General features: G+C 72.3%; 52 protein-coding genes and 5 tRNA genes (1 of these 57 only partly in view). 32 read left to right on the top strand and 25 right to left on the bottom strand.

What is annotated here, in order from left to right:
- Nucleotides 1–5: 5 nt before the first annotated feature.
- Nucleotides 6–989, bottom strand: a complete 984-nt coding sequence (locus tag FFG40_RS11960) for a glycosyltransferase family 9 protein (RefSeq protein ID WP_138803325.1) — start codon at nucleotides 987–989, stop codon at nucleotides 6–8.
- 100 nt (nucleotides 990–1089) lie between these two features.
- Between FFG40_RS11960 and FFG40_RS11955 the strand changes: the two genes are divergently transcribed.
- From FFG40_RS11955 to FFG40_RS11925, 7 genes are all read left to right on the top strand, one after another.
- Complete coding sequence (locus tag FFG40_RS11955; RefSeq protein ID WP_138803324.1) at nucleotides 1090–1647, top strand: HAD-IIIA family hydrolase; 558 nt, start codon at nucleotides 1090–1092, stop codon at nucleotides 1645–1647.
- Nucleotides 1644–2723 carry a glycosyltransferase family 9 protein gene (locus FFG40_RS11950; RefSeq protein WP_138803323.1) on the top strand — a complete coding sequence of 360 codons (1080 nt, stop codon included), beginning with the start codon at nucleotides 1644–1646 and terminating at the stop codon, nucleotides 2721–2723. Before FFG40_RS11955 ends, FFG40_RS11950 begins: the two co-directional genes overlap by 4 nt.
- An 88-nt stretch (nucleotides 2724–2811) precedes the next feature.
- Complete coding sequence (locus tag FFG40_RS11945) at nucleotides 2812–3813, top strand: glycosyltransferase (protein WP_138803322.1); 1002 nt, start codon at nucleotides 2812–2814, stop codon at nucleotides 3811–3813.
- The gene (locus FFG40_RS11940) at nucleotides 3810–5138 is read left to right on the top strand and encodes a glycosyltransferase (RefSeq protein ID WP_138803321.1); all 1329 of its coding nucleotides are present in this window, start codon (nucleotides 3810–3812) and stop codon (nucleotides 5136–5138) included. Before FFG40_RS11945 ends, FFG40_RS11940 begins: the two co-directional genes overlap by 4 nt.
- Nucleotides 5135–5758 (top strand): SIS domain-containing protein, encoded by a 624-nt coding sequence (locus tag FFG40_RS11935; protein ID WP_138803320.1) that lies wholly within the window; start codon nucleotides 5135–5137, stop codon nucleotides 5756–5758. The genes FFG40_RS11940 and FFG40_RS11935 overlap by 4 nt, the downstream gene beginning before the upstream one ends.
- Nucleotides 5755–7188 (top strand): PfkB family carbohydrate kinase, encoded by a 1434-nt coding sequence (locus FFG40_RS11930; RefSeq protein ID WP_260678865.1) that lies wholly within the window; start codon nucleotides 5755–5757, stop codon nucleotides 7186–7188. Before FFG40_RS11935 ends, FFG40_RS11930 begins: the two co-directional genes overlap by 4 nt.
- Nucleotides 7189–7250: 62 nt before the next feature.
- Nucleotides 7251–7955 (top strand): SDR family oxidoreductase, encoded by a 705-nt coding sequence (locus FFG40_RS11925; RefSeq protein WP_027465581.1) that lies wholly within the window; start codon nucleotides 7251–7253, stop codon nucleotides 7953–7955.
- A 370-nt stretch (nucleotides 7956–8325) separates the two neighbouring features.
- Here FFG40_RS11925 and FFG40_RS11920 read toward each other — a convergent pair whose 3' ends face one another.
- The gene (locus tag FFG40_RS11920) at nucleotides 8326–9414 is read right to left on the bottom strand and encodes a glycosyltransferase family 9 protein (RefSeq protein WP_138803319.1); all 1089 of its coding nucleotides are present in this window, start codon (nucleotides 9412–9414) and stop codon (nucleotides 8326–8328) included.
- Nucleotides 9415–9548: 134 nt separating this feature from the next.
- Between FFG40_RS11920 and FFG40_RS11915 the strand changes: the two genes are divergently transcribed.
- From FFG40_RS11915 to FFG40_RS11890, 6 genes are all read left to right on the top strand, one after another.
- On the top strand, nucleotides 9549–11075 hold the full coding sequence (locus FFG40_RS11915; RefSeq protein WP_138803318.1) for an aldehyde dehydrogenase: 1527 nt from the start codon (nucleotides 9549–9551) through the stop codon (nucleotides 11073–11075).
- A complete protein-coding gene (gene rfaE2 / locus FFG40_RS11910; protein WP_138803317.1) occupies nucleotides 11072–12565 on the top strand; it encodes a D-glycero-beta-D-manno-heptose 1-phosphate adenylyltransferase in 1494 nt (497 codons plus the stop codon). The genes FFG40_RS11915 and rfaE2 overlap by 4 nt, the downstream gene beginning before the upstream one ends.
- Nucleotides 12562–13446 carry a glycosyltransferase family 2 protein gene (locus FFG40_RS11905; protein ID WP_138803316.1) on the top strand — a complete coding sequence of 295 codons (885 nt, stop codon included), beginning with the start codon at nucleotides 12562–12564 and terminating at the stop codon, nucleotides 13444–13446. Before rfaE2 ends, FFG40_RS11905 begins: the two co-directional genes overlap by 4 nt.
- Before the next feature lie 93 nt (nucleotides 13447–13539).
- Complete coding sequence (locus FFG40_RS11900; protein ID WP_138803315.1) at nucleotides 13540–14232, top strand: DedA family protein; 693 nt, start codon at nucleotides 13540–13542, stop codon at nucleotides 14230–14232.
- Entirely contained in the window at nucleotides 14229–15476 is a 1248-nt protein-coding gene (locus tag FFG40_RS11895) for a sensor histidine kinase (RefSeq protein WP_138803314.1), read from the top strand. The genes FFG40_RS11900 and FFG40_RS11895 overlap by 4 nt, the downstream gene beginning before the upstream one ends.
- Nucleotides 15473–16135, top strand: coding sequence for a response regulator transcription factor (locus tag FFG40_RS11890; protein ID WP_138803313.1), 663 nt, complete (start codon nucleotides 15473–15475; stop codon nucleotides 16133–16135). Before FFG40_RS11895 ends, FFG40_RS11890 begins: the two co-directional genes overlap by 4 nt.
- A gap of 86 nt (nucleotides 16136–16221) precedes the next feature.
- Here FFG40_RS11890 and FFG40_RS11885 read toward each other — a convergent pair whose 3' ends face one another.
- The 8 genes from FFG40_RS11885 to FFG40_RS11850 all read right to left on the bottom strand — a co-directional run bounded on the left by FFG40_RS11885 (nucleotide 16222) and on the right by FFG40_RS11850 (nucleotide 25329).
- The gene (locus FFG40_RS11885) at nucleotides 16222–16725 is read right to left on the bottom strand and encodes a Dps family protein (RefSeq protein WP_111057144.1); all 504 of its coding nucleotides are present in this window, start codon (nucleotides 16723–16725) and stop codon (nucleotides 16222–16224) included.
- A 123-nt stretch (nucleotides 16726–16848) separates the two neighbouring features.
- Complete coding sequence (locus tag FFG40_RS11880; protein WP_071244660.1) at nucleotides 16849–17271, bottom strand: SIP domain-containing protein; 423 nt, start codon at nucleotides 17269–17271, stop codon at nucleotides 16849–16851.
- A gap of 29 nt (nucleotides 17272–17300) precedes the next feature.
- The gene (locus FFG40_RS11875; protein WP_232749594.1) at nucleotides 17301–17945 is read right to left on the bottom strand and encodes a TetR/AcrR family transcriptional regulator; all 645 of its coding nucleotides are present in this window, start codon (nucleotides 17943–17945) and stop codon (nucleotides 17301–17303) included.
- Nucleotides 17942–20038, bottom strand: coding sequence for a CocE/NonD family hydrolase (locus tag FFG40_RS11870; protein ID WP_138803312.1), 2097 nt, complete (start codon nucleotides 20036–20038; stop codon nucleotides 17942–17944). The genes FFG40_RS11875 and FFG40_RS11870 overlap by 4 nt, the downstream gene beginning before the upstream one ends.
- Nucleotides 20035–21822 (bottom strand): ABC transporter ATP-binding protein, encoded by a 1788-nt coding sequence (locus FFG40_RS11865; protein ID WP_138803311.1) that lies wholly within the window; start codon nucleotides 21820–21822, stop codon nucleotides 20035–20037. The genes FFG40_RS11870 and FFG40_RS11865 overlap by 4 nt, the downstream gene beginning before the upstream one ends.
- A complete protein-coding gene (locus FFG40_RS11860) occupies nucleotides 21819–22706 on the bottom strand; it encodes an ABC transporter permease (RefSeq protein WP_138803310.1) in 888 nt (295 codons plus the stop codon). The genes FFG40_RS11865 and FFG40_RS11860 overlap by 4 nt, the downstream gene beginning before the upstream one ends.
- Complete coding sequence (locus FFG40_RS11855; RefSeq protein ID WP_111022881.1) at nucleotides 22703–23731, bottom strand: ABC transporter permease; 1029 nt, start codon at nucleotides 23729–23731, stop codon at nucleotides 22703–22705. The genes FFG40_RS11860 and FFG40_RS11855 overlap by 4 nt, the downstream gene beginning before the upstream one ends.
- Nucleotides 23728–25329: an ABC transporter substrate-binding protein gene (locus tag FFG40_RS11850; RefSeq protein WP_138803309.1), complete on the bottom strand. Its 1602-nt coding sequence runs from the start codon at nucleotides 25327–25329 to the stop codon at nucleotides 23728–23730. Before FFG40_RS11850 ends, FFG40_RS11855 begins: the two co-directional genes overlap by 4 nt.
- 236 nt (nucleotides 25330–25565) lie before the next feature.
- On the opposite strand from FFG40_RS11850, the gene FFG40_RS11845 reads away from it, so the two are divergent.
- From FFG40_RS11845 to FFG40_RS11835, 3 genes are read left to right on the top strand one after another with little or no spacing between them, the layout of a single operon-like run.
- The gene (locus FFG40_RS11845; protein WP_138803308.1) at nucleotides 25566–26159 is read left to right on the top strand and encodes a molybdopterin-dependent oxidoreductase; all 594 of its coding nucleotides are present in this window, start codon (nucleotides 25566–25568) and stop codon (nucleotides 26157–26159) included.
- Nucleotides 26156–26947 (top strand): ferredoxin reductase, encoded by a 792-nt coding sequence (locus tag FFG40_RS11840; protein ID WP_138803307.1) that lies wholly within the window; start codon nucleotides 26156–26158, stop codon nucleotides 26945–26947. Before FFG40_RS11845 ends, FFG40_RS11840 begins: the two co-directional genes overlap by 4 nt.
- Nucleotides 26947–27216, top strand: coding sequence for a DUF6510 family protein (locus tag FFG40_RS11835; protein ID WP_138803306.1), 270 nt, complete (start codon nucleotides 26947–26949; stop codon nucleotides 27214–27216). Before FFG40_RS11840 ends, FFG40_RS11835 begins: the two co-directional genes overlap by 1 nt.
- 284 nt (nucleotides 27217–27500) lie before the next feature.
- Here FFG40_RS11835 and FFG40_RS11830 read toward each other — a convergent pair.
- Nucleotides 27501–27572: transfer RNA gene (locus FFG40_RS11830), tRNA-Gly, on the bottom strand.
- Between the two features lie 133 nt (nucleotides 27573–27705).
- On the opposite strand from FFG40_RS11830, the gene FFG40_RS11825 reads away from it, so the two are divergent.
- Nucleotides 27706–27912 (top strand): hypothetical protein, encoded by a 207-nt coding sequence (locus FFG40_RS11825; protein WP_027465565.1) that lies wholly within the window; start codon nucleotides 27706–27708, stop codon nucleotides 27910–27912.
- Between the two features lie 82 nt (nucleotides 27913–27994).
- Here FFG40_RS11825 and FFG40_RS11820 read toward each other — a convergent pair whose 3' ends face one another.
- From FFG40_RS11820 to FFG40_RS11810, 3 genes are all read right to left on the bottom strand, one after another.
- Nucleotides 27995–29377, bottom strand: coding sequence for a hypothetical protein (locus FFG40_RS11820; protein ID WP_138803305.1), 1383 nt, complete (start codon nucleotides 29375–29377; stop codon nucleotides 27995–27997).
- A gap of 66 nt (nucleotides 29378–29443) precedes the next feature.
- On the bottom strand, nucleotides 29444–29659 hold the full coding sequence (locus FFG40_RS11815; protein WP_138803304.1) for a hypothetical protein: 216 nt from the start codon (nucleotides 29657–29659) through the stop codon (nucleotides 29444–29446).
- Between the two features lie 74 nt (nucleotides 29660–29733).
- Nucleotides 29734–30327, bottom strand: coding sequence for an HdeD family acid-resistance protein (locus tag FFG40_RS11810; protein ID WP_138803303.1), 594 nt, complete (start codon nucleotides 30325–30327; stop codon nucleotides 29734–29736).
- A gap of 264 nt (nucleotides 30328–30591) precedes the next feature.
- Here FFG40_RS11810 and FFG40_RS11805 point away from each other — a divergent pair, with 264 nt between their 5' ends.
- From FFG40_RS11805 to FFG40_RS11775, 7 genes are all read left to right on the top strand, one after another.
- Complete coding sequence (locus tag FFG40_RS11805; RefSeq protein ID WP_185974173.1) at nucleotides 30592–31356, top strand: HpcH/HpaI aldolase/citrate lyase family protein; 765 nt, start codon at nucleotides 30592–30594, stop codon at nucleotides 31354–31356.
- 134 nt (nucleotides 31357–31490) lie between these two features.
- Entirely contained in the window at nucleotides 31491–33146 is a 1656-nt protein-coding gene (locus FFG40_RS11800; RefSeq protein WP_138803301.1) for a catalase, read from the top strand.
- Nucleotides 33147–33449: 303 nt separating this feature from the next.
- Nucleotides 33450–33902 carry a hypothetical protein gene (locus FFG40_RS11795; protein ID WP_138803300.1) on the top strand — a complete coding sequence of 151 codons (453 nt, stop codon included), beginning with the start codon at nucleotides 33450–33452 and terminating at the stop codon, nucleotides 33900–33902.
- Complete coding sequence (locus FFG40_RS11790) at nucleotides 33899–35074, top strand: zinc-dependent alcohol dehydrogenase (RefSeq protein ID WP_138803299.1); 1176 nt, start codon at nucleotides 33899–33901, stop codon at nucleotides 35072–35074. The genes FFG40_RS11795 and FFG40_RS11790 overlap by 4 nt, the downstream gene beginning before the upstream one ends.
- A gap of 51 nt (nucleotides 35075–35125) precedes the next feature.
- Complete coding sequence (locus tag FFG40_RS11785) at nucleotides 35126–35764, top strand: DUF1345 domain-containing protein (RefSeq protein ID WP_027465558.1); 639 nt, start codon at nucleotides 35126–35128, stop codon at nucleotides 35762–35764.
- Nucleotides 35765–35799: 35 nt separating this feature from the next.
- On the top strand, nucleotides 35800–36033 hold the full coding sequence (locus FFG40_RS11780) for a DUF4190 domain-containing protein (protein WP_138803298.1): 234 nt from the start codon (nucleotides 35800–35802) through the stop codon (nucleotides 36031–36033).
- A gap of 30 nt (nucleotides 36034–36063) precedes the next feature.
- Nucleotides 36064–36564: a GNAT family N-acetyltransferase gene (locus FFG40_RS11775; RefSeq protein ID WP_138803297.1), complete on the top strand. Its 501-nt coding sequence runs from the start codon at nucleotides 36064–36066 to the stop codon at nucleotides 36562–36564.
- 3 nt (nucleotides 36565–36567) lie between these two features.
- Here the strand turns inward: FFG40_RS11775 and FFG40_RS11770 are convergent, their stop codons facing one another.
- From FFG40_RS11770 to FFG40_RS11760, 4 genes are all read right to left on the bottom strand, one after another.
- Nucleotides 36568–37620, bottom strand: a complete 1053-nt coding sequence (locus FFG40_RS11770) for a BLUF domain-containing protein (protein ID WP_138803296.1) — start codon at nucleotides 37618–37620, stop codon at nucleotides 36568–36570.
- Nucleotides 37621–37866: 246 nt separating this feature from the next.
- Nucleotides 37867–38361 carry a hypothetical protein gene (locus FFG40_RS11765; protein WP_138803295.1) on the bottom strand — a complete coding sequence of 165 codons (495 nt, stop codon included), beginning with the start codon at nucleotides 38359–38361 and terminating at the stop codon, nucleotides 37867–37869.
- 76 nt (nucleotides 38362–38437) lie between these two features.
- Complete coding sequence (locus FFG40_RS17150; protein ID WP_176708791.1) at nucleotides 38438–38584, bottom strand: hypothetical protein; 147 nt, start codon at nucleotides 38582–38584, stop codon at nucleotides 38438–38440.
- 645 nt (nucleotides 38585–39229) lie between these two features.
- Nucleotides 39230–40414 carry an MFS transporter gene (locus FFG40_RS11760; RefSeq protein WP_260678864.1) on the bottom strand — a complete coding sequence of 395 codons (1185 nt, stop codon included), beginning with the start codon at nucleotides 40412–40414 and terminating at the stop codon, nucleotides 39230–39232.
- Nucleotides 40415–40549: 135 nt separating this feature from the next.
- Between FFG40_RS11760 and FFG40_RS11755 the strand changes: the two genes are divergently transcribed.
- Nucleotides 40550–41011, top strand: a complete 462-nt coding sequence (locus FFG40_RS11755; RefSeq protein WP_138803294.1) for a hypothetical protein — start codon at nucleotides 40550–40552, stop codon at nucleotides 41009–41011.
- A 300-nt stretch (nucleotides 41012–41311) separates the two neighbouring features.
- Nucleotides 41312–42289 carry a hypothetical protein gene (locus FFG40_RS11750; protein ID WP_138803293.1) on the top strand — a complete coding sequence of 326 codons (978 nt, stop codon included), beginning with the start codon at nucleotides 41312–41314 and terminating at the stop codon, nucleotides 42287–42289.
- Here the strand turns inward: FFG40_RS11750 and FFG40_RS11745 are convergent.
- The 6 genes from FFG40_RS11745 to FFG40_RS11720 form a co-directional block, all read right to left on the bottom strand.
- Nucleotides 42286–43260: a DUF6891 domain-containing protein gene (locus FFG40_RS11745; RefSeq protein ID WP_138803292.1), complete on the bottom strand. Its 975-nt coding sequence runs from the start codon at nucleotides 43258–43260 to the stop codon at nucleotides 42286–42288. The genes FFG40_RS11750 and FFG40_RS11745 overlap by 4 nt on opposite strands.
- A gap of 98 nt (nucleotides 43261–43358) precedes the next feature.
- Nucleotides 43359–44492, bottom strand: coding sequence for a hypothetical protein (locus FFG40_RS11740; RefSeq protein ID WP_138803291.1), 1134 nt, complete (start codon nucleotides 44490–44492; stop codon nucleotides 43359–43361).
- 932 nt (nucleotides 44493–45424) lie between these two features.
- Nucleotides 45425–45805 carry a hypothetical protein gene (locus FFG40_RS11735; RefSeq protein WP_138803290.1) on the bottom strand — a complete coding sequence of 127 codons (381 nt, stop codon included), beginning with the start codon at nucleotides 45803–45805 and terminating at the stop codon, nucleotides 45425–45427.
- A gap of 123 nt (nucleotides 45806–45928) precedes the next feature.
- Nucleotides 45929–46003: transfer RNA gene (locus FFG40_RS11730), tRNA-Val, on the bottom strand.
- 47 nt (nucleotides 46004–46050) lie between these two features.
- Nucleotides 46051–46124, bottom strand: a tRNA-Cys gene (locus FFG40_RS11725).
- An 82-nt stretch (nucleotides 46125–46206) separates the two neighbouring features.
- Nucleotides 46207–46278: transfer RNA gene (locus FFG40_RS11720), tRNA-Gly, on the bottom strand.
- Between the two features lie 215 nt (nucleotides 46279–46493).
- On the opposite strand from FFG40_RS11720, the gene FFG40_RS11715 reads away from it, so the two are divergent.
- The 5 genes from FFG40_RS11715 (at nucleotide 46494) to FFG40_RS11695 (ending at nucleotide 53095) form a co-directional block, all read left to right on the top strand.
- A tRNA-Val gene (locus FFG40_RS11715) sits at nucleotides 46494–46566 on the top strand.
- 115 nt (nucleotides 46567–46681) lie between these two features.
- Nucleotides 46682–48247 (top strand): DUF3375 family protein, encoded by a 1566-nt coding sequence (locus tag FFG40_RS11710; RefSeq protein WP_138803289.1) that lies wholly within the window; start codon nucleotides 46682–46684, stop codon nucleotides 48245–48247.
- Complete coding sequence (locus tag FFG40_RS11705) at nucleotides 48244–49026, top strand: DUF4194 domain-containing protein (RefSeq protein WP_138803288.1); 783 nt, start codon at nucleotides 48244–48246, stop codon at nucleotides 49024–49026. Before FFG40_RS11710 ends, FFG40_RS11705 begins: the two co-directional genes overlap by 4 nt.
- Nucleotides 49023–52391, top strand: coding sequence for an ATP-binding protein (locus tag FFG40_RS11700; RefSeq protein ID WP_138803287.1), 3369 nt, complete (start codon nucleotides 49023–49025; stop codon nucleotides 52389–52391). The genes FFG40_RS11705 and FFG40_RS11700 overlap by 4 nt, the downstream gene beginning before the upstream one ends.
- Before the next feature lie 416 nt (nucleotides 52392–52807).
- Nucleotides 52808–53095, top strand: coding sequence for a hypothetical protein (locus tag FFG40_RS11695; protein ID WP_138803286.1), 288 nt, complete (start codon nucleotides 52808–52810; stop codon nucleotides 53093–53095).
- 166 nt (nucleotides 53096–53261) lie between these two features.
- On the opposite strand, the gene FFG40_RS11690 is transcribed toward FFG40_RS11695, so the two are convergent.
- Complete coding sequence (locus tag FFG40_RS11690; protein WP_185974172.1) at nucleotides 53262–54728, bottom strand: peptide MFS transporter; 1467 nt, start codon at nucleotides 54726–54728, stop codon at nucleotides 53262–53264.
- A 198-nt stretch (nucleotides 54729–54926) separates the two neighbouring features.
- On the opposite strand from FFG40_RS11690, the gene FFG40_RS11685 reads away from it, so the two are divergent.
- Nucleotides 54927–56846 carry the 5' portion of an acyl-CoA dehydrogenase gene (locus tag FFG40_RS11685; protein ID WP_138803285.1) on the top strand. Its footprint extends 219 nt past the window's final position, so the window shows 1920 of its 2139 coding nt (coding positions 1–1920); its start codon is at nucleotides 54927–54929; its stop codon lies off the right edge, out of view.

Genomic DNA, 56846 nt, shown 5'->3' with positions numbered 1-56846 from the left:
CGACGCTACCGCCCGGCCGCCTGAGCGGTCACCCGGAGCCGGTCCACCGCGGCCAGCACGTCGTCCGCGGTCACGGCCAGGATCGCCGGGTCCGGGTCCTCGGCGAAGACGTCGCCGCGACGGACCGAGGCGTCGGTGAGCACGATGTGCGGGCCGGTCGACGGCGGACCCCACGCCTCGGGCGGTGCCGGGCCGAACAGCACGACCGAGGGCACCCCGTAGGCGGTCGCCAGGTGCGCAGCACCGGTGTCGACCGTGACGACGAGCCGTGCCGCGGCGATCACCGCGGCGAAGGCCTGCAGGTCCAGGGTGCCAGCCAGGACCGCCTCCGGCGCCAGACCGGCCGCGTCGGCGACGGCACGGGCGCGCACCACGTCGTCCGAGCCTCCTGTCAGGACCACGTCGGCACCGCGCGCCCGGAGCCCGCGCACCACGTCGGCGAAGCGGTCCGTCGGCCAGTGCCGCGCACCGTGGAAGGCACCCACGTGCACGACGGCCGCGTCGGCGACCAGCGGCGGTTCGGCGGGGCGGTCGATGTGGACCTCGGTGGCGTCCGCGGGGATGCCGTGCCACGTGAGCAGGTCCGCCCAGCGGTCGCGCTCGTGCACGTCGTCCGGCCACTCCGGGCCCGGGTAGTCGTGGGTCGGGTCGGCGTGCCCGATGACCCGGCGCGGGGCGAGTGCGGCGACGAGGTCCGAGGACTCCGGGCCGGCGCCGTGCAGGTTGACGGCGATGTCGACGGCACCGTGCGGCACCGCGATCGGGTGGTCGAGACCGTGCTGGGCCAGGTGGACGTCCACGGCCGGCACGAGTTCGACGACCGGCGCCAGCCACGCCGTGGTGGCCAGGGTGATGCGGTGGTCGGGGAACGCGCGACGGAGCGCGTGCAGCGCGGGGACGGCGACGAGCAGGTCGCCGAGCTTGATGGCGCGGAGGACGAGCAGTTCCGGGCGTCCGTCGGGGTCGGGCAGGTTCTCGAGGGCGGTCACCGCCGCGACGGTAGACCCGACACGCTGACGGTCCTGCCGGGACCGCGCTCCGCGGCTCTTCCTGGGGCGGCCCCCGGCCGTCGAGCGGTAGTCACGGAGCATGGCCCTCGCACCGGACCGCGTCATCCGCGGCCTGCTCCTCGACCGCGACGACACCCTCGTGGTGGACGTCCCGTATAACGCCGACCCGCACCTGGTCGTCCCCGTCCCCGGTGCTCGCCGCGCCGTCGAACGGGCGCGCGCCGCCGGGTTGCAGCTCGGCGTCGTCACGAACCAGTCGGTGATCGCGAAGGGCATGGCCACGCGCGAACAGGTCGACGCCACCAACGCCCGGGTCGACGAGCTCGTCGGCCCGTTCGACGTGTGGTGCGTCTGCCCGCACGACGCCGGCGACGACTGCGCGTGCCGGAAGCCCCGGCCCGGGATGGTCCTCGAGGCCGCCGAGCGGCTCGGCATCCCGCCGGAGTCGATCGTCGTCGTCGGTGACATCGGCGCCGACGTGCAGGCAGCCCGGAACGCCGGCGCGCAGGGGATCCTCGTGCCCACCCCGCGCACCCGCCGTCAGGAGGTCGACGAGGCCGACACCGTCGCCGCGGACCTGGACGAGGCCGTCACCCTGGTGCTCGAGCACGTCGGCAGCGTGGCGGACCGGGCGTGAGCGCCGGTCGGCGTGTCCTCGTCGCCCGGCTCGACTCCTTCGGCGACGTCCTGGTCGCCGGGCCCGCGGTCCGCGCAGTGGCCGCCGGTGCCGCGCACGTGACGATGCTGTGCGGTCCGCAGGGGGCGCCGGCCACCGACCTGCTGCCCGGCATCGACCGGGTGCGGGTGTGGGCGGCACCGTGGGTCACCGAGACCGCACGCCCGATCGACGACGCCCTGCTCGCCGAGTTCCGCGCGCTGGTCGCCGAGGAACAGCCCGACGAGGCCGTCGTCCTGACGTCCTTCCACCAGTCGCCCCTGCCCCTCGCGCTGCTCCTGCGGTTGGCCGGGGTCCCCCGGGTCTCCGGGGCCTCGGTCGACCACCCCGGGTCCCTGCTCGACGTGCGGCTGCGCCCAGGCGAGGACCTGCCCGAGGACCTCCCCGAGCCCGAACGCGCGCTGCGGATCGCCGAGGCGGCCGGGTTCCGGCTGCCGCCGGACGACGACGGGAGGCTCGCGGTGCGCCACGACGCCGTCCTGCCCCCGCCCGTGGCCGGCCTCGACCGCTACGTGGTCGTCCACCCCGGAGCCAGCGTCCCGGCACGGTCGTGGCCGGAGTCCCACCACCGTGCGCTCGTCGCCGCCTACGCCGAGCGTGGCGTCCCCGTCGTCGTCACCGGCTCCCCCGGCGAACGCGCACTGACCGCCGCCGTGGCCGGCGACACCGGCATCGACCTCGGCGGCCGCACCAGCCCCGCCGAACTCGCGGCCGTCCTCGCCGGAGCCGAGGTCGTCGTCGTCGGGAACACCGGTCCGGCCCACCTCGCCGCGGCCGTCGGAGCGCCCATCGTGAGCCTGTTCTCGCCCGTCGTCCCCGCCGTGAAGTGGGCACCGTACGCCCCGCTCGTCGAGCTGCTCGGCGACCAGGCCGCACCGTGCCGTCTCAGCCGCGCTCGCGAGTGCCCGGTCCCCGGCCACCCGTGCCTGTCCGGAGTGCGCATCGCGGACGTCCTGGAGGCCCACGAACGGCTCCTCGACCGCGTTTCGCGGACTGATCGGAGAAGTCTGCGGGGCGGCCCAGAAGGCGCTGCGTAGCGTGCGCCACTGCTTCTCCTGCTCCTTACTCCTGCTGCTCCGGCAGCGTCGGGGAGCGAGCCCATCGACACCGACCGGAAGGCCCTGCATGCGGATCCTCGTGTGGCACGTGCACGGCGGCTGGATGGACGCCTTCGTCCGCGGCCCCCACGAGTACCTCATCCCGACCACCCCGGCGCGCGACGCCTGGGGACTCGGCCGCGGTGGGCGCGACTGGCCGGACTCCGCGATCGAGATCGACCCGGCCGACGTCGCCGAGGCCGAGGTCGACGTGGTCGTGCTGCAACGCACCGAGGAGCTCGAGGAAGCCCGTCGTCTGCTCGGTGGCCGCGACGTACCGATCGTCTTCGTGGAGCACAACGCGCCCCGGGTCGACGTGCCGAACAGCCTGCACCCGATGCGCGACCGCGACGACCTGACGATCGCGCACGTGACGCACTGGAACGCCCTGATGTGGGACTGCGGCACCACCCGGACCACCGTCGTCGAGCACGGCGTCGTCGACCCCGGCCCGCTGTACAGCGGTGCGCTCGAACGCCTCGGCGTCGTCATCAACGAACCCGTCCGGCGCAACCGTGTCGTCGGCACCGACCTGCTCCCCCGCTTCGCCGAGGTCGCCCCGGTCGACGTCTGGGGCATCGGCACCGAGCGGCTGCCGGAGCTCGGCTTCGGCGACCGCGTGGTCGCGCAGGGCGACGTGCAGGCCGACCCCATGCACGCGGCCCTGGCCGAACGGCGGGCCTACGTGCACCCGAACCGCTGGACCTCGCTCGGCCTGTCCCTCATCGAGTCGATGCACATGGCCATGCCGGTCCTGGTGCTCGCGACGACGGACGCGGCCCGCACGGTTCCGGGTGAGGCCGGGGCGATCGCGACCGACGTCGAGGAGCTGGTGCGGGCCTCCAGGCTGCTGCTGGAGGACCCGGACGAGGCGCGTCGACGGGGACTCGTGGCGCGGGAGGCCGTGCTCGCACGGCACGCGCTCGGTCGGTTCCTGGCCGACTGGGACGACCTGCTCGACGACGCCGTCGCGCGCGGTGTGCGACGGAACCGTGCGGCGGGAGCCGCGCTCGAAGGGAGCCTCGGATGAAGATCGCCATGGTGTCCGAGCACGCGAGTCCGCTCGCCGTGCTCGGCGGGGTCGACGCCGGTGGGCAGAACGTCCACGTCGCCGAACTGTCCGGTGCGCTGGCCGACCGCGGCCACCACGTGACCGTCTACACGCGGCGCGACGACGCGGCGCAACCCGTCCGTGTGCCCCTGCGCCCCGGTGTGGACGTCGTGCACGTCGACGCCGGTCCCGCGCGTGCCGTGCCGAAGGACGAGCTGTTCCCGTTCATGGGGACGTTCGCGTCGGTGCTCGCCGCCGAGTGGTTCCTCGACCGTCCCGACGTGGTGCACGCGCACTTCTGGATGTCGGGCCACGCCGCGCTCGACGCGGTGACGCAGGTGCAGGCCCGGACCGGTGGGGTGCGGATCCCGGTGGTGCAGACCTTCCACGCCCTGGGGGTCGTGAAGCGTCGGCACCAGGGAGCCGCGGACACCAGCCCGGCCGAGCGCGAGTGGGTCGAACCCGCCGTCGGCCGGAGCGTCGACCAGGTCGTCGCGACGTGCTCGGACGAGGCGTTCGAGCTCAAGGCCCTCGGCGTCCCGCTGCACCGCATCTCCGTCGTGCCGTGCGGCGTCGACGTCTCGCTCTTCCGTCCGGACGGCTCCGTCGAAGAGCGCGACCGTCCGCTCCGGGTGCTCACCGCCTCACGGCTCGTGCAGCGGAAGGGCGTCGGGACGACGATCGCCGCTCTCGCCGCGCTGGTCGAACAGGGCCGTGACGTCGAGCTCGTCGTCGTGGGCGGTGCCGGTGTCGCCGGTGCCGACCTGGTGGACGACCCCGAGTACCAGCGCCTCGACACCCTCGCCCGGTCGCTCGGCGTGCGCGACCACGTGACCTTCCGCGGGCAGCTCGGGCAGCACGACATGCCCGCCGTCTACCGCAGCGCCGACGTCGTCGTCTGCGCCCCCTGGTACGAGCCGTTCGGCATCGTGCCACTCGAGGCGATGGCCTGCGGCCGCCCGGTGGTCGCGTCGAGCGTCGGCGGGCTCATCGACACCGTCGTCGAGGACGCCACCGGCCTGCACGTGCCGCCGCGCGACGAGACCGCGGTCGCCGAGGCCGTCGGCGCACTGCTCGACGACCCGGAGCGCCGCGAGGCGTACGGCCGTGCCGGTCGACAGCGCGCCGAGTCCCGCTACACCTGGCAGAAGGTCGCGGCCGACAGCGAACGCGTCTACGAGCGCCTGCTCGCCGGCGCGACCTCGTCCGCCAGCACCACCGGGCCCGCCGCCGGCCGCTCGCGCACCACCCACGCCGGCCGGGTCACCCGCGCCGCGCAGCCGACGGAGAGGACCGCACGATGACCATCGACCAGCAGACCGGGCTCGAGGACCGCGCCGTCACCGACAGCGCCCGCGTCGTCGTCGACCACGTCGCGGCGTCGGTCCCCGTGATCGCCTCCCTCGTCGACCACCGGGACCACATCGCCGAGTGGGCGGACGACATCGCCGGGCGGCTCGTCGCCGGACGTCGGCTGCTCGCCGCGGGCAACGGCGGCTCGGCTGCCGAGGCGCAGCACCTGACGTCCGAGCTCACCGGCCGCTTCGAGGGCGACCGACCGGCGTACTCGGCCATCTCGCTGCACGCCGAGACCTCCGCCGTGACCGCCATCGGGAACGACTACGGCTACGACCAGGTGTTCGCGCGGCAGGTGTCCGCGCACGCCCGTGCCGGTGACGTCCTCGTGCTGCTGTCGACGAGCGGCAAGAGCCCGAACCTGCTGCGGGCCGCCGAGGCCGCACGTGCCGTGGGTGCCCGCTCCCTCGCGCTGACCGGCCCCGGACCGAACCCGCTCGCCGACCTGGTCGACGACGCGATCTGCATCGAGGGGCCGTCCGCCAACGTGCAGGAGGCGCAGCTCGTCCTGGTGCACGCGCTCTGCAAGGCGATGGAGCCGACGCTGCGTCGCGGGGGCCGTCGATGAGCGGGCCCGCTGCCGTCGCACCGCGTCCCGGTGCTGCCGGTGGCCGTGCCGCCGGACCGCGCTTCCGCATCGCCGTCGTCGGGGACACCCTGCTCGACGTCGACGTGTCCGGCACGAGCGAGCGCCTGAGCCCCGACGCCCCCGTCCCCGTGGTGGACGTCGCCACCGACGACCGCCGTGCCGGTGGCGCCGGACTCGTCGCGACGATGCTCGCCCGCGACGGCCACGACGTCACCCTGGTCACCGTCCTGAGCGACGACGGCCGTGCCCAGGAGATCCGTGACCTGCTGCCCGACGTCACGATCGTCGCCGGGCCGTCCGGGGTCCCCACCCCCGTGAAGACCCGCGTGCGCGTCGTCGACCACGCCCTCGTCCGGATCGACGAGGGCTGCGCGACCCCGCCCGTGCCCGAGGCCACCGACGCGATGACCGCTGCCCTCGACGGCGTCGACGCGATCGTCGTCGCCGACTACGGCCGCGGGGTCGCCGCTGCCCCGGCAGTCCGTGACGCCCTCACCCGTGCGGCCGAGCGCCTGCCGGTGGTCTGGGACCCGCACCCCAAGGGCGCCGCCCCCGTCCCCGGCACCACAGTCGCCACCCCGAACGCTGCCGAGGCGCGACGTTTCACCGACGTCGAGGGACGCGGTGTGCCCTTCGCGACCGTCGCCGCCGCCCGGCTCGTCGAGCAGTGGCAGGCCGGCGCCGTCGCGGTCACGATGGGTGACCGCGGTGCGCTGCTCGCCGACGCCCAGGGCGACAGCCGCTTCGTGCCCGCTCCGTCGGTCAGCGCCGGGGACCCCTGCGGTGCCGGCGACCGGCTCGCCGCGGGCGTCGCTGTCGCACTGGCGTCCGGCGCGGACGTCCCCGAGGCCGTCTCCGCCGGTGTGGTCGCCGCGTCCGAGTACCTGGCCGCCGGTGGCGTCACCGCGCTCTTCGCCGACGACGGCCCCGCACCGCTCGCCGTGCCCGGGGCCGACCGGGACGCCATGCGCCTGGTGCACGACGTCCGGAGCGCCGGCGGCACCGTCGTCGCCACCGGAGGCTGCTTCGACCTGCTGCACGCCGGGCACGCCCGCACCCTGTCGGCCGCACGTGCACTCGGCGACTGCCTGGTCGTGTGCCTCAACTCGGACTCGTCGGTCCGCGCCCTGAAGGGCCCGGACCGTCCGATCATGACCCAGGACGACCGGGTCGAGCTGCTCCTGGCACTCGACTGCGTCGACGCCGTCGTGGTGTTCGACGAGTCCACCCCCGACGAGGCGCTGCGCCGCTTCCGCCCGGACGTCTGGGCGAAGGGCGGCGACTACACCGCGAGCGAACTGCCCGAGACGGCGACCCTCGCCGAGTGGGGTGGCCGCGTCGTCACCGTGCCGTTCCACCCGGGCCGCTCGACCACGCGGCTCGCCGCCGCGATCGAACGCGTCGGCTGAGCGTCCGCTCGCCGTTCCACACCCGCTCGACCACTTCCCGCACCACTACGCAAAGGACATCCATGCCCGTCCCCACCACCCCCATCGGCCGCGTCCTCGTCACCGGCGGCGCCTCCGGACTCGGAGCCGCCGTCGTGGCCGCCGTCACCGAGGCCGGCGGCACTCCGATCGTCCTCGACCTGCGGATCGACGCCGTCCCCGAGGGCGTCGACGCCGTCGCCGTGGACGTCTCGGACACCGACGCCGTCGAGCAGGCGGTCCGTGACGCCGCCGAGCGGCACGGTGGCCTGGACGCCGTCGTCACCGCCGCGGGCATCGACACCCCCGCCCCGATCGACGCGATCTCGTCCGGCAAGTGGGAGCAGATCGTCGGCGTCAACCTGATCGGCACCGCGTCGACCGTGCGCGCCGCCCTGCCCGCCCTCGAGGCCACGCACGGCCGCGTCGTCACCATCTCCTCGTCGCTCGCCCTGCGCGGCGTCGGCGACGGGACCGCGTACTCGGCGTCGAAGTTCGGCGTCCGCGGGTTCTCGCAGGCGCTGGCCGCCGAGACCGCCGGTCGCATCGGCGTGACCAACATCATCCCCGCCGGGATGCGCACGAACTTCTTCGCCGACCGGACCGAGCAGTACAAGCCGGGACCGGACGCGCAGCTCATCGAGCCGGAGTACGTCGCGAACTCGATCATCTTCGCGCTGTCGCAGCCGGCCGGCTGCGAGATCCGCGAGCTGTCGATCATGCCCGCGACGGAGCCGAGCTGGCCGTAGCCGCTCGCCACTGACGGACGGGAGGCGCGTTGCCGGCTGGCACCGCGCCTCCCGTGTGTCCGTTCGTGCACGGTGCGCGGTGCGTCGCCTGGTGCAGCGTTGACGGTTGGGTGCGCGCTTGCAGCGCCGCACGCAGCGGGCAACCGCGCACGGGGCGACGGCGCGCGCACGGTGCGGCCGGGAGGCGCGCTGCCGGCTGGCACCGCGCCTCCCGTCCGGCGTCCGGTCGCGTTCCGTGCACGGTGCGCGGTGCGTCGCCTGGTGCAGCGTTGACGGCTGGGTGCGCGCTTCCAGCGCCGCACGCAGCGGGCAACCGCGCACGGGGCGACGGCGCGCGCACGAGACCGAAGCGCGCACGGTGCGGGGCTCGTCAGAGCGTGCGGAGCAGGTCCTCGACGTCGGCGAGGACGGCCTCCGGCTCGACCTGGTCCACGTAGGACGGGTCGTGCTCGCACCGCTCGGCGGTCCAGCCGACCTGTGTCACGTCGACGCCGCAGACCGGGCACTGCGTCACGAAGGACAGGCGCACCCGGTGCCGACTGCGGTCGAACGGCCCGGCGTTGATCACGTTGCCGAACCAGAACACCCCGACGGTCGGGGTGCCGACGGCGACGGCGAGGTGCCGTGGGCCGGAGTCGTCGCCGACCATGACGTCGGCGGCGGCGAGGACGTCGGGCAGTTCACGCAGGGGCAGTGAGCCGGTGAGGTCGTGCACGCGTCCCCGCAGCTCGGGCGGCAGTGACGCGACGATGGCGGACGATGCCGGCACGTCCGAGTCGTCACCCACGAGCACCACGTCGTCACCGGCGGCGAGCCGGGCACGGGCGACCTCGGCGAAGCGCGAGGGGCTCCAGCGGCGACGCGGGTCGGTGGCGCCGGGGTGGATCGCGACGAGTCGTCCCCGGGCGCCGAGGCGCTGCCGGACCCCGGCCCGCGCGGCCTCGGGGACGTGCAGTCTGGGATCGAGGGTGACCGGTTCGGCGCCGGCGAGCGAGGCCACCTCGAGCGCCCGGAGGACCTCGTGCTGGTAGTAGACGTAGCGGACCCAGCGTTCCAGGACCTCGGCGTCCTCGGTGGCGGTGCCCACGGTGTGAGGGGCGCCGAGCCGGAGCAGGAACGGGTTCGAGTTCCGGCCACCGCCGTGCACCTGCACCGCGAGGTCGAAGCGCCCGTGCAGCCGGTCGAAGAAGTCCTGCTCGGTCGGTGCGCCCCCGCCGGAGTCCCGCACGCCGGGGACGACGGGGAGCTCCTCGTAGGCGTGGACGGCGTCGGTGCGACCCTCGAGCACCGGCCGCGCCGACGGTGCTCCGAGCAGCGTGATCCGGGCTCCCGGGTACGCGGCGGCCAGGGACTCGACCGCCGGGAGGGCGAACATCAGGTCGCCCAGTCCCCCACCGCGGAGCACCGCGATCTCGCTGACCCCGTCGAACCGTTCTCCGCCCACACCGATCTGTTGCACAGCTCCACGTCTACCGGTCGGACCCGTCCGGACGCCCAGCAGCGCCCCCGGATGGACGAGAAGCGCGATGCCGTGACCGCACACAGCGGAGCACGAGCACCGTGTGAGGCCCCGCCCGCCTCCGGAAGGACCCCATGACGATCGCACCCCCCGCCGCCGACGACCTCGTGGTGACCGACCCCGTGAACGGATCGATCGCGTCCACCGTGCGCCGCTCGACCGAGGACGACGTCCGCAACGCCGTCGCCCGTGCCCGTGCCGCTGCCGGTGCCTGGGCCCGGACCGCGCCGGCCGAGCGCGGTGCACTGCTGCACGCCGCGGCCGAGCACCTCCGTGCGCACGCGCAGGAGCTGGCGGACCTCAACACCCGCGAGACCGGCAAGGTGCCCCGCGACGCCCTCGGTGGGGTCGAGGCCGGCATCGGCACGCTCGTGCAGTACGCCGAGCTCGGGCCGGTGCACCGCGGTGAGGCCCTGCGCGGGCAGTTCGGTGCCGCCGACTGGTCGGTGCCGCACCCGCGCGGCGTGGTGCTCGCCCTGACGCCGTGGAACGACCCGGTCGCCGTGGCCTGCGGGATCCTCGGAGCAGCGATCGTCACGGGCAACACCGTCGTGCACAAGGGCAGCGAACGGTGCCCCGCGACCTTCGCCCGGCTCAACGCGCTCCTCGCCGAGGTCCTGCCGGACGGCGTGCTCATCGGCGTCGACGGCGACGCGACCACCGGCGAGCAGCTCCTGGCGCAGGAGGGCATCGACGTCTACGCGCACGTCGGGTCGACCGCGACCGGTGACCGTCTGAGCGAGGTGGCCGCGACCACCCGCGCCCACGTCATCCGCGAGAACGGCGGCAACGACCCCGTCGTCGTCGACGCCGACGTCGACCCGGAGTGGGCCGCCGCACAGGTCGCCCTCGGCGCCTTCGCGAACACCGGCCAGATCTGCACCAGCGTCGAGCGGGTGTACGTGCACCAGGACGTCGCCGAGCCCTTCGTCGCCGCGCTGGTCGCCGAGGCGGAGCGCCGCACGGCCGCACCCGCCGCCGAGTTCGGGCCGCTCGTGGACGACCGGCTGCGCGATCTCTTGCAGCGCCACGTCGACGACGCGATCGCCGGCGGTGCCGTCGCCCGGACCGGCGGCGTCACGCCCGGCGGGCTCGGATCGTTCTACCCGGCGACCGTCCTGACCGACTGCACGGACGACATGCTCGTGCTGACCGAGGAGACCTTCGGCCCGATCGCCCCGGTGCGCGTCGTGTCGGACTTCGCGGAGGGCCTCCGGCTCGCCGCGGCCGACCGCTACGGCCTCGCAGCCACCGTGCTGACGAACGACACCGCACACGCGCTCCGTGCCGCCTCCGAGCTGCCCGTCGGCACCGTCAAGGTGAACGCCGTGTTCGGTGGCGCTCCGGGCGGCAGCGCCCAGCCCCGCGGTGCCTCGGGCGCCGGGTTCGGGTACGGCCCGCACCTGCTCGACGAGATGACGACCACGACGGTGGTGCACCTCGAGGCCGCGCCGCCGCGCCGTACCGTCGAGCCGTCGACCGCAGCCGCCGGCAGCACCGCAGCCACCAGCAACACCGGCGCCGCAGCAGGCGCCACCGGCCCCGCAGCCGCTGCCGGCGCCACCGCCGGCAGCGCCGACACCGTGGGAGGCACCCGATGACCGCCGACGTCCGTCTGGTCCGTGACCTCGTCGCCACGATCGACGACCGCGAGCCCCTCGTCGTCGTCATCGGCGACTGCATCCTCGACCGCTGGACCGTCGGCGAGGCCGAGCGGGTCTCCCGCGAGGCCCCGGCCCCCGTCGTCCGCGTCACCGAGACCATCGCGGTGCCGGGCGGCGCGGCGAACACGGCCGTGAACGCCCGCGCCCTCGGCGCCCGCGTCCGCATGGTGGGGCTCATCGGTGACGACGAGGCCGGTGACGTCCTGCGCCAGCGGCTCGAGGCAGCCGGCGTCGACACGTCGTTCCTGGTCGAGATCCCCGGCGCCCGCACCACGACGAAGTCGCGTGTGGTCGGCGGGGACCGCGTCGTGGTCCGGGTCGACGAGCTGGCCGCGACCCCGACCGCCGAGCACGGCGAACGCCTCGCCCGCTCGGTGGCCCGTGCCATCCGGTGCGCCGACGCCGCCGTCGTGTGCGACTACGGCCTGGGCGTCCGCCCCGAGGACGTCGTGCCCATGCTCGACCGTGACCGCCCCGGCGCCGTCGTCGTCGACGCGCACGACCTGACCCACTGGGCCGCGCTGCAGCCCGACCTCGTCACGCCGAACGCCGGTGAGACCGCCGCACTGCTCGGCACGGAGCTCGGCACCGGTGCCGACCGCGTCGGCACCGTCGTCGCAGCCCGGGCCGACGTGCTCGCCCGCAGCGGCGCCCGTGCCGCGGTGGTCACGCTCGACCGCGACGGCACCGTGCTGCTCGAGCCCGGCTCCGACCAGGGGTTCCGCACGCGAGCGACGCCCGCCTCGGAGCAGCAGGCCTCCGGCGCCGGTGACACCTTCTGCGCCGCCGCGACCGTCGCCCTCGCCGTGCAGGCACCCCTGCGCGATGCCGTCGCGGTCGCCCAGGCCGCTGCCGACGTCGTCGTCCGCGAGGCCGGCACGTCCGTCTGCACCGCCGCCGCCCTGCTCGACTCGGTGACCGCGCCGGCGGCGACGGTCGTCGACCACGACGAGCTCGCCACCGCGGTCGAGGCCGCACGGCAGGCCGGCCGACGCGTGGTCTTCACGAACGGCTGCTTCGACGTCGTGCACCGCGGACACACCACGTACCTGCGCCAGGCCCGTGACCTGGGCGACCTGCTCGTCGTCGCCCTGAACGACGACGACTCGGTGCGCCGGCTGAAGGGCCCGGAGCGGCCGATCAACCCGGCCGAGGACCGCGCCGGAGTCCTCGCCGCGCTGGCCTGCGTCGACCTGGTCACGGTGTTCGCGACGGACACCCCCATCCCGCTCATCGAACGGCTGCGCCCCGAGGTCTACGTCAAGGGTGGGGACTACTCCCCCGAGATGCTGACCGAGACCGAGGTCGTGCGCGGCTACGGCGGTGAGGTCGTCATGGTCGACTACGTGCCCGAGCACTCCACCAGCGCCGTCGTGCGCCGGATCCGCGAAGCCGCTGCGCGGCCCGAACCGGACCCGGCACCGTGACCGCCCGCTGGTCCGGGTCCTGGGCGAAGGCCCCCGATCCAGCGGACACGAGCACGGTCGACGTCGACGTGCTCATCCCGACCGTCGGCAGGCCGGCCGAGCTCGCCACGACGCTCGCCGGCCTCGCCGCCCAGACCGACGTCGACCTGCGCGTCGTGCTGAGCGACCAGTCCGCGGACGGAGACGCCGCCAGCGCGCCGGCGGTCGCCGCGATGCTCCGCGTCCTGGAGGCGCAGGGCCGGCCCGTCACGCTCCTCACCCACCCGGAACGGCGTGGCCTGGCAGAGCACCGGCAGTTCCTGCTCGACCACGCCGAGGCCGCCGCGGTGCTGTTCCTCGACGACGACGTCTGGCTCGAGCCGGGGTCGATCGCGCGGATGCTCGAGGCGCTCCGTAGCCTGGGCTGCGGGTTCGTCGGCAGCGCCGTGCAGGGCCTGTCGTACCTGCAGGACCGACGCCCCCACGAGACCTCGGTGTTCGAGCGGTGGGACGGCCCGGTCGTGCCCGAGGTGGTGCGCCGCGGGACCCCCGGCTTCGACCGCTGGTCGCTGCACAACGCCGCGAACCCGACGCACGTCGCCGCCGACCTCGACCTGCACCCCGGCGAGTGGGTGCCCTACCGCGTCGCGTGGGTCGGCGCCTGCGCGCTGTACGACCGTCGTGCGCTCGAGGAGGTCGGGGGCTTCCGGTTCTGGGACACCCTGCCGCCCGAGCACGCCGGCGAGGACGTCGTCGCGCAGCGGCGGGTGATGGAACGGTTCGGCGGTGCGGGCATCATGCCCTCGGGTGCCGTGCACCTGGAGGCCCCGACCACCGTCGTCGACCGTCGGGTGGACGCGCCCGACGTGGTCTTCGCGGACGGGAACGTCATACCGCGGTAGGGGGTGGTCGAGACCACCGCGGGATGGCCAGCGCGCTCCGGCTCCGTAGCGTCGTCCTCGTCGACGAGTTCCGTCGGCTGGAGGGAGCACCCCGTGTTCGACCAGATCACCCCGCTCGTCGTCGAGCTTGCCGCGAGTCCGCTCGTCTACGTCGTCCTCTTCGCCCTGTGCCTGGTGGACGGCTTCTTCCCGCCGGTGCCGAGCGAGTCCGCCCTGGTCGCGATCGCCGCCATCGCCGCGACGTCCGGGCAGCCCGTCCTCGCCGTGGTGCTCGTCGCCGCCGCCCTCGGAGCGATCGCCGGCGACTCGATCGCGTACTGGATCGGCCGCCGGATCGGGTTCGCCCGGCTGGCCCGGTCGAAGCGACCACGGATCGCAGCGGCCTTCGCGTTCGCCGAGCGGCAGATGCAGCGCCGCTCCGCCAGCCTGATCCTGACCGGGCGCTTCATCCCGGTCGGCCGGGTCGCGGTCAACATGACCGCCGGCGCGACCCGGCTGTCGTACCGCCGCTTCCTCGCGATCAGCGCGATCGCGGGGCTGGCCTGGTCGGCGGTGTCGATCGGGATCGCCCTCGCCGCGTCGAGCGTGCTGCACGAACCGATCGTCGCGGCCCTGGTGTCGATGGTGGTCGCCGCCGGGCTCGGGATCGCGGTCGACCGGGTGCTCGGTACCATCAGCCGCAGGCGCGAAGCCCGCGCGGCTCGCGCTGCTGCTGCTGCCGCTGCCACACCCGCCCCCGCCCCCGAGCCCTGCCTCGTCCGAACCGGAGAGACCGCCCGCCCGTGACCGTCGTCCCGAAGCCCCGACCAACCTGGGTCCGGCCTGCCGTGCAGATCGGCTTCGTCGTCGTCGTGGTGTCCCTGTTCGCCGTCGCCGCACCCGTGACCGCCGTGTTCTACGGCGTCCCCGTGCCGCTCGCGATGCTCGCGACCGCCGTGCTGTCGGCGAGCATCGGGCTCGCACCGCTCGTCCCCCGCACGGCGTCGGTCGCGCACCTCGTCGCCCTCGCCGGCCTCGGCATCCTGACGGCACCCGGCACCGTCGGGCCCTGGCCGGTCTCGGTCACGAGCATCATCGGCCTGAGCGTGCTGCTCGTCGTGCTGGGCGTCCGCACCACCTGGCGGCTCACCGCGGTGGTCTGGGTCGCGGCGACGCTGCTGACCCTGCTGCTCGTCGGCGTGACGCCCGACCGGTGGGGGCAGGTCGACGTCTGGGCGACGAGCTTCGTGGTGAGCGCCGGTGACACCCTCGTCGTGGCGGCGGCTGCGGTGGTCATCGGGCAGCGACGGACCGTGCGCGAGGAGCTCGCCGCCGCCCGCCGCGACACCGAGCTCGAGCAGGCCCGACGCCGGGCGGTCGAGGAGCGCTCCCGGATCGCCCGTGAGCTCCACGACGTCGTCGCCCACAGCATGTCCGTCGTGCACATGCAGGCCGAGTCCGCCCCGTACCGCGTCGCGGACCTGCCGCCGGAGGCCCGCACCGAGTTCGCCGCGATCGCCGAGACCTCGCGCACGGCCCTGCGGGAGATGCGGCAGCTGCTCGGCACCCTGCGTGGCGACGCCGACGCCGAGCGCGCACCGCAGCCGCGGCTCGCCGACCTGCACGCGCTCGTGCAGGCCACCTGCGCGGCCGGCATCCCCGTCGAGCTCCGACTCGACGAGGGGCTCCACCCAGACCTCGACGACGTCGACCGGCTCGCGCAGCTCACCGTGTACCGGGTCGTGCAGGAGGCGCTCGGCAACGTGGCCCGGCACGCGCCCGGTGCGACCACCGTCGTGACGGTCGGGAGGCACGGGCCGGCCCTCACGGTCGAGGTCGCCAACACCGCGCCACCGGTCGGCAGCGTGCCCGGTGCGCCGCCGGACGACGGTGGCTTCGGCCTGGCGGGGATGCGCGAGCGCGTCGCCGCGCTCCGCGGCACGATCGACCACGGGCCGGACCCGGACGGTGGCTTCCGGGTTGCCGTGCGCCTGCCCACCCGGCCCGCCACGACCACGTCGCAGCCGAGGCCTGACGGGGCGAGCCGATGACGCGGGTGATGGTGGTCGACGACCAGCAGATGTTCCGTGTCGGACTGCGAGCGATCCTCCAGGCCCAGGACGACGTCGAGGTCGTCGGCGAGGCCGCGAACGGGGCCGAGGCGGTCGTGATGGCGATCCGGCTCCGGCCGGAGGTGATCCTGATGGACGTCCGGATGCCGGAGCTCGACGGGATCGAGGCGACCCGGCGGATCACCGCGGCGCCCGCGGAGTCGCCCGTCCGCGTGGTGATGCTCACGACGTTCGACATCGACGACTACGTGTTCGACGCGCTCCGTGCCGGGGCGAGCGGGTTCCTGCTCAAGGACGCGAGCGCCGAGGAGCTCGTGCAGGCCGTGCGGACCATCGCAGCCGGCGACTCCCTGCTCGCACCGAGGGTGACCCGGCACCTCGTCGAGGCCTTCGTCGCCGGTCCGCAGCCGACGGCCCCGCGGACCGAGGTGCTCGACGTGCTGACCGACCGGGAGCGTGACGTGTTCCTGCTGATGGCGCGGGGGCGGTCGAACGGCGAGATCGCGGCGGAGCTGTTCATCGCCGAACAGACCGTGAAGACCCACGTCGGCCGGGTCCTGGCGAAGTTGCAGCTGCGGGACCGGGTGCACGCCGTCGTGCTGGCGTACGAGAGCGGTCTGGTCACGCCGTCCGCGTGAGGTGCGGGCCCGAGACGTGACCGCAGACGGACAGGAGGCCCGGTGCCAGCTGGCACCGGGCCTCCTGTCCGAGGTGTGGTCGCGACTCAGGCGGCGAGGTGCGCCTGCAGGAACCAGCGGTCCTTGGTCAGCGCGCGCTCGATCTCGATCGCGACGTCCTGGCTGTTGAGGTCGACCTCGTCGAGGCCGTCGACCGCACGGCGGACCTGCAGCAGCGCGGCGTCGATCTGGGCGATCACCTCGGTGATGGTGACGTCCGAGTTCTGGAAGCCCTGCGACAGCGGCGGCAGGGTGGTGTTCGCGGCGACGGTCGCGATGCGCGAGTCGACCGGCAGGCCGAGGGCGACGATGCGCTCCGCAGCCTTGTCCGCGTAGTCCTGCGCGTGCTCGACGATCTCGTCGAGGAGCTCGTGCACGCCGACGAAGTTGCGGCCACGGACGTGCCAGTGGGCCTGCTTGCCGTTGACGACGAGCGCCTCGAGGTCGATGACGACGGGGGCGAGGAACTGCGCGACCCCGGCTGCGAGCTCCGGCGTGGTCGAGAACGGGGACGTGGTGCTGGTGGTGGTGGTGCTGCTCTGCGTGGTCATGTCGTTTCCTCCTCCGTCGTGGCTGCACCCGCGTGCCTGGCCCTGTCCGGACCGGCGCGGTGCTGCCGATGGTCACAACCATGCCCGCCTCTCTTGCATGCCGCAAGGAAGAGCAGGCTGCCCTTACCCGCCGTACTCGACCTGGACCTGCTGGCCGGCGTCGGTGAGTTCGAGCTGCACCATCGACCGTGCGCGCTCGATCCACGGGCTGTCCGCGCACCCGATCCAGACCGAGGTGCGGGGCTCGCAGCCGGTCACGCACCACTCGGCGGCCCAGCCGGTCAGGGCGTGTGCGAGGGCTTCGCCGTGGTCCGCGAAGACCAGCGGGGCGACGGCCGAGCTGCGGGCGCTCCGGACCAGCCAGGTCACGGTGACGCGCGGCGGAGCCGGCAGGATGCGGATCTGCTCGTCGAGGGCGACCTCGACGAAGACCTGCCCGTACGCGTTCTCGGGGAGTTCCTCGAGCTGGCGGTGGATCTCGACGAGGTCCTCGGCACCGCCCGCGATGAGGATGCGTTCGCTGGGCTGTCGCCGGGTCCGTGCCATGTGGCAACGGTAAGGGAAGCCTTACCTCATCACAAGGGGGAACGACCGGTTCCGGCGATGTCCACAGCGGGCACACCGAGTTCGTGCGACAGGAACCGCCACATCCACGACAGGGCGACCGTGTTCGTCAGCCCCGGGACGCCCTGGGCGATCTGGGTCGCGACGCCGTCGCTGTACGCGGCGAGCTGCAGCGCGACGGTGTCGGCGTCGGCCGCGTGGCGGAACACCCCGCTGTCCACCCCGCGCCGGATGACCCGCACCAGGCACGCCTCCCAGACGCGGATGCGTTCGGCGTACTCGGCGGCGACCTCGGGCCGCCGGACCACCGCGGTCCAGTAGTCGGACCAGATCCGCCAGTGCTGCCGGACCTGCTCGGTGTCGCCGAACAGCGGTGCGACGAGCATCCGCAGCCCCACCAGCACGTCGGGTTCGGCGTCGACGGCCGCGACGATGGCGCCGTAGAAGCGCTCCGTCTCGAGCACCACGACCTCGTTGAGGATCTCCGCGACGCTGCCGAAGTGGTACGTCACGGTGCCGACGGAGACGCCGGCCTCGGCCGCGATGTCGCGCAGCCCGGTGGCGCCGACGCCGTTTCGCACGATCACCGCGCGGGCAGCCTCGACGATCATCGCGCGTCGGACCTCCGGCCGCTGCCGGACCCTCGCCGCGGTCACGCCGACGTCCGTGGGACGTCGTCGACGAAGGTCCGCTCGGTGACGAGCACCTCGGGTTCTTCGGGTCCGCCGTCGCGGGCCCAGGCGCGCACGGTGTTGACGACGTGGAAGGTGTCGGCGTCGGCGGTGACCTCGGAGGTCGTCTCGAGGCGCGCGGCCCACTCCGGCTTCGCCAGCCCGATGGCCCAACGGGAACTCGCCCGTGCGCTGGTCGGGTCGTCGGAGCGGATCCGGTACGTCTCGCGGGCGTCCTCGGTGAACACGAGGCCGTCCGGGTAGACGCGCCCGCCGCCGTACCCGGGGTCGACGTCGAGCGTCCACTCCCCCGTCTCGACGTCGTGCGTCACCGTGCGCTGCGGCAGCGGGTCAGCCGGCGCGACGCGCTCGATCACGAGGGGCTCGGACCGTTCGGGCTCGGCGAAGACCACCCCGTCGTCGGTCGACCGGGTCCAGGTGGGCAGGGTGACGCTCGAGGCGGTCGGGTCGATCGTCACCGTGGCCTCGACGCCGTGCGGCCACACCCACGGCCAGTAGGACGACGAGACCGCGATGCGCAGCCGGTGTCCGGCGGCGAACCGGTGTCCGGTCGACACCAGGCGCACGGGCAGTTCGGCGGGCGTCCCGGGCACGAGCACGTCGTCGCGGTCCATGCCGTCGCGCTTCGCGGCGTTCAGCACCCCGCGCGTGACGAGCGTCGACGAGCCGTCCGGTGCGACGTCGCAGAGCCGGACGGTCAGGGTGGCCCGGGGCGCATCGCTCGTGACGGACAACCGCACGAGCACATTGCCGAGCAGGTCGAACGCCTTGCCGACGGGCAGGTCGAAGGTCACCGACCGGCCGTCCTCGGCGCGCTGGTCCGTCGGCAGGTCGGTGGCGTTGCCGAACGGGAAGAACCGACCGGCGTCCACTCCGGTGTGCTGCGGCGACCGCACGACGACCGGTCCGAGGTCGCCGCCCCGCAGGGCGGCGAGGGGCAGGACGCGCTCGTGGGTCGCGGCGGAGGGCCACGCCTCGGCGCCGATCCAGCGACCGCGGCGATCGGCGTAGTACGGCGCGGGGGCTTCGCCCTCGTTGATCCAGGCCCGCAGTGCGGGGTCGTCCTCGACACCGGTGTCGACCCCGAGCAGCCAGCGGTCCCACCACCGCAGGGTCTCCTGCAGGAACCCGATCGACGGCCCCGGTGCGAGCCCACGGTCCGGGTACTGGTGCGACCACGGGCCGACGATGCCCTTCACGGGGGCGCTGACGTGGTCGACGAGCCGGAGCACGGCGTCCCGGTACGGGTCCGCCCAGCCACCGACCGCGAGCACCGCGGCGCGGATGCCGTCGTAGTCCTCGGCCGCGCTGCCGTGCCGCCAGTAGTCGTCGCGCTCCTGGTGCGCCAGCCACACGGGCGTCATCGGGCGGTTCGCCTCGAGGCGTTCCCGCCAGCGGTCGATCCACCCGGCGCCGACGACCTCGGGCCGGGGCGGCCGGGAGTTGAAGGCGAACATGGTCGCGCCCCAGGCCGCCATGTCGATGCCGAGCACGGCGCCGCCGACGTAGTGCACGTCGTTGTCGTACCGGTCGTCCGTCGAGCAGACCGTCACGATGGCCTTGAGTGCGGCGGGTGCCCGGGCCGCGAGCTGCAGCGCGTTGAAGCCGCCCCACGAGATGCCGAACATGCCGACGGCACCCGTCGACCACGGCTGCTCGGCGAGCCAGGCGATCACGGCCTCGCCGTCGAGCAGCTCCTGCTCGCTGTACTCGTCGTCGAAGAACCCGTCGGACGAACCGGTGCCGCGGATGTCGACCCGCACCGAGGCGTACCCGTGCTGGGCGTACCAGGGGTGCCGCTCGGAGTCGCGTGGTGCGGTCCAGTCGTCGAGCCGGTACGGCAGGTACTCGAGCAGTACCGGCGTCGGGCCGCCGGGGCCACCCGGCTGCGTCGGCGACTGCGACGGCGCCCAGATCCGGGCGTGCAGCCGCACACCGTCGGGCATCGGGATCCACTCGTCGCGGACCGTCACGCCCGCGGGCAGCGAGCCGGGGTCGCCGATGGCGGTGAACGTGGCGGCGGCGGTGCCGTGGTCGGTGCCGTCGTCGGTCGTCATGCGTCCTCCCAGTTGCGGGTGCGGTGTCCGTCGCCGTGGTCGGTCCAGCCGTCGGCGTGCCGCCAGCGCGGCACCCCGTCACCGACGTCGGGCAGGGTCGTGCTGCCGGGTTCGAGGGTCGCCGCGAGCAGCGTCGACGTGTACGGGTGGTTCGGGCCGGTGAACACCCGCTCGGTCGGTCCGATCTCGACGATCCGGCCACCGGTCATCACGGCGACCCGGTCCGCCACGCCCCGCACCACGGCGAGGTCGTGGCTGATGAACAGGCAGGCGAGGCCGCGCTCGCGCTGCAGGTCGGCCAGCAGCGCGAGGATCCCCGCCTGCACCTGCACGTCGAGCGCTGTGGTGATCTCGTCGGCGATCACGAGCGACGGCTCCGCCGCCAGTGCGCGCGCGATCCCGACGCGCTGGCGCTGCCCACCGGACAGCTGCGCGGGCAGGCGGTCGGCGAACTCCGGCCCGAGCCCGACCTGGCTGAGCAGGGCGCCCACGCGCTCAGGCGAGGACGAGCCGCTGAACAGCCGGAGCGGCCGCGCGACGGCTGCGCCGACGGTGCGCCGCGGGTTGAGCGACGTGTCCGCGTTCTGGAACACGAGCTGCACGGCGCGCCGCAGGTCGGGCGCGCGACCGGCGATCGGCTCGCGCAGGTCGCCGCGGGTCGTGCCGTCGTCGTACGTGAACGTCCCCGACTCGGCCGGCACCAGTCCGGCCAGCGCCGTCGCGAGCGTCGACTTGCCGCTGCCGGACTCGCCGACGACGGCGAGCGTCTCGTGCGCGGCGATCGTGAACGAGACGCCGTCGACGGCGGCCGGCAGGCCGCGGCCGTAGCGGATCACCAGGTCGTCCGCGGTCACCACGGGGCGGGCGGCGCGCTCGGGAGGCGCGGTGCGGGTGGCCGTGGAGCCGACCGTCCCGGGGACGGTCGCGTCGTCGGGCTCGTGCCCCACGCCTCCAGGCCGTCGCCCGTCCGGCACCGCGGCCAGCAGGGCGCGCGTGTACTCGTGCTGCGGAGCGGCGAAGAGCGCCGCCGTGGCGGCGTGCTCGACGACCTCGCCGTCGCGCATCACGGCGATCTCGTCCGCCATGGCGGACACCACCCCGAGGTCGTGGCTGACGAGCAGGACGGCCACGCCGAGCTGCCGACCGAGGTCGGCGACCAGGTCGAGGACCGCGGCCTGCGTGACGACGTCGAGGGCGGTGGTCGGTTCGTCGAGGACGAGCACGCGCGGCCGGGCGGCGACGGCCATCGCGATCGCGATGCGCTGCTGCTGTCCGCCGGACAACTGGTGCGGGTAGCGGCGGACGATCGCGTCGGGGTCCGGCAGCCGGACCAGCCGGACCAGCTCGGCGACGCGTTCGGGGCCGTCGGGCTCGCCGTGGGCGCGGAGGGCCTCGCGGATCTGCTCGCCGACGCGCATCGACGGGGTGAGTGCCTGTCCGGCGTTCTGGGCGACGACCGAGGCGGTGCCGCCGCGGAGCGCCCGGCGGCCGGCCGGCGACAGGGCGAAGACGTCGGCGCCGTCGACGCGGACCGTCCCGCCGTCGATCGCCGACCCGGCGCGCAGGTGTGCCAGGAGCGTCCGCGCGACGGTGGACTTGCCGCTGCCGGACTCGCCGACCAGGCCGAGGGTGCGACCGGCCTCGATCGCGAACGAGACACCCCGGACGACGGGCACGCGTCGCTTGCCGGCGGCGTACGAGATGGACAGGTCGTCGACGCGGACGATCGCGTCGGGCACGGTCGTCGTCGCGGCGGACGTCGTGCCGGTGTCGGTGCGGGTCATGCGCTGACTCCCTGCTTGGCACGGTCGACGCCGAGCGACTTGCTCAGGCCGTCGGCCGCGAGGTTCAGTCCGATCACCAGCGTGGCGAGTGCCACGATCGGGGCGAGGGTGCCGAGCGGCACCACGGTGAGCGCGGTGCGGTTCTCCTGCACCATCAGGCCCCAGTCCGGGGTCGGTGGGTTCGCGCCGAAGCCCAGGAAGGACAGCGACGCGACGAGCAGCACGATCCACGAGGCCCGCATCGCGTACTCGACGAGCACGACGTCGAGCACGTTCGGCAGGATCTCGCGGAACACGATCGACAGCGGCCGCTCGCCCCGGGCGCGGGCCGCGGTGACGTAGTCCTGGGTGATCACGGTGCGGGCGGCGCCGCGGACGACACGGGTCACCGCGGGGGCGTAGACGACCGTGACGGCGAGGACGATGACCCAGAGGCCGGCGTCGAAGACCGTCACGACGACCAGGAGCGCGAGGATCGACGGCACGCTGAGCAGGGCGTCGACGACGCGCATGACGACCTCGTCGAACCAGTTGTCGGCGTAGGCCGTGACGCAGCCGAGCACGGTGCCGACCGCGACGGCGATCGTCGTGGCGAGGAAGGTCACGGACAGCGCGTACCGGCCGCCGTTCAGGGTGCGGGAGAGCACGTCCCGGCCGTACTGGTCGGTGCCGAGCCAGTGCGTCCACGTCGGACCGGCGAGCACGTCGCCGGCGTTCGTGGCGACCGGGTCGTGCCCGGCGATGACCGGCGCGAGCAGGGCGAGGACGACGTGCAGGGCGATGAGGCCGAGGCCGATGCTCAGCGCCGTCGACCCGCGCAGGGGTGCGAGCGCGCCGGCGAGCACGTCGCGTCGGACGCGGCGGCGGGGTGCGGTGGCGGTCATGCGGCGGCCTTCCTGGTGCTGCGGGCGCTGCGGGTGCGCGTGCGCGGTCGTCGCTGGCGGGTCCGCAGCTTCGGGTCGAGTGCGAGCGCGACGAGGTCAGCGGCCAGGTTGCACACGACGTAGATCAGGGCGCTCAGCAGGGCGATCGCCTCGATGGTGGGCAGGTCGCGGTTGAACACCGACTCGAGCATGAGCTTGCCCATCCCCGGGTAGTTGAAGACGTTCTCGACCACCACGACACCGCCGAGCAGCCACGCGACGTTGAGCGCGACGACGTTCAGCGTCGGGAGCAGGGCGCTCGGGACCGCGTGCTTCCAGACCACCCGTCGCATCGTCAGGCCCTTGAGCTCGGCCGTCGTGACGAACTCCGACGCCATCACGTCGATGGTCGACGAGCGGGCCGTCCGCACGATGTAGGCGGCCATCGCGAGGGTCAGCACGATGATCGGCAGCCAGATCGTGGGCAGCAGCTCGGCGACGGTGGCGTCGCTCCCCCGCAGCACGACGGCGGGGAAGACCGGCAGGCCGATCGCGAACAGCAGCACCAGGACGGTGGCGACCATGAACTCCGGCACGCTCATCACGACCAGGCTGACGATCGAGATCACCTTGTCGCTCGGACGGCCGCGGCGGACACCGGCGACGACACCGAGCGTCAGGGACACCGTGACGCCGACGAGCATCGCGGGCACGGCGATGAGCATGCTGTTCCGGAAGGCCGTGAACAGCGTCGGGGCGACCGGTTCGCCGCTGACGAGCGAGGTGCCGAAGTCGCCGTGCACCGCGCCGCCGAGCCACTGCAGGTAGCGGAGCCAGACGTTCTGGTCGAGGCCGAGGGTCTCGCGCAGCTGCTTGACGGCGTCGGGGGTGGCGTTCTGCCCGAGCAGCTGCTGGGCGACGTCACCGGGGAGCGCCTGCACCGCGAGGAACACGAACAGCGAGGCGAGCACCACGGTCAGCACGGCGATGCCGACCCGGCGGAGGACGGGGACGAGGACGTCCGACGGCGTGTTCGTGGTCGTCATCGGCGCAGTCCGATCCGCAGGTAGTCGAACTCGAAGCCGTACTCCGAGTAGTTCACGACGTCGCGGGACAACCCCACGAGCCGGTCGCCGAACATCGGCGTCATGTCGGCACCGTCCTCGACGACGAGCCGCTGGGCGTCCTGGTACAGGGTGAGCCGCTTGGCGTCGTCCATCTCGGCGCGGGCGTCGTCGAGCAGCCCGTCGAAGGTCTCGTTCGACCAGGCGCTCTCGTTGTACGACGACCCCGAGCGGAAGATCTGGTTGAGCAGCTGGTCGATCGGCCGCCCCGTGAACCAGTAGCTCACCATGAGCGGCTTCTGCATCCAGATCTGCGTGTAGTACGAGTCCGAGCTGGCGTTGCGGACGGTCAGACGGATCCCCGCGTCGGCGACGGCGTCGCGGTAGGCGACGGCCATCGGGGTGAACACCGACTCGTAGCTCGACGTGTAGATCGCGGCGCGGAAGTCCGCACGCCCGGCCTGCTTGAGCAGCGCCCGGGCCTTGTCCGGGTCGTACTCGCGGTGGTCGTCGACGAACGCGGCGAGCTGCGGCGGCACGGGGTTGTCCCAGCCTGCCGAACCGGTGCCCTGCAGGGCGGTGTCGACGATCTTCCGGGGGTCGTAGGCGAGCTTCATCGCCTGGCGCACCCGCGGGTCGCTGAACTCGTCGCTCGTGGCGAGCATCGGGATCGTGTACCACTGGGCGTTCTTCGACCGGGCGACGGTGGCGCGGTCGGACGCCGACACCACCCGGGCGGTCGCGAAGTCCAGGTTCGTCTGCGAGATGAGGTCGATCTGCCCGGCGAGCAGGGCGTTCACCCGCGCGGTGGTGTCCTGGATCGAGTAGAAGTCGATGCCGTCGAGTGCCGGGCGGCCAGCGAAGTGGTCCGGGAACGCCTCGACGCTGCCGGCACCGGCGGGGGTGAACGACGACAGCCGGAACGGCCCCGTCCCGATCCCGGTGCGGCCGATGTCGGCGATGGCGTCGGCCGGCACGATGTAGCACTGGTAGGCGGTGAGCAGCGACGGGAACTCGGCGTTCGGCTTCGTCAGCGAGAAACGCAGCGTGTACGGGTCGACGGCGCGCATCGAGTCGGCGTCCATGACCTCGCCGAGCACCCCGGCCTGCGGGCTGCCGGTCTTCTCGTCGAGGATGTGCCGGATGCTCGCGATGGCGTCGTCGGCGGTGAACCGGGCCCCGTCGTGGAAGACCACGCCCCGGCGGAGCGCGAAGGTCCACTCGGTGCCGTCGGCGTTCGCGGACCACTCCTCGGCCAGGTCCGGCACCGGGGTGCCCTGCTGGTCGAGCTTGACGAGCCGGTTGTACAGCGCGCCGAGGTACTCGTAGGCCGACAGCGAGCTCGCGGAGTCGAGGGTCTCGGCGGCCGAGGCGGCGGGCCGTGCGATGCGCAGGCGTCCGCCACGACGGGCGACGCCGGTGGCCGCGGCCTCGGGGATCGTGGGCGTGCCGGCGGACGCGCCGGAGCTGCACCCGGCGAGGGTGAGCAGGCCGAGGCCGGCCAGACCGGCGGCGCCGGTGATGAGCGCTCGACGGCTCGGACCATGGGCGTCTCGGGGTTCGGGGACGATGGGCTGCATTCGGGGTGACCCCTCCTGTAATCGTTCCGGTGAACGATAGAGGTCCCGCGCCGATCCCCCAAGCCCGCTCCTGACGCGTGGGTCGCCACCGCGTCCGACCCGATCGGCGAGCCCGCGCGGATCTGCCGCCGCGCACGACCGTTCCGTCCACGGGTGGAACGTTTACCAACCCGTTACACGGGCGCGCCCGGTTCGCGGCATGATCGGGAACGCACCGACGTCCGACGAGGAGGACCATGGCCACGTTCACCCGCGGGTTCGGCGGTCGACGCGACGACCGCGACGACACCCGCATCCCGCCCGGTCAGACCCTGGTCCGCGACTGGCCCGTCCTGTCCGCCGGAGCGACGCCCGACATCGAGCCGACCGACTGGGCCTTCTCGATCCGCACCGAGTCCGGCCTGCACCAGTGGACCTGGGACGAGGTGCACGCGCTCGGCGTCGAGGACGTCACCGTCGACATCCACTGCGTCACGCACTGGACCAAGCTCGACATGCCGTGGCGGGGTGTCCCGCTCGACCGCCTGTTCGAGGACGTCGAGACCGAACTCGACTACTGCATGGTGCACAGCCACGGCGGGTACACGACCAACGTCCCGCTCGACGAGCTGCTCGACGGCAAGTCCTGGATCGCGTTCGAGGCCGACGGCGAGCCCCTGACGCCCGAGCACGGCGGGCCCGCCCGCCTGCTGGTGCCCCACCTGTACTTCTGGAAGAGCGCCAAGTGGGTGCGCGGCATCGTCATGCAGGCCGACGACGAACCCGGCTTCTGGGAGAACGCGGGCTACAACCTGCACGGCGACCCGTGGAAGGAAGAGCGGTACTGGTGACGGTCCCCGACACCGGCCTGGAGGCACGGATCACCCCCGTCGCTCGCCCCGCCACGCGCAGGCGGCCGGCCTGGCACGCCGCGACCGTCGCGTCCGTCCGCCGCGAGACGACGAACGCGCGCCGGATCGTCCTCGACGTCCCCACCTGGCCGGGCAACGACCCCGGGCAGCACCTGGACCTGCGGCTGACCGCCGAGGACGGCTACCAGGCACAGCGCTCCTACTCCATCGCGTCGGCCGGCCCCGCGACCGACGTCGTGCTCGCGGTCGACCGGGTGGACGGCGGCGAGGTCTCGCCGTTCCTCGTCGACGCCGTCGAGGTCGGCGACGCGCTCGAGGTCCACGGACCCCTGGGCGGCTGGTTCGTCTGGCGGCCGGGCGAGTCCACCCGTCCGGTGCAGCTCATCGCCGGCGGCTCCGGCATCGTGCCGCTCGTCGCGATGGTGACCGCCCACGCCGAGGCGGACGACCCGGCGCCCTTCCGGCTCCTCGCGGCCGTCCGCACTCCGGACGACGTGTTCTTCCGTGCGGAACTCGACCAGGCGTTCGCGAGCCGGGCACCGCTCGAGGTGACCCACGTGTACAGCCGCACCGCGCCTCCAGGCTCGTCCGTGCCGGCCGGCCGGCTGACGCAGGACGCGCTCGCTGCCGCGGTGTTCCCGCCGGACGCGGGCGCCCTGGTCTACGTGTGCGGGTCGACGCCGTTCGTCGAGCAGGTGCTGCGCTGGCTCACCGAGCTCGGACACGACACGAGTGACGTCCGTGCCGAACGGTTCGGGGGCAACTGATGGTCGTCGTGGACGGCAACGCGCTGGCGGGGACGCTGGCCGACACTCTGGGACCCGAGCCGACCGTGGTCGCCCTGCGCTGCGCCGGGTGCGGTTCGCTCGGGGTGCTCGGGCAGACCACCGTCCACCGCTCCGCGATGGGGTCGGTGGCGCGCTGCCGCGGGTGCGACACGGTGCTCGTCACGGTCGTCGAGTCGGGAACCCGGCGCTGGGTGGGATTGCCCGGTGCCCGCACGATGTCGGTGCCATTACCGGACGGCCTCGAGTAGCACAAGGCTCGATCGGCGGGTCGTGCGGAGTTCTTGCGGGTTCCCGCAACCCTGGATCCGGTTCCCACCCGAACGGGGGACGGCTCCGGATACATCCTCGGAACTGCGCCGGGCCACCCACCCGGCGCGTGCCGGTGGGGGCAGGGTCGCCTCCGCGCCCGGTGGGCGCGGGTACCCGAAGCCTGCGCCCGCTGGGCCCCCACGCCTTCGGTGCTGCGACGCCCCGCAACGACGGAACCCCCGCCGCTCTTCCGAGCGACGGGGGTTCCGGTCTTCCTGTTCTGAGCGGATGACGAGATTCGAACTCGCGACCCTCACCTTGGCAAGGTGATGCGCTACCACTGCGCCACATCCGCATTCACACGCCGTGCTGGCCGTGCGGAGATGACTCTACCCGATGACGGGCGGCATCACCGGTTCCGGTGCAGGTTCCGGGCGTGTCCGGCGCGGCGCGGGCCGTCCGTCAGGTCGACGGAGTTCGATCGGACCATGAGCTACGTGCACGACAATCCCGGCGGGACCGAGGCCCACGGGGTCGACCTGGTCGACGGTGACGCCCCCGCGATCCGGATCCTGGTGCACGGCGACCTGCCGACCACGATCGAGCACGAGGGCCGCACCTGGCTCGCGACGGGCGACGCCCACGACGCGGGCGACGACGACACCCCGCCGATCGCGATCTACCGCCCGGTCTGAACCGGCGGGTCCGGCTGGGCTGACCGATCCGGGTGCGCCCGGGCCGTGTGCCGCCGGGCCATGTGGCGTGTACGCCCGGCCGTCAGTGGCCGCGGACGTCACCCGTCAGGATCGCGTGCTCGACACCCGCTGACAGCTCGTCGTGCAGGGCGTCCGCGAAGAACTCGCCGGCACCCAGGCTGATGAGGTGCGCGACCGCGGCCTCCGCGGCCGGGAACCCGGGCTCCCACTCGTCGTGCAGGAACGCGCGGACGTGTCCGGACTCGTGCACGACGACCACGCCGATGTGCTCGTGCCGGGTGCCGTCCTCGAGCACGGCGTCGAAGACGATGGGCTCGGTGTCCTCGCCGAGTTCCTCGAGCAGGACGGTGCCGGTGCCCGGCCACTCCGTCCGGTACGGCGGCAGGTCGGGGGCGTGCAGGTGCCCGGCGAGCTCGTCCGACGCCGACTCGATGTGCCCGGTGGACAGGTACTCGTCGACGACGTCGTGGATGCGGGCGTGCAGGTCCGGCTCGTACTGCCACCAGCGCTGGTGCACGGTGCGGAGCCACTCCTGGGTCGCGGCGTCGGCCGAGGCCGAGATCCCCACGAGCTGCGGTGCGGTGCCGGGCGAACCGACGACCTCGAGCTGTTCGTCGTGCGTCTCGACCGTGATCGACCCCGTGGTCTCGTCCGGGTGCACGCCGTGGACGTCCTCGGGCGCGGCGGCCCAGATGCTGGCGGGGAGCTTCGGCGGCAGGTCGAACGGCACCGCGATCGCCGGTTGCGTCATCGCGTGGTCGATCGCGTCACCGAGGTGCACCTCGTCCGACCGGGACCCCATCACGATGCCGCCGGCCGGCGGCACGAGCGACAGGCGTTCCAGGTCGTCCGGCGCGGCGTTCATCGAGGTGAGCACCGCGGTGTCGGCCCACTGCACGAACGCGCCGGCCGACCGGTCGTCCTCGCCGAACGGCACGTCCCACACCGTCGGGTCCGTGAGCACCCACGAAGCGGTGCGACCGGCCGGCCCGTGGCGGACGGCATCGACGATCGCCGGCACCAGTCCGGGCAGCGCCCGGTACGCGGAGCGGACCGTGAGCCGGTCGACGGCGAGCAGGTCGGGCTTGCCGAGCATCTCGGCGGCGTGGGTCTGCAGCGAGAAGAACGTCTCCCCCGTCGCGTCCTGCGCGGCCACGGCGGACGCGAAGGAGCCGGCGACGTCGGAGACCTGGTAGCCGAGCACCAGTGCCTCGAGCGACTCCGGTGCACGGCTCGTGAACGCGGTGACCTCGGCGACGGAGACCGCCTCGGTCTCGTCGTCGTCGGTGATCGGGACGCGGACGTCGATCACCCACCGGTCGACGTCCTGCCCGGGGTAGGCGTCACCGTCCTCGTCCGAGATCGTGATGTGCACCAGGCGCAGGGAACCGTCCCAGGCGTCGTGGACGTGCTGGGCGATGGCGGCATCGGGGTCGTCGTTCACGGACGCAACGGTACCGGTGCACCCGCCGTGCGTGCGCCGGTCCGCCTCGCCGCCGATGATCGCCGTTCAGATCAGCGCGCGAGCGGCGAGTACGACGGCCGCTCCCCCGACGGTGAGCGCCGCGAGCACCGACAGCACCACCGCGACGGTGTCCCGCCGGGCCGGGGCGCTCGAGCGGACGGCACCGGTGACGAGCTGTTGCGCCGCCGCCAGGGAGGCTGCGCTCCCGAGCGGCCGGTCGTCCTGGTCGAACGCCAGGAACCGCTCACGGACGTGCAGCACGAGCCCCAGGCTGGTTCCGTGGTCGCGCGCCACCCACGACTTCGGTCCCTGTTGCTCCCACCGCACGGCGAGCATCAGGGGCCGGGGACCGGAACGCCGGCCCGCTCCCCCTCCGGACTCGGCCAGCTGAACGCGACGACGAGCTGGACGACACCGAACACGATGAGGACGCTCCCCACCGCGGCCACCGTCACCAGCGCGCCGAGACCCGGAAGGTTCATCACCAGGATCCCGCTCAGCACACTGAGCACGGCGAGCACCACGGTCAGCGGCCGGCGGCCCACCCACGGTGCGTAGATGAGTGCGATGCCCTCGAGGATCCAGGCGAACCCGAGCAGCAGCGCCACCCACCGCGCCCCGATCGGCGGGAACACGATCGCGACGACACCGCCGGCGACCACCAGCGCCCCGAGGACCACCAGCCCGGTCTGACGCCACCAGACCCGAGGGCGCACCTGGACCCCCCGGACGACCAGCGCCGCTCCAGACACGACCAAGTAGATACCGAAGACCCACGACACAGCGAACAGCGTCGCGTGGGGCAGGACGATCGCAGCCAGTCCGGCGAGCACGCCCACCGCGCCGACGATCCCGAACGCCCACCGGATTCCGTCGCCGCCCGGCGGACGCGAGCCCGTCTGCTGGCCGACGTCACCTTCGTCACGCATGTCCGTCCGACCTCCCTGCAGGTCCCGACTGGTGCTGTGGTGCTGGTTGGTGCTGGCGACCTGTGACCGCCCGTGCAGTGCGTCCTGCGCACAGGACTACACCCGGAGGTGAGTAGTTGTCCATGTCCCATGCGTGCGCATCGGGGCGCGGGCTGTCCCCGGCACCGCCGCCGTGTGAGGGTCGAGGTCCCCGTGGGCGGTAGCCTGGCGCGCCGGACGCCGAACCATCGGCGCTCGCGATCGCAGACGAGACGGAGGACCACGGTGCCAGCACTCGGAGACGGCCGCGCCGACGGTGTGTGGTGCACCCTCGGCGAACCCCGCACCACCGCGCAGATCGCGCAGAACGGGTTCGCCTGGCTCGGCCTCGACGCCCAGCACGGCGCATTCGACGACGCCACGCTCCTGGCGACGATGCCGGCGCTCGCCGCGGTCGCACCGCAGGTCCCCGTCGCCGTCCGGGTCGCCGAGGGCTCGGGCGCCGCGATCGGCCGTGCGCTCGACCTCGGCGCCGACATCGTGATCGTCCCGATGATCGAGACCGTCGAGCAGGCCGAGCACGCCGTCCGTGCCGCGCACTACCCACCGCGGGGCCGACGGAGCTGGGGGCCGATGGCGGGACTCTGGGGCGGCGCGGCACCGTCCGCCGCCGGTGCCGACCCCGAGGTGTGGGTGATGCTCGAGACACCCGAGGGCCTCCGTGCCGCCGAGCAGATCCTGGCGGTCCCGGGCGTCTCGGCGGTGTTCGTCGGCCCCTTCGACCTGTCGATCGGACTGGGCATCGAGCTGGACGAACTGCTCGCAGCCGACGACGACGGCCACCACAGCCCGGCCGCACTCCCCGCGATCGTCGCCGCAGCCCGCCGCGCGGGCAAGCACACCGGCGCCTTCGCCGGCGACCTGGCCCGCGCCGAACGGCTCCGCGCGCTCGGGTTCGAGCGCGTCGCCGTCGTCACCGACGGGACCCTGCTCGCCCACGGTGCGGCCGCGGTGCTCGGTGCCGCAGCCACCGGTCGCACCTCGTACTGACGGACCGTCCGCGGCGAACGCACCGGCGACCGGCCCTCGTCCGCGTCCTCGGCGCCGCTGGGAGGGCGTGCCCGCGCCCCGGTCCACACTCGGTCGGGAACCCGAGCCGACCGCGACCGCAGAGAGGACGAGACATGACCGACGTCTCCAGCCAACCGCCCGCCGAGGGCGACGACCGCCGCATCCTGACGAACCGCCAGGGCCACCCCGTCTCCGACAACCAGAACCAGCGCACCGTCGGAGCCCGTGGCCCGGCGACGCTCGAGAACTACCAGTTCCTCGAGAAGATCAGCCACTTCGACCGCGAACGGATCCCGGAGCGGGTCGTGCACGCTCGCGGTGCCGTCGCCTTCGGGTACTTCGAGGCCACCGGCACGTGGGGTGACGAGCCCATCGCCCAGTACACCCGCGCGAAGCTGTTCCAGGAGCCCGGCAAGCGCACCGACCTGGCGATCCGGTTCTCCACCGTGATCGGCGGCCGTGACTCCTCCGAGGCTGCCCGCGACCCGCGCGGCTTCGCCGTGAAGTTCTACACCGAGGACGGCAACTGGGACCTCGTCGGCAACAACCTCGGCGTCTTCTTCATCCGCGACGCCATCAAGTTCCCCGACGTCATCCACTCCCTCAAGCCCGACCCCGTGACCTTCCGGCAGGAGCCGGCGCGCATCTTCGACTTCATGTCGCAGACCCCCGAGTCGATGCACATGCTCGTCAACCTGTTCAGCCCGCGCGGCATCCCCGCGAACTACCGCACCCAGCAGGGCTTCGGCGTCAACACCTACAAGTGGGTGAACGCGGACGGTGACACCAAGCTCGTCAAGTACCACTGGATCCCGTCGGTGGGCGTGTCCTCGATGACCGAAGCCGACGCCGCCGCTGTGCAGGCCGGCGACCTCGGGCACGCGTCCAAGGACCTGTACGAGGCGATCGAGCGCGGTGAGTACCCCGAGTGGGAGCTCCGTGTGCAGCTCATGGACGACCACGAGCACCCGGAGCTCGACTTCGACCCGCTCGACGACACGAAGGTGTGGCCGGAGAACGAGTTCCCGCCGAGGCCCGTCGGCAAGATGGTCCTGAACCGCAACGTCACGAACCACTTCGCCGAGAACGAGCAGCTGTCCTTCGGCACCGGCGTGCTCGTCGACGGCCTGGACTTCTCCGACGACAAGATGCTCGTCGGCCGCACGTTCTCGTACTCGGACACACAGCGCTACCGCGTGGGCCCGAACTACCTGCAACTGCCGGTGAACGCCCCGAAGAACGGCGCCGTCGCGACCAACCAGCGCGACGGACAGATGGCGTACCACCAGGACCACGGCGGCGAGAACCCGCACGTCAACTACGAGCCGTCGATCACCGGCGGCCTGCGCGAGGCGGAGTACCCGACCCACGACGACCAGGGGCCGGAGATCGTCGGGCGCCTCACCCGCAAGCGGATCCCCCGGACGAACGACTACACCCAGGCCGGCCAGCGGTACCTGCTCCTGCAGGACTGGGAGCGCGACGACCTCGTCGCGAACTTCGTCGACCTCATCTCGCAGGCGGCCCGTCCGGTGCAGGAGCGCATGCTCTGGCACTTCTACATGGTCGAGGACGACCTGGGTCGTCGCGTGGGCGAGGGCCTCGGCATCACCCTCGACGAGGTCAAGGACCTGCCCCCGCTGCAGTCTCAGACGCTCAGCGACGACGAGCTTGCCCGCCTGGCGAACCTCGGCCACAACGGCTCCCGCGACGTCGAGGGCCTGATGATGACGCACTGCGTCCCCGACGAACGCGCCGTGCGCGTCTGAGACGCGACCCCACGACGGACGGGAGGCCCGGTGCCAGCTGGCACCGGGCCTCCCGTCCGTCTCGCTGCCGTCACCTGCCGCAGCGCATCACGGACAACCCGGGACGGCGCCAGGGAAGCCACGCTCATGGTGGATCGACCGGAGCGACTCCGCGACCCCGACCGGCACGATCACGCGGTCGCCGCTCCCGTCCCGTTGATCCGCACCGATGCGACTCAAGGAGGCCGCGATGGAACACACGAATTCCCGTCGGTTGGGCGCGAACGCGCCCGCTGCCGACCGACTCCTCGCTGGGACAGCACGATGAGGGCCCGAAACCTCGCCGCCGCTGCGATGGTCACCGCTGCCGTCGGCATCGTCGTCTCGCGCCGTCGACGCGGCGCACCCGGGCCCACACGGAAGGTGCTGGCCGAACCGCGTTCCGGCTGGCACGCGGTCACGGTGAACCGCGGGCAGGACGCGGTGCTGCCAGGCGGGCGGATCCCCGCGCCGCTCACGGCGTTCGGGCAGGACGTCGAGGTGGAGGCCCGTCCCGCGCCCGGCGATCGCGGCACCGAGCTCCGTGCCCGCTTCCGAGGCGGCGGCTCGGACACACGGGGTCGGCTGCGGGCCGCTCTGCGTGAGGCGAAGCAACTCATCGAGGTCGGCGAGGTGCTCCGGGTGGATCCGGTCCCCCACGGCCGACGGAAGGCCACACCCACCGGTGCGTTGGTGGACGTGGCGACGAAACGGAGCAACGAGGAGGGTGTGCTGTGAAGGCGCTCTGTTGGACCGGGGTCAACGAGACCGCGGTGGAGACGGTGGAGGACCCGAAGATCCTCAACGATCACGACGTGATCCTGAAGGTGCGTCTGAGCACCACCTGCGGCTCGGACCTGCACCTGCTCGGCGGGTACATCCCGACCATGCGATCCGGTGACGTCCTGGGGCACGAGTTCATGGGCGAGGTCGTCGAGACGGGATCGGCCGTCACGAAGCACAAGGTGGGCGACCGGGTCGTCGTCTGTTCGTTCATCGCCTGCGGGCAGTGCTGGTACTGCACCCACGGGCAGTTCTCACTCTGCGACAACGGCAACCCGAACCCGGGTTTGACCGAGGCGATGTGGGGGTCGTCGATCGGCGGCTGCTTCGCCTACAGCCACGCGCTCGGCGGGTTCGCGGGCAGTCACGCCGAGTACGTCCGCGTGCCCTACGCCGACCAGGGGGCGTTCACCGTCCCCGATGGCGTGTCCGACACGGCCGCCCTGTTCGCCTCCGATGCCGCACCCACCGGGTGGACCGGAGCCGACCTGGCCGGGATCGCACCGGGCGACACCGTCGCAGTGTGGGGCGCCGGTGGTGTGGGCCAGATGGCCGCTCGTGCAGCGATGCTCCTCGGCGCCGAGCAGGTGATCGTGATCGACCGTCTGCCCGAACGGCTGCGACAGGTGCGCGAGCACATCGGTGCCGAGACGCTCGACTACACCGGCGAAGCCGTGCTCCCGGAACTCAAGGAACGCACCGGCGGTCGGGGTCCCGACGTGTGCATCGAGGCCGTCGGCATGGAAGCGCACGGCACTGGACCGCTGTACCTGTACGACCAGGCCGAGCAGCAGTTGCGGTTGCAGACCGACCGGCCGACCGCCCTGCGCGAGGCGATCTACGCCTGCCGGAAGGGCGGCAGCCTGTTCTCGCTCGGGGTCTTCGGTGGTCTCGTCGACAAGTTCCCGTTCGGCGCGATCATGAACAAGGGCATGACGGTCCGCGGCGCTCAGCAGCACGGGCACCGCTACATCCCGATGATCCTCGACCGCATCGCCGCGGGCGAGATCAGCACCGAGCACCTCGCCACGCACGTGATGCCACTGTCGCAAGGGCCGCGCGGGTACGAGATGTTCAAGAACAAGGACGACGGCTGCGTCCGCGCCGTCTTCACCCCCGGCGTGTGACGACCGACCACGCAGCGGACAGGAGGAAGGAACGACCATGAAGGCACGACGATGAACGACCGGATACTCTCCACGCGCCGGGCGCTCGTCATCGCGGGGATCGGGGTCCTGGTCGGGGTCGCGTTGACCTTCACCGGGGCTCCGTCCCTCGGGCCGCTCGCGGCCTGGTGCACGGCCGGCCTGATCGCGCTGGTCCAGGTCTGGCACAAGTGCTGGCGCCAGGACGCCGACGGCACCGAGCGTCTCGCCCGCGAGGAGTCCGAGACACGGGTCAGTGACAACGCGCTCATCGTGGCCTGTTTCGCGAGTCTCGCCGCCGTCGTCCTGGCGCTGAGCGAAGCCAGCCAGGCGCGAGATCCGGCCTCGGTCGCGGCGGTCATCCTGGGTGTGCTCGGCACGATGGTGGCGTGGGCGCTGGTCAACACGGTCTACGCCTTGAAGTACGCCCGGATGTTCTTCCTCGACCACCGCGGCGGTGGGTTCGACGTCAAGCAGGACGGGCGGCCGACCTACAGCGACTTCGCCTACTTCGCCTTCACGATCGGCATGTCGTACGCGGCACCAGAGGTCGAGCCGGACGACAGCGAGACCCGGCGGAAGGCGTTGCCGCACGCGCTGCTGTCGTACTTCTTCGGGACGGTGCTGATCGCGGTCGCCATCAACCTCGTGACGAACCTCGGTCAGGGGTGAGCGGAGGGATCCTCGTCGCCCCGAGGCTGACCGGCGTGACCGACCTCGCTCCTGACCAGACCGCGCCGAGCGCCCCCGCGTTCGTGGCACCGATCGGCGGTCTCGTCGTCGGGTTCATCGCGCGCCGCGACGTGCGACTGACCGGTGAGCGGGGCGACGGCATCGCGTTCGCGGCGATCCTGATCGGGGCGACGCTGACGTTGTTCGGGGTCATCGTGCCGCTGTTCCTCGGCGGTGCGGGGTTCTTCGACCTGGACCTCCAGCTCTGAGCACCGGACGCCGGTCGCTACCCTGACCGAGTGGGGAACGATGCTGATGTCTCGACGCTGATCCGGCCGGCGACGCTCGCGGATGCGGATGCGATCGCCCACGTGCACACGGTGTCGTGGCGAGAGACGTACGGTCGGTTCGTCGACGACCCGGACACGAGCCCGTGGTTCGACGCGGGTCGCCGGGTCGACATGTGGCGGGCGACGCTCGCGAGTCCTGACGTCCGAGGGGGCGTCCAGGCCGCCCTCGACAGCGCCGGCGTCGTGGGCTTCGCCACGGCGCAGACGACCCCCGAGCCGGATGCCGTCCGCCCCGAGGAGCTGACGATGCTCTACGTCCTGGCCCGTGCGCACGGGACCGGAGCAGGCCAGACACTCCTCGACACCGTGCTCGCCGATCGTCCGGCGTCGCTGTGGGTGGCCGCGGACAACCCGCGGGCGCACGCCTTCTACCGGCGCAACGGGTTCGCACCCGACGGTGCGGAGTCGGCGTTCGGACCGATCCCCCGGACCGTGCGTCTGGTGCGTTGAGGGTCAGTCCCCCGCCGGCGCGGAGATGTCCCACACGGTGGTCTCCTCGTACTGCTCGGACCAGCCGCGGCGCATTCGTGCGGCGGCACGGTCGAACGCGTCGACGACGTCGGTGTCCGGCGTCAGCAGCGCCTGCAGGCGGATGCCGTCGTAGAGGGCGAGCAGCTGCTGTGCCCCGCGGATCGGGTCCATCGTCGCCGGTTCGCGGCCGGCGCGGACGTCATCCCGCAGCGCGGTGCGCACGGTCTCGCGGAACTGCAGGTACGCGGACCGGTAGTAGTCGGCGCCGTCCGTCGACGAGTCGGTCGAGATCGCGAGCGTCGCCGCGATCAGCCGCATGAGGGAGGGGTCCTCGGCGTGGGCGGAGAGCAGCGCGTGCAGGAACGCCACCGTGCCCTTCTCGCCAGCGAGCGGCAGCAGCGGTGCCGACACCGCGCGGGTCCACCGCATCACCGCGGCGGCCAGCAGTGCGTGTTCGGAGGGGAAGAGCTCGAGGATCTCGGCCTGCCGCATCCCCGACCGGGACGCGACGCCCTCGAGCGAGAAGCGTGACAGTCCCCCGTCGTGGAGGACCGCGATCGCACCGTTGACCGCCCGGGTGCGCGGGACCTCCTCGTCCGCGGCGTTCTGGTTCGTCAGTGGTGCCAGCGGGTGCTTCCGGAACCAGTCCAGGAGTGCGCGAGCGCGGGAGGCCCCGAACGCCGGGTCGGTCGGGCGACCCAGGCTGAACAGGTCGCTGAACCCCGGAACGTCGTGCATCAGCGGGTCGAGGGACTGGAACGCCATCGACCAGTCCGGGAACGAGCGCTGTGTGATCGGCTCGTCGAGCAGCACGCGGACGTTCGTGTGTCGCGGGTCGGCTCGGACCTGGTCGAAGCGCTCCCGGACGACGTCGTCCTCGCCCTCGATGATCCCGATGCAGTTGTCGTCGCGGTGCGCGAGCATGCCGGTGACGCCGAGCCGGGTGTTCTTCTCTCGGCCGACCGCCAGGATCTGGGCGAGTTCGGAATCCGTGATCGGACGGGTCTGGGTGCTGGTGTAGACGAGCGATCGCATGGTGCTGCTTCCTGGTCGGACGGTCCCCCGGTGTGTGGGAGGCGCCGCCGTGTCGAACCCGAATCGACTCGACGGCACCTCGTGGTCACCGTAACCAGCGGCGACCACCTTCACTGCGACGCAAGACGGTCCGTGGCTGTTCGGCACCCGGAGGATGCCGACCTCTGAATGGAACCATCCGGCCGAGTCCGGCGGTACCCCCACTACGGGGAACGTACGTTCTCCGGCCGCTTTCCGGGGCGAGCGTCAGTGCGCGCGGTCGCCCGACGGGGGCGTCTCGACGATGCGCTCGCCCGTCGTCGGGTCCCACCCGATGGTGCGGGGTTCCGTTGCTCGCGAGCGTCGTTCCTCGCGCGGGAAGAACGGACGGGCACTGGGCAGGTAGCTGAGCACCGCGGCGACGACGACGCAAACGGTGTCGACGAGGTTCCAGCCCACGCCGTCGGTGGCGATGGTGATCACTTCGCTGCAGGCAGTCAGCCCGGCGATGATGGCGAGCCAGAGTCGCGCGTTCCCGGAGCCTCGTCCCATCCGCGTCGCCAGCCACACGAACACGGCCGACCAGGCGAGGACGAAGAGGAGCCCGAGCGAAGCCCCGATGATCGCGCCGCCGGCTTCGCGCATGGACACGACGATGCCGGGCGCCGCGGCCACGAGGCTGATGATGACGGACGCCCACCAGAGCGCCACGGCGATCGTGACGACCCGTGGTCGCGTGCGCGGTTCGGTGTGCTGTTCCATCAGGTGCTCCCCCGTCGTTCCGCTGGATGCGGCTCGACGATCCTACGGTGACGGCGCGGAACCACGGTCGCGCCTCCTAGGGGCGGTAGTCCTCACGACGTGGCGGGACCTGCGCCGCGTGCGAATCGGTGAACGGCTTCGCGCCCCCCATCCCGCCCATCGTCTTCGCGACCGTCGTGAGCAACCAGCCCAGTCCCCGTGCCACGGTGCTCAAGATCCTCATGGCGCCCCCTCGTCGGACCGACCTGCGGTGTCGGCCTCGTCCGGTCACACCGTACGCGGAACAGCCGGATTCCCGCCAGGGACGGCAGCCTCTCGGTCCCGTCGTCGATCAGCGTCGCGCTGAAGCTGGACGCCCGACCGGGGAGGAGTCGCGATGCCGGTGGCCCGCGAGCGAGTGCCGCTGTGGCGCACGCCCTGGTGGCACCCTCGCCGCTGGGAAGCCCGCATGTGGGTGCTGCTCGTCGCGACTGCTGCTGGCGGCGTCCTCCGCGAAGTGGCGCATCCGTTCTCCGACGACGGGGTGCGGGCGGTCGCGAACTGGGTCGCCCTCTGCATCCCCGGGTGTGTGATCGCGTACGTCGTGATCGGTCGATGGAAGAAGGGTCTCACCACGTTGTGGAAGCTGTCGTGGCGCGAGCTCCGACGGATCCTGGTCGCGGCACCGCTCGGCATGCTGGCCCTGCGGTTGCTCATCGAGGACGACGACGGGTGGTTGTGGTTGTTCGCAGGGGTGTCCGCCGCGCTCGTCGCGCTCGCGGTGGCTCGCTGGGTCGCTGCCCTCCGCGATCGTCGACGTCGGACGAATGCGTACGGGACGGTGTCCGCTGACCCGTACGCGGAGCGCCCGATGGGCTTCGTCTGTCCCCTACGCGTCCCGTGTGGCGGCCGTCTTCGACGGCAACTGCGACGCCACGAGCGTCCCGACGAGCGCCACCACCGCGAAGGCCGCAAACCCGAACGGCAGCCCGATCGCGCTGCCGACACCACCGACGACGAGCGGTCCGACGGCGTCCCCGGTCTCACGCCCGAGCTCCGCTGAACCCATGGTCCGCCCGAGCCGCTCGGGCGGTGTCGTGCCGGCGAGGTGCGCGAACGCGACGGGTGTCAGCGTGGCGACACCGGCTCCGGCGAGCAGGGCCGCGATGAAGACGGCCACCGCCGAGGGTGCGACGGCGACCACCAGGAACGCAGCGGCCACCGCGGCCGTCCCGGCCACACCCGCCACCCCGGTGCCGAGACGCCCGGCGTCGTGCAGTCGACCGGCGACGGGCTGCACGAGCGACGACGTCACCGCGAGGACGGCGACCGCGAGCGTCGACACCAGGAGCGGGATGCCGACCTCGGTACCGAGCGCCGGGAGCATACCGGTCAGCGCGCCGATCGCAGCGCTGCCGACTGCCAGGACGACGACCGGGATCAGGAACTGGCGCTCCGTGGCCGCTCGGACCATCACGGCGAGCGTGGCCCGCTGCCGGGGCAGGGGCACGATCGGCTCGACGGCGACGAGCACCGCCACCGCCGTCGCGAGAGCCATCACGACGAGGATCCCGAAGAGCCACTGCGTGCTGCCGAACTGCACCACGAGTGCACCGATGACCGGTCCCCCGGCGTAGCCGAGACCCTTCCACGAGCCGTACCGACCGAAGTACGTCCCGCGACGGTGCGCCGGAACGAGGCGGGCGACCGCGGCGGACGATGCCGGCGAGAACGCGGAGGCGCCGGCACCCTGCAGCAGACGCGCGAGGCCGAGCCAGAACGGTCCGGTCCCGAACACGCCGATCAGTGAAGCTGCCGCGAAGACGACGAGTCCGCCGACGATCACCGGTCGCGGGCCGATGCGGTCGGACAGTGCGCCGAAGACCGGTTTGAGGACGAGTTCGGCGACGTCGTAGAGCGCCAGGAAGAGCCCCAGCCACGCGAGCGTCAGGCCGAGTTCGAGGTGCTCGCCACCGACCGCCGCGGCGATGCCGTTCGCCCCGAAGGCGGTCACGAACCCCGCGGCGTACAGCGGAGCGAGCCGAGGGGCGGTGGTCGTCGACGGGGCGGTCACGTGCCCACCTTGGCCGATCACTGGCCGGACCGCCAACGATCACGATCATTCGTCGTGACGGCGTCACGCTCTTCGTCGGCTCCCCCTGGCTCCGCCGCTCGCGGTCGTCAGCGACCGCGACGCATCATGGGTGGCATGAAACAGTGGACTGTGGCCGAGACCACCGAGCTCATCGTCAAGAGCTGGTTGTGGATGACGCTCATCACCGCGCCGGTCGCCACCGTCATCGCCGTTGCGTGGTGGAACCCCATCGCCCTCTCCCTCTTCGTTCCGGCCTCGCTCATCTTCACCGGCATCGGAGCGGCCATCGGCGGCATCGCCTCCATCCCCTTCTCCCATGGACTCAGCCGAGCCCTGATGCGAGTCCGGAGCCGCCTCGTCCACGCCATCGCACACTCACTGCTCGCCGGCGCACTCGCGGCGGCATCCTTCGCGCTCTTCCTCGTCATGAACGATGGGGACGACATCTGGACGTGGCCGCTCATCGCCTCCGCAGCCGCCGGCATCGCCGCAGCGATCGCGCGGTGGCGGCTCGACCGCGCCAGGATGACGGCAGAGCCGACACCAGCGGACGCCGTCGAAGACGCCGGGGCATAGCCGGACCACGACCAGCGCCCGTCGGAACTCGGCGGCACAGGGAGCGACGGCCGCACGACCTGCGCCACACGGCGGCGAACCTGACCATGTCCGCTGGCGTACAGGTGCGGCTCGTACAGGACATGCTCGGACAGCACACGCTGCTCGCCCGGGCGGCTCCCGTCGTGGACCCGCCGCTCGGAAGTCCCGCTCGACTGGCGTCGGTAACGCCCTGCAGGTGGCACACGTCTTCCCGGTGGGTGAACTCGAGTTCGTCTGAGGTGGCGACGGCCACTTCCGACCGGTCGATAGGGTCGGTTCGTGGGGAACTCCGTGATGCTGAACGTGCTGGCCGCTTCGTCGCCGATGGTGGGAGCCGACCCGGCTAATCGCGCCGGGGAGGTCGACCTGGACGCGGTCACCGGTGAGTGGGAAGTGCAGTGGCTCCTGCCGTTCCTGTGGATGGGGTTCGTCCCCGAACCCTGGTTTGCAGCGCACGCTGACCGGCTCCTCGCAGCGCTTGCAGCTGGTGAAGACGAGAGCCCGGGCCTCACCGATGTCGTCGTGCCCTGGTCCACCGCTGCTGAGGCGTTCCGAACGCGGCTGCCAGCGGTGGTCGCCGTGTGGCCGGAGTTCGCTGAGCCCGCGAATCGGTTCCTCTCGGATGTCACCTCGGTGGCGGAGCGGACAACGAACCCCGTCATCCGACTGCAGCTCGATGAGCTGGTCACGGCGTCGTGGGGCGATGAAACGGAACTCAGCCGGTACGTCGCCGACGTCCTCGCTGACGCGGACCAATGGGACGACCCTCGACGGACCGCTGAGGGGCGGGTGTCCGACTTCCACCGGGCAGCGGCAGCAGACGAGCCAGGCCGGTCGTTCCTGCTCGGTGGTGAATGGATGTACGGCGGGTCTTCGTTGCCGCGTGACGAACCGGTGCCGTTGCCGGCTCCGAGCCGGGCGGCACCATCTGCGCCGCACGATGCACGCGTCGACCGTCAGGCGGAGACGCCTCGGGTGCCGAGACCTTCGTGGATCAACGAGCGGCAGTGGGCCGGCCGCTACGGGACCCGTGGTGAGGACCTCTGGCAGGTCGCAGCTCGGAAAGCCCGAGCGCAGGCGAACGTGTGGCCGTGGCACTGGGCAGTAGCGATCGCGGTGACGTTCGCAGTCATGACGTGGCTCATCGTCGGCATGTTCTCCGACAGCATGCCGTGGGCAACCGTCGCCGGAGGAGTCGTCCTCGTCAGCGTTGCTGCGCTGTGGGGTCGCGCTGCAGCGCGAGCACGCCGAAGCTAGCGCAGCGGACGTCGCTGGTTCAACCGGGCGGTGCTGATGAACCGGTCGAGTGCGTCGCCGACGTCGTCGTGCCAGGAGCCGTCGGACCAGGCGCCGGCTTTCTCGTCGGTTGCCCAGACGTGCCAGCGGCCGTCCTCTTCGTCAAGCGCTGCCGCGTCGGCGGTTCCCCGCTCGCCGGGCCAGAGGACGCGCAGGCGTTCGTTGGCGACCACCGCGCGGGCTTCGTCCAGGTCGGTGAACGGCAGCGGTTTCCGCCACTGGTCGATGACGACGCCGATGCGCTTGCTGGGGGTGCCGTCCCAGTCGATGTCGAACCCTCGGTCGGTGAGGACGCTGGCGACCCGCTCCCCGGCGGTCAGCTGGGACCGTTCGTTGACGGCTGCTTCACCGCGGGTGGAGAGCATCGACTTCGTGACCAGGTCGGGATCGATGTCAGGTGCTGGGCGGAACGACCCGTACGCGAGGCGGAGAACGCACCGGTGCAGGGCGAGCCCGTCCGTGTCCTGCTCGTGGAAGTAGACGTACGCCCACTCTCGGTGTCCGTCGGGTGCTGTCTCGTCCGGGGTTCGCCGGTCACGTGCTTCCAGGAACCCGTCGCTCTGGTCGACGCCGAGGTTCATACCGGTGACGAAGCCGTCGCGGGCGAGCTCCGCGAAGGCGAACTGGAGACGGTCGTACTGACTGCTGCGCCAGTCCCAGTTTGCTTCCTCTGTCCGGCGTGCATCCCAGATGCGTCGGGTGCGTTCGAGGACAGTGCGGCGGAGCTCGTCAAGGTCCGGTGCGTCGTCCTCGTACCATTCGATGACTGTTTCGACGATGTCGTCGAAGCGGCGGAACCCGGGCAGCATCTGCTCGGTGACCGTTTCGTCGATCATCTGCTCGTCGGGTGCAACCTCGTCGAGGATGTCGTACTCGGTCTGGTCGATGCTGTCGTCCGGCTTCCGCCGCCGCCATCTGTCGAAGATCCCCACGGACGGATCCTATGTGGCGACGGTGTCACGCCGCCCGGACGCGGACCACTGCGGGCTCAGGCAGACGAGGATGCTCGCGGAACCGTGCGGTTCGCGGCCTACGTCTGCGTGAGGACCTTCGCGTGACCGTGGCCGTCGGCGAAGACGTACGCGGACCCTCCGCCGAAGTTCGAGCCGAGGGGGTCCTCGTCGAGCATCGCGACGAACCGGTATCCGTCCGGCGTCTCGTCGTTCTGGATCCACGCCGGGTTCCCGCCCCACTGGCCGGCGACGGTGACACGGTCGGCGCGCGCTTCGATCAACGCGTCGGAGTAGTCATCCGCCCCTGCCTGGTGCACGCCGAGGAGCCATGGTTCACCGGTGAGCACGGCGGTGCCGGACGGTGATGCCGGTCGTCCGGCCGGGTGCAGGTCGCGTCCACCGACGACGATGGCGGCGTTGGACCCGGCGTCCGGGTCCCAGGACGGGCACGAGCCCGGGTCTGCCTGGCAGATGAAGACGAGGATGAGGCTGCCGTCGTACTCGAGCTGCGCGGTGAACTGCATCGGCTCGTCGTGTTCAGCGCAGGTCGGCCAGTCGAATCCATCGTGAACGGCGGGCAGCCCGCCGAGCCGCGAGGACACCAACGGCGCGGTGAGGTCCGACCGGTACGCGCCGAGGAGCCGAAGACCGGCTCGGGCTCGGAGCGCTGCGGCAGCGCCATGACCCCGGGTTGCCGAGGACGCCGCGCTGAGGCGGATGCTCTCCGGCGTGCCGCTGCGGACGGCGGTCACGACGAACGACGGATCGTCGGTCGGGAGGTCCCATCGCAGGAGGGACCGGTACGGCTCCTTCCCTGTCCCGGTGAACGGGGCAGGACCGTTGTCCTCCGCAAGGAGCATCCGCTCGACCTGCCAGGCCTCCAGGGGTGGGTACCCGGCGGCAGTTGCCTCGGCGACGACCCGGGTTGCGGTTCGCCGAGCGGTCGCCTGCCGGCGCTGGCGGCCGCTCCGGTACAGGACGAGATGGAGCAGGTGCGCGACGATGGGGAACGGGAGCACCCACGCGGCCGCGAGGAGGAACGACTCGCTCTGACTGCGGTAGTCGAACGCGTCGTAGTAGACGGAGATGGCGATGTAGGCGATGACGCCGAACGTGTACACGAGCGTGTAGACGGCGCCGAACACCTTCAGCCCCGGCGGGGTGCGCACCGCGGCAGCAGCGCTGGTGTCGACGATGACGTCCGCCGGCATGTCCGCTGTCAACGGCGGGGACCGAGCGTGAGAGACGAGACGACGCCGATGACCGCCCCGCCGATGAACGATGCGACGGCATCTGCACCGGTGAGGACACCGGCGGACGGACGGTGTCGGTGTGGACGGTACGTGCTCATGCTGCTCCCCCGAGAGTGCTCTGCCCTCACGGTACCGCCAGATGCAGCGGGATCAGGCGGGGACCGCGTTGCACGTCGTCGCGGGCGGCGACATGCAGGAGCGCCAGCACTGTGCGGCAGTCGGTGACGAGGCGGAGGGGCCGGCCGGTGGTCGCCTGCTCGGTGGCGATGCGGATGCTGGCCGCTTCTGCTGCGGTGGAGTCGACCGTCGGATGGCACAGGCAAGTCGTTGCCCACCCTGGCCGACCACGGGCCGCACCGCCAACGTCGGGCGTGTCCGACCTCCGACGACCCCGTGTGCGGGCTCGTGGCAGCGGCTCGCCTCCGAGGTCATGGACGCTGCGGCGGCCGCTGCTTCGTTCCCGGGTTCGTGGTCGTCGTCGACGGCATCGTCGGGCCGCGGATGCTGCACCACTTCCGGACGCACTCGTCGACGAGGCGCCGATCCTCGCGATGTGGGCGCAGCTCTCCGCGCTCCGGTCGCTCGAAAACCACGTGATCGACACGACGGGACACGCACCCTCGGAGACACTCACCGCGGTCCGTGCGGCCGTCGAGGCAGGCAAGTTCCTGCTGCGCCGGAACCCGGTCAGCTGAGCGGCGCGGGGCGGGGAACGGAAACGGGAACGACGAAAGGCCTGCAGGTCCGCCCCGGCGAGACCCCACAGGCAGCGACCGACGGAGTCTGACCCGACCGATCAACCGATCGACCCCGGGGTCTCAGCACTGTTGAGGCGCCGGATCATCGGCTCGGTCTGGGCCATCCCGGTCGGCCTCGAGGGAACTCCGTCGCTACAGCCGGATCGCCCACTCGATGGTCGGCGGTGATCCGCCACCGTGCCGGAGGGCGTAGTCGTCCAGCACCGCCCGGCGGACGTCCACTCCGCTCGCGAATCGTTCCAGGTGCGTCAGGAGCCACGCTGCCGGCGCCTCGTCGATCTTCTCCTGCCACGTCGAGCCGAGGACTTCGTCCAGTTGGAGCACTGCAGCGTGGGTGTCACGGCCGTCGAACTCGTAGACCGCGACTCGGCGCGCGGTGAACGCCAGCCAGACTCCTCGTTCGGTGACGACGTCGCCGGGGTCCCGATCGTTCCGCTGCCACTCGCAGACCTTGTGGAACAGCACCGGCGTGGTCGCGCGTCGGGCACGCTTCCGCCTCCGGCCGATCTGCATGGCCACAACCGTACCGGGCGGGGTCCACGGAGCATCGCGGTCCTGGCGGACTGGGAACGGCGAGCAGACCGGAACGAAGAAAGCCCCCGGCCGGACCTGGTGGTCCTGCCGGGGGCTTCGTGGTGGTGGGCGATACTGGGATCGAACCAGTGACCTCTTCCGTGTCAGGGAAGCGCGCTACCGCTGCGCCAATCGCCCAAGTCCCTGCGTGGACCGGAGTCCATCAAGGTCTTGGAGGGTGGATCTGGAGGTGGGGACGGGATTCGAACCCGCGTGGACGGCTTTGCAGGCCGCTGCCTAGCCTCTCGGCCACCCCACCATCGAGGTTCACGTCTCCGTGAGTACCCGAACGGTGGGATACCCTCTGGTGAGTCGCGGGCCTTCGAGAAGACCCACACTCGAGCGGATGACGAGATTCGAACTCGCGACCCTCACCTTGGCAAGGTGATGCGCTACCACTGCGCCACATCCGCACTTGTCGTTCCGCTGTCGCGGCGACGACGTAAACTCTATACGCACCGGGGCACTTCCACCAAAATCCTCCCCGTTCACCGGGCGTGTCCCCCGAGTTCATGCGGATCGGGGCGGTTCGACACCCCCTGTGGGCAGCGCGCCACACCCGGGCCGCGCGATGTGTTCGATGCACCGCCGGACTTCCGCTAGTATCGATCCGCACGAACAGTGCAGGGGGCGATTGGCGCAGTTGGTAGCGCGCTTCGTTCACACCGAAGAGGTCATCAGTTCGAGTCTGGTATCGCCCACAGAGCAACACGAACACCACCGACAAGAGCCCGACGCAGCAGCGTCGGGCTCTTGTCATCTCATCAGGCCGCAGCACGCGGACCAGACCACCAGCACGATCGGACGAAGGGGCGCATGACCGACGTCGACCTCGAGTTCGCCCGGGTCCGAGCGGTCCTCGACCGTCCGACCCTGCGGCTCATGTCCCGGCCGACCAGCGCCACGGTCCTCGCCGTGTTCCGCACGGTCTTCGACCGCGACGTGCAGTACGTCCCCGCCGACCGCATGCACCTGCAGGTCGAGGAGCACGTCGCGCGCCTGCAGGCGGCGGGTGCCCGCGTGCCCGCCAGCGACCAGGCGGTGCCGGCAGCCAGCGCGCAGACCGACAGCGAGCCAACCGGGGGCGAGCAGGAGGCCCGCCCGAACGGCCGGGCGCTGTGTCGCGAGTGGGTCGGCGCCCAGTGGCTCGTCCGCTCGAACTCCCCCGACGGCGACGAGCAGTACTCCCTGACCAGCCACGCCCTCGAGGCGCTGAGCCTCGTCGACGCCCTGTCGGCCGACCGCGCCCTGATCAGCGAGAGCCGGCTGGCGATGATCGTGGACGCGGTGCACCGGTGGGCGGCTCGCGCCGAACCCGACCCCGACGTGCAGATTCGCCGGATCGACGCCCAGATCGCCGAGTTGCAGGCTGAACGGGAGCGCCTGGAGCACGGCGACGACGTCGTGGCCGTCGACGACGACCGGATGCGCGACGGGTACACGAACATCTCCGACCTGATCCGGCAGCTGCCGAGCGACTTCAAGCGCGTGGAAGAAGCGGTCGCGACGATGCACCGCTCGATCGTCGAGGACTTCCGGCAAGAGGTCCGCCCGATCGGCGAGATCCTCGACGACTACCTGGCGCGCACGGACAACCTGATGGAAGCGACACCCGAGGGCCGTGCCTTCGAGGGTGCCTTCGAGCTCCTCCGCGACGACGCCCTGCTCCTGCGGCTCCGCGACGACATCGCGACGATCCTGGCGCACCCGTTCGCGCAGGGCCTCGGAGCCGGCGAGCGTCGGGCCTTCCGCAACACCGTGACGATCCTGCGCCAGGGCATCGAGGACGTCCTCGCCCAGCGCCGTCAGCTCACCGCCACGCTCCGCGACCAGATCGTCGCCCACGACGTGGTGCGCGACCGCGAGCTCGACGCGGTGCTCCGCTCGATCAACCGCGGCCTCGCCACCCTGATGGACCAGGGCGGCGCACGCGACCGGATCCCGCTGCCGCTCCTGCCGGCGGCGGCCGAGGTCGGCACGCTGCGCGAGCGCTTCTACGACCCGGACGCCGAGTCCGTGCCGCCGCCCATCGAGGAACCCGACGACGACGTCTTCGAGGACCTCGACGTCGAGATGCTCCGCAAGCACGGTGGGCCGCTCCTGACCGAGCTGCGCGCGGCACTCCGCTTCGCCGAGGCCGACTCCAGCGTCGATGCGTTCCACGGGCTGCCGCCCGAGCAGCGCCGACCGGTCGAGCTCTTCGGCCTCGCGCACCTGCTGACGGGGCGCGACGACTTCGAGTCGGCCGCCCACGTCGCCGAGCACCGCACGGTCCGCCCCGACGGCACCGCGATCACCTTCCACATGCCCACCGCTGCGCTCGACGACGAGCGCACTGCGGTCGGCGACGCACACGACGAGAACGCACAGGAGGCACGGTGAGCGACACGACGCCAGCACCGGTCGACGAGACGGTCCCCTACGACGACCCCGCATCCGTGATGCAGGACGACGAGCGTGACGAGTCCAGTTTCGCCCTCTTCGAGGGCGACGAGGGCCGGCTCGACGAGCACCAGCGACGCGCCCTGGTGGCCCTGCTGCGGCACTCGTACGTCAGCTCCCGCACGCACCCCGACGAGTGGCGTGCGGTCCTCGACGCCGAGTACCAGCTGCGGTCCCGTCTGAACGACCTGTTCCTCGAGCTGCACGTCGACCGTGACCGCGAGGTCGCGTGGAAGCGCCAGGCCCGGTCGGAGAGCCAGCGCCGCACGTTCCCGACCCTGCTCCGCGACCTGCCGTACACCCGCGAGGAGACGATCGTCCTCGTCTACCTGCGGATGCGCCTGCGCGCCGACGCCCGACCGGGCCCGGACCAGGTCGTCGTCGACCGGTCCGAGATCCTCGGGCACGTGGCGGGCTTCCGTCCGGCGACCGCGACCGACCGCACCCGCGACGAGGGCCGGGTCGCCAAGGCGATCGAGCGTCTCGTGACCGCACGCATCCTGATCCGCACCTCCGACCCGGACCGTTTCCGGGTGGCGAGCGTCGTCGAGGTGCTGCTCCCCCTGGAGCGCCTGCTCGAACTGGACGCCTGGTTGCGGACCACCACCGCGCAGGGTGAGGCGACCGCCCCGGGTGGCGAGCCGACCGACGGGGACGACCCGGGCCTCCCGGCAGACGGTGAAGCCGACACCGACGACGAAGGCGAGACGGAAGCGTGACCGACACGTTCGAGATCCCGGCGCTCTTCGACACGGTCGCGCAGTGGCGCGCCGAGTCGATGCAGGTCGTCAACTGGGGTGGGTTCCACGGCCACCGGCAGGTCGAGCTGTCCGGCACGGCGACGCTCATCTCCGGCGCCTCGGGCACGGGCAAGTCCACGCTGATGGACGCCTACCTGGCCGTGATGATGCCGTCGGACGTGCCGTTCAACGGCGCGTCGAACGACGCGACCACCGGCCGCGCCCGCAGCGCCGACCAGCGCAACCTGCTCACGTACCTGCGCGGCAAGGTCGACACCCGGCGCGACCCGGAGACCGGCAGCCTGCGCGACGTGAACCTGCGCGGCGACGACCAGACCACCTGGGGCGCTGCGGCGGTCACGTTCCGGAACGACGACGAGCGGCGCTTCACGGTGCTGCGTGCGTACATCGTGCCGAAGCGCGCCCGCGGGGTCGGCGACATCCAGATGACCATGGCGACGGTCGACGACACCTTCGACCTGCGCCGGCTCGAGGAGTTCGTGCCGTCGCGGTTCCACCACCTCGAGCTGACCGGTCGCGTTCCGGGGCTCGTCATCCGTGACACCTACCAGGAGCTCGCGTACACGCTGCAGACCCGGCTGGGCATCGGTGACTCCGGGGGCGGCAACCGCGCGATGCGCCTGCTCGCCCGGATCCAGGCCGGCCAGCACCTGCCGACCGTTGACGCGCTGTACAAGTCGCTCGTGCTCGAGACCCCCGGCACGTACGAGGCGGCCGACCGGGCCCTCGCGCACTTCTCCGCCCTCGACGAGGCGTACGAGGCGATGGACACCGAGGAGCGCAAGGTCCGCATCCTCTCCCCCATCACCGACCTGCACGACGAGATCTCGCGCGCGACCGACGCCGCAGCGGCCCTGGACGGCATCGCGACCGGCGCCGAGGTGTCGCCGTTCGCGCACTGGACGGCCTCGCGGAAGCGCGACCTGCTCGACGCCGAGGTCTCGCGGAACGCCCGCGAACGCACGGCATCGCGCGCCGAGGTCGCCGCGGCCGAGGCCCGGCACGCCGCCGTCGAGATCGAGCTGCGCGACGCCGAGGCCCGGCTCCGCGACCAGGGAGGCAACGCGCTCGCCCAGCTCGAGGACCGCATCGAACGGCTCACCCGTGAGCGCGACGCCGTGGTCCGCACCCGTGGCACCTTCGACGAGCGCACCGCGGTGCTCGGCACGTCCGTCGCGACAGAGGCCGACTTCACCGCCGCACAGCGCAGCTCGCACGAGTTCCTCGGGTCGTACACCGACGCGCGCACGGCCCTCGACGAGCGCCGCGACGCGCTGACCCGCGAGGAGTACCCGCTCCTCGACCGCGAACGGTCCCTGCGGCAGGAGCGCCAGTCGCTCGAGCACCGGCAGGGCGCCATGCCGCTGCCGATGCACGAAGCCCGGCTCGCGATGGCCCGCGCCGCCGGTATCGACCCGGCCGAACTGCCCTTCGTGGCGGAACTGCTCGACGTGCTGCCCGGCGAGGAGCGTTGGCGCACGGCCATCGAGTCCGTCCTGGCGCCCGTCGCCCGCACGCTGCTCGTCGACCAGGACCGCCTCGGTGACTTCAGCGAGGCGATCGACGCGCTGCGCCTGCCCGTCCGCGTGCAGTTCGAGGGTGTGCCGACCGGCCCGCACCTGGACCTCGACGGCGACCCGGCGATGGTGTCCGGCAAGCTCGCCATCAAGCCGTCGCCGTTCAGCACCTGGGTGCGCGAGCGGATCGAGTCCGACCGCACCGACGCCCGCTGTGTCGCCTCGGCCTCCGACCTCGGCGGTGGTGGCCGCCGGGTCACCGAGTCCGGGCAGCTGCGCGACGGCCGTCGTGGCGCGCACGGTGACCGCCGCCAGTCGAACGTCATCGGCTTCACGAACGAAGCCCGCGTCGCCGCGGTCGAGCAGGAGCTCGCCTCGATCGCGCAGGACCTCGCCACGCTCGAGGCCCGCCGCACCGACGTCGCGCAGGACCTCACCGCGCTCGACGTGCTCCGCGCCGCGCACCAGCACGTGGTCGACGCCACGTGGGCCGCGATCGACGTCGACGGGCTGGGGACGTCCCTCGCCCGGCTCGACGAGGAACGGCAGGCGCTGCTCGCCGCCGACGACGGCCTCCGGACGCTCCGGGCCTCGGTCGCCCGGCTCCGGAAGTCCCTCGACGAGGCGGCCGACCGTCGCTCCGCCGCACGGCTGTCGGTCCAGCGGCTCGAGGAGCGCCACGCGGTGCTCGTCGACGGCCAGGACGCCGCCGCCGAGATCCTGGAGCGCTTCGAGTCCTCGCCCGGTTCGCTGCCGGACGACCAGCAGGCCCGCCTGCTCGAGGAGACCTTCGAGGAGATCGGCGCCCCGGACGGCGTCGACGGGTTCGACGACGCCACCCGACGGCTGAAGCGCCGGCTCGAGGAGCGGCTCACGCAGGCGCTCGACGGTGCCGCGGCGGCGTCGACCTCGTTGACGCTGACGTTCCAGCGGTACCAGGACGCCTGGCCCGACCCGAACCTCGGCACCGGCGTCGCGTCGTACCCCGATTACCACGCGATCCTCGACCAGATCGTGGCGACCGGCCTGCACGCGCGTCGGAGCGAGTGGCGTCGACGCCTGTCGCAGTGGAGCGGCGAGGACCTCGTCCCGCTCGCCGGCGCCTTCGACCGCGCCGTCGTCGAGATCGAGGAGCGCCTCGAGCCGGTCAACGAGATCCTGCGGGAGCTGCCGTTCGGCGCGAACCGGGACCGCCTCAAGATCCAGATCCGCCGGGTCACCCGCGAGGACGTCACCGCCTTCCGCCGCGAGCTCCGCGCCCTGTCGGCCTCGGTCGACACCGAGCTGACCGACGACGTGCTGGAGACCCGGTTCCGACGGCTCCGGCGCTTCATGGCGGTCATCCGGCCCGACCCGGACGCCGCCCGGGGCCGCACCACCCAGCGCGACGCGGTGCTCGACGTCCGCCGGCACATGGAGATCACGGCCGTCCGGTACGACACCGACGGCAACGACCTCGGCGTGTACTCGTCACTCGGCGACAAGTCCGGTGGTGAGACGCAGGAGCTCGTGGCGTTCATCGTCGGCGCCGCGCTGCGCTACCAGCTCGGCGACGAGACCCGTCCGCGACCCCGGTTCGCGCCGGTGTTCCTCGACGAGGCGTTCATCAAGGCGGACTCGGAGTTCGCCGGCCGTGCGGTCACCGCGTGGCTCCGGCTCGGGTTCCAGCTCGTCGTGAGTGCGCCGCTCGACAAGGTCACGGCGCTCGAACCGTCGATGGAGCGGCTCCTGTCGATGCGCAAGCACCCCGAGACGGGCCACTCGTCCATCACCGAGATCGCCCGGGTGGAGCAGGCCGCCGTCTGACGCGGGCCGGGGTGAGTGGTCGCGTGTGTCGGCTGGTCAAGACACCCCGCTCAGGTTCGCCGAGCGGTCACGAACCGTCGGATGGAGGCCGCGCCGACGACAGTTCGTGACCACTCAACGCGCTGTCGGCGGGGTGTCCTGACCACCCGGCCCGCGCTCTGGACGCGACCCACGACGGCCGGGAGGCGCGGTGCGGGCCCGCCACGGGCCTCCCGCCCGTCGTCCCGCCGGTCACAACACCCCGCTCACCTCCGCCGAGCGGTCACGAACCGTCGGATGGAGGCGCCGCAGCCGACAGTTCGTGACCACTCGACGCGCCGCAGGCGGGGTGTCCCGACCACCCGGCGGCCGGGCCGTCAGCGTGTCGACAGGTGCCGCACAGACGTTCCATGGTCACGCGCCGCTACGGTGATGGCGTGTTCGGACGCCGCCGCTCCCCCAGTCCCCGCCCCGACGACGCTCCCGGTCTCGGCATCGGTGCCCTCGTGCAGGTCATCGACACCGATCGGGGTGGCGAGCAGTGGGCCGACCAGCCGATCGGGGTGATCGTGGCTCCCGGCGGGAGTCAGATCGGCGGAACGCAGCGCACGTGGACCGTCGCGTTCGAGGAGCCCGTGTACACGAAGGACGGCCGCGGCCCCTTCGAGCGCGCGACCGTCTTGAGTCGTCAGCTGGTGCCGGTCACGACCGACAGCGGCGAGTAGTCCGGGTCAGGGACTCAGTACTCCTCGGAGCCGCTCTTCATCATGGCTGCGACGGCCATGCAGCACCCGACGCCACCGAGGACGCCGACGCCGATGATGATCCCTGCGATGAGTTCGAGCATGGGTGGTGACTCCTTGGTTGCGTCGGCGTGTGGCTCCGCTCAGGTTACCGGATGCCGCGCATGAGCCGCAGCACCGGCTTGGCCAGGAGCAGCAGGACCACGCCCACCACGACGGCGACCAGGCCGAGGATCGTGAAGTACGGGGCCTCGTTCGCCGGGTCGTAGTAGCGGGACAGCACCCCGGTGACGGCGGTGCCGAGCGACACCGACAGGAAGAACAACGCGACCATCTGCGTCTGGAACTTCGGCGGCGCGAGCTTCGTGGCGACGGACTGGCCGACGGGAGAGAGCAGCAGTTCGGCGAGCGTGAAGACCAGCAGGATGCCGACGAGCGCGAGGAGCGGTGTGCCGTTCTCGCCCGAGCCGGTGAACGGCAGGAAGAGCAGGAACGCGAGCCCCATGATCCCGGTGCCGAGGGCGAACTTCGTCGGGGTGGACGGCTGGCGGTCGCCGAGCTTGGTCCACAGCGCCGCGAAGACGCCGGACAGCACGATGATGAAGACCGGGTTGATCGTCTGCACCCACGACACCGGCATCTCCCAGTCGAACAGCGAGCGGTCGAGGCGCTCGTCGGAGTAGACCGTCACGACGGTGAACTGCTGCTGGTAGAGCGACCAGAACACGGCGCTGCCGATGAACAGCGGGATGAACGCGAAGACCCGCGACCGCTCGTCACGGGTGATGCCGCTCGACAGGATCACGACGAAGTAGCCGATGGTGGCGAGCACGACGACCGCGACCACGACGGTGGGCAGGTTGCCGACGTTGAGCAGGCCGGTCAGCACGGCGACGACGATGACGACGAGCGCGACGACGACGCCGGCACCGATGAGCGGCAGGCGGCGGCGGTCGACGGGGTTCGCCACGTGGCGGACGACCTCGGGCAGCTTCTTCCGCCTGATCGCGTACTGCACCAGGCCCGCCGCCATGCCGACGGCGGCCAGGCCGAAGCCCCAGTGGAAGCCGAGCGAGCTCTGCAGCAGCCCGGTGAGCAGCGGTCCGAAGAACGCCCCGAGGTTCACGCCGAGGTAGTAGAGCGAGAAGCCGGCGTCGCGGCGCGGGTCCTCGCGGCTGTAGAGGCCGCCGACGATCGTGGTGGCGGTGGCCTTGAGCCCGCCGGAGCCCAGCGCGATGAGCACGAGGCCGACGCCGACCCCGGCCACCCCGGGGATGAGCGCGAGGGCGATGTGCCCGAGCATCACGACGATCGCGCTACCGAACAGGGTCCGGTCCGCGCCGATCAGCCGGTCGGCGATCCACGCCCCGATGATCGTGAACAGGTAGACCGCGCCGCCGTAGGCACCCATGATGCCGGTGGCGATGCCCTTGTCGATCCCCAGGCCGCCCTGCGTGACCGTGTAGTACATGTAGATGAGGACGATGCCCTGCATCCCGTAGAACGAGAACCGCTCCCAGAGCTCCACGGCGAACGGTGTCGAGAGCTCGAACGGTTGCCCGAAGAAGGTGCGTCCGGGACGGCCTTCGCGGTCCGCGGGGGTGGTACGTGACATGGCGGCCAGTCTGCCCCTGGCCGGGTGCGCGCGCCCAATCGTCGAACCCCGCTCATGTCTTTGGAGGGTTCCCACGACCTCGTGACGCCACCGACGACACGGGGTTGTGCGGCCCGCACGGCGTTCCCGCCACTGTCGGCACCGGTGTCTAGCGTGGACAGAGCAACACGGACACCGCAGTTCAGGAGGACTCCGCCCATGGTCGACACCGCACCCGCCCAGCGCACCACCCCCGCCAGCGGCAACGACTCCGCGCCGGACGTCGACGCGCAGCACGCCGCGCCGAACGCCGACGCCGCCGGCGACCCGGCAGCGGGAACCCCGACCGCCGGCACGGACACCGACGTCCGCATCGACGTCGAGCTGGTGCAGGAGCTCCTGCTCGGACGCTGGGCCGAGGACCGCCGGATCTCCCGGCGGCTCGCGCTCGACCCCGCGATGCAGAAGATCGAGGGCCAGCCGATCCCCGAGCACCGGGCACGCGTGCTCGAGCAGCTCCGGACCCTGGTCGACGCCGGGGCGATCCAGCGTCCCTACCCCGCCGAGTTCGGCGGCCAGAGCAACCACGGCGGCAACCTGGCCGCGTTCGAGGAGCTCGTCACCGCCGACCCGTCGATGCAGATCAAGGCCGGGGTGCAGTGGGGACTGTTCGGGTCCGCCGTGCACCACCTGGGCACCGAGGCCAACCACTGCGAGTTCCTGCCGGGCATCGTCTCGTTCGACGTCCCCGGCTGCTTCGCGATGACCGAGACCGGCCACGGCTCGGACGTGCAGAGCATCGCCACGACGGCCACGTACGACCCCGCGACCGAGGAGTTCGAGATCCACACGCCGTTCCGCGGTGCGTGGAAGGACTACATCGGCAACGCTGCCCTGCACGGACACGCCGCCGTCGTGTTCGCGAAGCTCGTGACCGCCGGTGTCGACCACGGCGTGCACGCGTTCTACGTCCCGCTCCGCGACGCCGAGGGGGCGTTCCTGCCCGGCGTCAGCGGTGAGGACGACGGCCCCAAGGGCGGCCTGAACGGCATCGACAACGGCCGGCTCGCGTTCGACCACGTCCGGGTCCCCCGCACCAACCTGCTGAACCGCTACGGCGACGTCGCCGCGGACGGCACCTACTCGTCGCCGATCGCCTCGCCCGGCCGCCGGTTCTTCACGATGCTCGGCACCCTGGTGCAGGGCCGGGTGTCGCTCGACGGCGCCGCGGTCGTCGCGCAGAAGATCGCGCTGCAGATCGCCCTGACCTACGCGATGCAGCGCCGGCAGTTCCCCACCGGTGACGGCACCGAGGGCGTGCTGCTCGACTACGGCCGGCACCAGCGCCGTCTCATCCCGCGCCTGGCGACGGTGTTCGCGCAGTCGTTCGCGCACGAGAAGCTCCTGCGCACCTTCGACGACGTCTTCAGCGGGCGCGAGGACACCCCGGAGCGCCGCGAGGACCTGGAGACCCAGGCCGCGGCGTTCAAGTCGATGTCGACCTGGTCGGCGCTCGACACCCTGCAGGAGGCCCGCGAGGCCTGCGGCGGTGCCGGGTTCCTCGCCGAGAACCGTCTCACCGGGCTCCGCGCCGACCTCGACGTCTACGTGACGTTCGAGGGCGACAACACCGTGCTGCTGCAGCTCGTCGGCAAGCGCCTGCTCACCGAGTTCCGGGCGAAGGCCCCGAAGGACCCGGCGTCCACCGCGAAGTTCGTGGCGGCCGTCGCGGCGTCGAAGCTGGCCGACGCGTCCGGCATCCGCCGCCTCGGTCAGACCGTGGCGGACCGCGGGTCCCTGGCTGCCAGCGTCGCCGACCTGCAGGACCCCCGCACGCAGCGCGAGCTGCTCGCGGGTCGGGTCGACACCATGGTCGCCGAGATCGGCATGCGCCTGGCGTCGGCCGGCAAGGACCGAGCCCGCGCCGCCCGACTGCTGAACCGCTCGCAGCACGAGCTCATCGAGGCGTCGAAGGCGCACGCCGAGCTCATGCAGTGGGACGCCTTCACCGAGGCGCTCGACGAGGTCACCGAGGGCGACACCCGACGCGTGCTCGTGTGGCTGCGCGACCTGTTCGCGCTCGGTCTGCTCGAGCAGCACCTGGACTGGTACCTGCTGCACGGCCGGCTGTCGGCGCAG

This window comes from Curtobacterium sp. KBS0715, assembly GCF_005938005.2.
Lineage (GTDB): Bacteria > Actinomycetota > Actinomycetes > Actinomycetales > Microbacteriaceae > Curtobacterium > Curtobacterium flaccumfaciens.
This window is presented reverse-complemented; position numbering and strand designations above follow the sequence as displayed.

Excerpts from the sequence above, each read along its gene's own strand:
- FFG40_RS11865 (WP_138803311.1), bottom strand. The coding sequence starts at position 21,822 with ATGACCCGCACCGACACCGGCACGACGTCCGCCGCGACGACGACCGTG.
- FFG40_RS11890 (WP_138803313.1), top strand. The coding sequence starts at position 15,473 with ATGACGCGGGTGATGGTGGTCGACGACCAGCAGATGTTCCGTGTCGGA.
- FFG40_RS11940 (WP_138803321.1), top strand. The coding sequence starts at position 3,810 with ATGAAGATCGCCATGGTGTCCGAGCACGCGAGTCCGCTCGCCGTGCTC.
- FFG40_RS17150 (WP_176708791.1), bottom strand. The coding sequence starts at position 38,584 with ATGAGGATCTTGAGCACCGTGGCACGGGGACTGGGCTGGTTGCTCACG.
- FFG40_RS11690 (WP_185974172.1), bottom strand. The coding sequence starts at position 54,728 with ATGTCACGTACCACCCCCGCGGACCGCGAAGGCCGTCCCGGACGCACC.
- FFG40_RS11935 (WP_138803320.1), top strand. The coding sequence starts at position 5,135 with ATGACCATCGACCAGCAGACCGGGCTCGAGGACCGCGCCGTCACCGAC.
- FFG40_RS11850 (WP_138803309.1), bottom strand. The coding sequence starts at position 25,329 with ATGCAGCCCATCGTCCCCGAACCCCGAGACGCCCATGGTCCGAGCCGT.
- FFG40_RS11925 (WP_027465581.1), top strand. The coding sequence starts at position 7,251 with ATGCCCGTCCCCACCACCCCCATCGGCCGCGTCCTCGTCACCGGCGGC.
- FFG40_RS11755 (WP_138803294.1), top strand. The coding sequence starts at position 40,550 with ATGAAACAGTGGACTGTGGCCGAGACCACCGAGCTCATCGTCAAGAGC.
- FFG40_RS11915 (WP_138803318.1), top strand. The coding sequence starts at position 9,549 with ATGACGATCGCACCCCCCGCCGCCGACGACCTCGTGGTGACCGACCCC.
- FFG40_RS11800 (WP_138803301.1), top strand. The coding sequence starts at position 31,491 with ATGACCGACGTCTCCAGCCAACCGCCCGCCGAGGGCGACGACCGCCGC.
- FFG40_RS11945 (WP_138803322.1), top strand. The coding sequence starts at position 2,812 with ATGCGGATCCTCGTGTGGCACGTGCACGGCGGCTGGATGGACGCCTTC.
- FFG40_RS11955 (WP_138803324.1), top strand. The coding sequence starts at position 1,090 with ATGGCCCTCGCACCGGACCGCGTCATCCGCGGCCTGCTCCTCGACCGC.
- FFG40_RS11845 (WP_138803308.1), top strand. The coding sequence starts at position 25,566 with ATGGCCACGTTCACCCGCGGGTTCGGCGGTCGACGCGACGACCGCGAC.
- FFG40_RS11880 (WP_071244660.1), bottom strand. The coding sequence starts at position 17,271 with ATGGCACGGACCCGGCGACAGCCCAGCGAACGCATCCTCATCGCGGGC.
- FFG40_RS11885 (WP_111057144.1), bottom strand. The coding sequence starts at position 16,725 with ATGACCACGCAGAGCAGCACCACCACCACCAGCACCACGTCCCCGTTC.
- FFG40_RS11870 (WP_138803312.1), bottom strand. The coding sequence starts at position 20,038 with ATGACGACCGACGACGGCACCGACCACGGCACCGCCGCCGCCACGTTC.
- FFG40_RS11765 (WP_138803295.1), bottom strand. The coding sequence starts at position 38,361 with ATGGAACAGCACACCGAACCGCGCACGCGACCACGGGTCGTCACGATC.
- FFG40_RS11785 (WP_027465558.1), top strand. The coding sequence starts at position 35,126 with ATGAACGACCGGATACTCTCCACGCGCCGGGCGCTCGTCATCGCGGGG.
- FFG40_RS11735 (WP_138803290.1), bottom strand. The coding sequence starts at position 45,805 with ATGCAGATCGGCCGGAGGCGGAAGCGTGCCCGACGCGCGACCACGCCG.
- FFG40_RS11795 (WP_138803300.1), top strand. The coding sequence starts at position 33,450 with ATGAGGGCCCGAAACCTCGCCGCCGCTGCGATGGTCACCGCTGCCGTC.
- FFG40_RS11710 (WP_138803289.1), top strand. The coding sequence starts at position 46,682 with ATGACCGACGTCGACCTCGAGTTCGCCCGGGTCCGAGCGGTCCTCGAC.
- FFG40_RS11770 (WP_138803296.1), bottom strand. The coding sequence starts at position 37,620 with ATGCGATCGCTCGTCTACACCAGCACCCAGACCCGTCCGATCACGGAT.
- FFG40_RS11835 (WP_138803306.1), top strand. The coding sequence starts at position 26,947 with ATGGTCGTCGTGGACGGCAACGCGCTGGCGGGGACGCTGGCCGACACT.
- FFG40_RS11860 (WP_138803310.1), bottom strand. The coding sequence starts at position 22,706 with ATGACCGCCACCGCACCCCGCCGCCGCGTCCGACGCGACGTGCTCGCC.
- rfaE2 (WP_138803317.1), top strand. The coding sequence starts at position 11,072 with ATGACCGCCGACGTCCGTCTGGTCCGTGACCTCGTCGCCACGATCGAC.
- FFG40_RS11855 (WP_111022881.1), bottom strand. The coding sequence starts at position 23,731 with ATGACGACCACGAACACGCCGTCGGACGTCCTCGTCCCCGTCCTCCGC.
- FFG40_RS11930 (WP_260678865.1), top strand. The coding sequence starts at position 5,755 with ATGAGCGGGCCCGCTGCCGTCGCACCGCGTCCCGGTGCTGCCGGTGGC.
- FFG40_RS11810 (WP_138803303.1), bottom strand. The coding sequence starts at position 30,327 with ATGCGTGACGAAGGTGACGTCGGCCAGCAGACGGGCTCGCGTCCGCCG.
- FFG40_RS11825 (WP_027465565.1), top strand. The coding sequence starts at position 27,706 with ATGAGCTACGTGCACGACAATCCCGGCGGGACCGAGGCCCACGGGGTC.
- FFG40_RS11740 (WP_138803291.1), bottom strand. The coding sequence starts at position 44,492 with ATGCCGGCGGACGTCATCGTCGACACCAGCGCTGCTGCCGCGGTGCGC.